This window comes from Micromonospora ferruginea (genome assembly GCF_013694245.2).
GTDB lineage: Bacteria > Actinomycetota > Actinomycetes > Mycobacteriales > Micromonosporaceae > Micromonospora > Micromonospora robiginosa.
Genome location: NZ_CP059322.2, coordinates 5,423,591 through 5,481,261, shown reverse-complemented (window position 1 = coordinate 5,481,261; position 57,671 = coordinate 5,423,591). Strand labels below are relative to the sequence as shown.

Sequence of the window (57,671 nt, the reverse complement as noted above, 5' to 3'; positions counted from 1 at the left end):
GGTCGTACAGTACGGGTACACACACCGCGACGATCCGAGTGCGGTGGAGGCGGACACGTGACTCGCGCCCAGGCACGCGACAATGGGACCGATCGGCGGCTGTTGCTGCTTGTCGGTCTCGTCGTGTTTGCGGCCGCCGTCGCCACCCTGGTCAGTGTCCGGCTCATCGAAGCCGGCGGCCTGGTGACGGAGAAAAACCTCACCCGTGCCGGCACGATCACCTTCCTCGTCGCGGTGGCCGCGACCGTCAATGTACGAATCCGCATTCGTGCCACGACCCACGGTGTTTCCTGGACCGACGCGGCCTCGGTGATCGGGCTCGCGGTCGCGCCCGTGCCCTGGGTCGTCATCGCCACCGGCCTGGGTGTCGCGATCGCCCGGCTGATCGGCCGGCTTCCGCCCATCAAACTGGCCTTCGGCGTGGCCAAGGAGATGACGCTGGCCGCCGTGGGCGGACTCGTCCTCGTCGCCGCCGGGTGGTCCTGGCCCTGGTCGGGGCCGATCAACCGCTCACTTCCCGCCCTGGTCCTCGCCTATCTGACCGTCGTGGTCCTGGACGAGGTGCTCACCTTCCCGGTGCTCGCCTTCGCGACCGGCACCCCGATCCGCAAACGGTTCCGCGAGCAGGTGGACCTCCGGCTGGCCAGCGTTTTCGCCCGCTTCTCGGTGGTCCTGTCCACGCTCCTCATCCTGAGGAGCAACCCGACCTTCCTGATCGTCGTACCGCCCCTCGTGCTGAGCCTGCACCTCGCCTACTCCAGCCGCCTCCGCAGCCGGGCCGAACGCGAGGCCTGGCAGCGACTGGCCCGGACCACCGACGCGCTGAACGTGGTCGACCTCGACCAGGTCCTCACCACCGCGGTCACCCAGGCCACCGAACTCTTCTCCGCCGACGAGGTCGAGATCGAGCTGCGCGAGGAGGAGAAGGTCGTCCGGGGCGTGGGCGGAGCCATCACCTACAGCGGCCCGACCGGCGAACCGAGCGCGGTCCAGGGATCGGTGCTCACCAGCCGCCTCGAAGGTCACGACCAGACCGTCGACATCGGCATGCTGCGGCTCCGCTTCGCCGGGCCGGTCGAGCTGTCCGAACGCGAGCAGTACACCCTGCGTACCTTCGCCTCCGCCCTGTGCACCGCGGTCCGCAACGCCCAGGCGTACGCCGAACTCGCCCGCATCGCCGCCGACCACGCCTACGCCGCCACCCACGACGCCCTCACCGGCCTGTCCAACCGCCGCCACCTGCTGGACGAGGGCACCGCCCAGCTCACCACCCGGCACGCCGACGGCGTCACCGCCCTGGTGCTGATCGACCTCAACCACTTCAAGGAGGTCAACGACACGCTCGGGCACGGCGCCGGGGACCAGGTGCTCATCCAGGTCGCCGGCCGGCTGCGCGACGCGGCCCGCCCCGACGACCTGGTCGCCCGGCTCGGCGGCGACGAGTTCGCCGTGCTCCTGCGTGGCCTGCCCGCCCCGGCGGTCGCCGCGCACCGCGCGGAGGCCCTGCTCGCCGCCCTGCACGACCCGCTCGACCTGGACGGCATGCGGATCAGCGTGGAGGCCAGCGGTGGCATCGCCGCCGCCCCGGCCACCGGCGGCATGGCCGAACTGCTCCGCCGCGCCGACGTGGCCATGTACCAGGCCAAACGCGCCGGCCAGCGGACCGCCACGTACGCGCCGACCCGCGACACCGCCGACCTGAACCGGCTCACCCTCGGCGGGGAGCTGCCCCGGGCCGTCGCCGACCACGAGTTCACCGTCAACTTCCAGCCCATCGTCGACCTGGGCAGCGGCCAGGTCGTCGGCGCGGAGGCGCTGGCCCGCTGGCACCACCCCACCCACGGCCTGATCGACCCGCTGCGCTTCCTCGAAGCGGTGGAACGCTCCGGGCTGCTGCCCGCGTTCGCCGAGGCCATCCTCGACCAGGCGCTGATCGCCGCCGGCTCCTGGCACGACGCCGGCTTCGACCTGCCCGTCTCGGTGAACGTGTCGCCCCGCAGCCTCCTCGACGCCCGCTTCCCCGGTGCCGTGCTGGCCCGGCTGCGCGCCCACGACCTCCCACCGGACCGGCTCGTGCTGGAACTGACCGAGACGCTCACCCTCAGCCAGCTCGACGTGGTCGACCGGGTGCTCAGCCGGCTGCGCGACTCCGGCGTCCGGCTGGCCCTCGACGACTTCGGCACCGGCTACTCGTCGCTCTCGCTGCTCTCCCGCATCCCGGTCCACGAACTCAAGATCGACCGCAGCTTCGTCACCGCCATGGAGACCGCGCCCGAGGCCGCCGCCGTCATCCGCTCCACCCTCGACCTGGGCCGCAGCCTCGACCTCACCGTGGTCGCCGAGGGCGTGGAGAGCGAACCGCAACGCCGCGCGCTCTGGGAACTGGGCTGCGCGGCCGGGCAGGGTCACCTGTTCGCCCGTCCGCTGGCCGCCGGCGCGCTGCTCGCCGCCCTCCAACGCGGCGCCGGCGGGCGACCCGGCGCGCTCGCCCGGCCGCTGCACGACGCCGGCGCGGTCATCCGGCTGCCCGGCCGCCGCGGCGGCGGCACCCGCAACCGTCCCGCCCCGCCCGCCGCCACCGACGCCCGGCAGCCCTGACCACCCGGCACCGACCCGGCCGGAGGACACCCGCGGTCTGCCAGACTGGCCCGCGTGACCGCCAGCCCCACCACCCGCCGCTGGTCGACGCTCGACGGCGCCGCCGGCGGCCTCGCCCTCGACCTGGCCCTCTACGGCGCCGCCACCGTCTTCGCCGCGGTCACCGCCGCCACCTCCACGCTGCCACCGCACCGCGCCTGGGGCACGGTCGCCACCGTCGGGTACGCGCTCGCCACGCTCGCCGTGACCCTCCAGCTCCTCGCCCGCCGCCGCGACCCCGGCACCCGCCTGGCCGGACTGCCCGCCCGGTGGACGGTCACCGGGCTCACCTGGGCCACCACCGCGCTGCTGCCGGTCGTCACGCAGAGCATCCAGCGGGCCGCCGGACGCACCGACCGGGCGCAGGAGGAGGTGCTCGTGGTCGAACACGCCGGCACCCGCCTCGCCGAGCACGGCACCCCCTACCTCGGACCCGACGCGATCGCCGCCCTGCCACCCGGCGAGCAACTCCTCGGCTACACGCCCTACCAACCCGGCATGGCGCTGTTCGGGCTGCCCCGGGCCGCGACCGACGCCTGGTGGACCGACGCCCGCGTCTGGTTCGCCGTCGCCACCGCGCTCGCCCTCGTCGCCCTGGTCGCCACGCTGCGTCCACCCGCCACCGGCCCGGGAACACCCCGCCGCGCCGCCGCGCTGCTGCGCGCCGTCCAGGCCGCCACCGTCCTGCCCGTCTGCGCGCTCACGCTCGCCACCGGCGGCGACGACCTTCCCGTACTCGCGCTCTGCCTGCTCGCGCTCGCCCTCGCCGCCGCCGGCCGGCCCGGCCGCGCGGGCCTCGCGGTCGGCGCCGCGGGCGCCCTGAAACTCTTCGCGCTGCCGATCGCGGTCGTGCTGATCTGCTGGGCCGCCACCCGACGGGCCGGCGCCCGCACCGCGCTCGGCGCTCTCGGCCTGCCCGTCCTCGCCCTCGTCCCGGTGCTGCTCGTCGACTCCGACGCCCTGGTCGAGAACGTGCTGCGCTTCCCGCTCGGCCACGGCCTGGTCACCAGCCCCGCCCAGTCCCCGTTCCCCGGTCACCTGATCGCCGAGACGCTCCCCGCCGGCCGGGTGGTCGCCGCCGCGCTGCTCGTCGCGGTCGGCCTGGCGATCGCCGTCCGGCTGCTGCGCCGCCCGCCCCGCACCGCCGCGACCACCGCGGCCGTCTGCGGGTACGGGCTGCTCGCCGCGATCCTGCTGATGCCCTCCACCCGCTTCGGCTACCTGCTCTACCCGATCGCCCTGCTCGTGCTCGCCCCGGCGCTGGCGCTCGCCGAAACCCGGATCCGGGACACCGGCCGAACGGCATTCCCGGCAACCACCCGGCACGATCCGGTCGAAAGGCGTACACCTGAGACATGACCACCTACCGCGACCGGGCCGAGGCGGGACGGGACCTCGCCGAGCGCCTCACCGACCTCGCCGGTCGGCCCGACGTCATCGTCCTCGGCCTGGTCCGCGGCGGCGTACCCGTGGCCCGGGTGATCGCCGACCGCCTCAACGCCCCCCTCGACGTGCTGGTCGTCCGCAAGCTCGGCGTGCCCTGGGCGCCCGAGGTGGCGTACGGGGCGCTCGGCCCCGGCGGCGTTCAGGTCCTCAACGAGGCGGTCGCCGGCCGGATCAGCGAGAACGACCGCGCCCAGGTCCGCCGACGTGAACAGGCCGAACTGGACCGACGCGAACAGCGCTACCGCGGCGACCGGCCGCCGCTGGACCTGACCAACCGCACCGCCGTCGTCGTCGACGACGGACTCGCCACCGGCGCCACCGCCCGCGCCGCCGTCCAGGTCGCCCGCCACCTCGGCGCCGCCCGCGTGCTCGTCGCCGTCCCGGTCGGCTCCCCGCAGGCGTACGACATGCTCGCCGCCACCGCCGACACGGTGGTGAGCTGCCAACTTCCACCCGACTTCGCCGCCGTCGGCGCCTACTACGACGACTTCCACGAGGTCTCCGACGACGAGGTGACGCAGGCGCTGACCGCCATCGCGTGAAATCACCCGGTACCGTCGATGGCATGCAGCTCATCTGTCCCAAATGCCGTGCCGAGATGCGCCAGTACGAGCGCAGTGGAGTAATCATCGACCAGTGCGGCGAATGCCGCGGCATCTTCCTCGACCGGGGCGAACTCGAGAAGCTGTTCGACGCCGAGGCGAACTGGAACCGGCAGCACGGTGGCGGCGCCCCGCAGGCCGCCTCCGCCGGGGCCGGCTACCCGCCCCCGCCGCCGCCCGCCGCCGCCCCGCACCAGCCCGGTTACGGCACCGTCCCCCGCCCCTCCGCCGCCCGGCCACGGCTATGCGCAGCCCGCGTACGGCCACGGGCAACAGCAGCACTACGGCTACCACGGCCACTACCGCCGGAAGAAGAAGCACGGCTTCCTCGGCGAGCTCTTCGACTGAGCAAGGTAAGGAGGGGGCCCTTGTTAACGCCTGGGCGATAGCAGGGGCCCCCTCCTAACCGTGCCGACCGGCGCGTGCCGTGGCAGGCTGCACCCCATGAGCCCGATCCGGCAGCACGAGGCGCTGGCCCAGGCGTACACCGGCATCACCGCCGCCGTCAGCCCACTGGACGACGCCGGCCTGCAACGACAGACCCGCTGCCGGGGCTGGCTCGTCGCCGACCTGCTCTTCCACGTGCTCTGCGACGCCCAACGCGCGCTCGTGGCGCTGGCCAGCCCGGCACCCGGCCCGGCCGACGTGGACGACGTCAGCTACTGGCGGGCGTTCACCCCCGGCGGCGACGACGGGGCCGACGCGAAACACGCGTGGTGGGCCCGCCGCTCGGCCGCCGCCTTCGACCGTCCCACCGGCGTGGTCCGGATCTGGTCCGACACCGCCCCGGCCGCCGCCCGCGCCGCCGCCGCAGCCGACCCGGACGGATGCGTGACCACGCAGGGGCACGTGCTGCGCGTACCCGATTTTCTCGCCACCCTGACCACCGAGGCGGTCGTGCACCACCTCGACCTGGTGGTGGACCTGCCGGACGCGCCGCTGCCGGCGGCGGACCCGACGCGGGTGGCGGTGACCACGATGGACGGGCTGCTGCCCGACGAGGCGGTATGCCCGGCCGGCTGGGACGACCACGAGTATCTGCTCAAGGCCACCGGGCGGGTGCCGCTGACCGACCGGGACCGGTTCGAGCTGGGCGAGGCGGCGGGCTGGTTCCCCCTGCTCGGCTGACCGGGCTCAGACGATGGCCATGTCCACGAAACGCGACAGGTGTAGCTGGGCCGCAACCGTCACCGTGTCGGTCGGACCATTTCTGTGCTTGGCAACAATGAAGTCCGCCTCCCCGGCTCGCGGCGACTCCTTGTCGTAGTAGTCGTCGCGGTGCAAAAGAATAACAACGTCAGCATCCTGCTCAATAGATCCCGATTCCCGCAGATCGGACAACTGGGGACGCTTGTCGGTACGCTGCTCGGGGCCACGGTTTAGCTGGCTGACCGCGATCACCGGGCACTCGACCTCCTTGGCCAGCAGCTTCAGGCCACGGGACAGGTCCGCGACCTCCTGCTGCCGGCTCTCGGTGCGCTTCGGTGACGTCATGAGCTGGAGATAGTCGACGACGATCAGCTTCAGGTCGTGCTTCTGCTTCAGCCGACGTGCCTTCGCCCGGATCTCCATCAGGTTCATGCTCGGGGTGTCGTCGACGAAGAGCGGCGCCTCGCTGATCTCGCCCATGCAGCGGGCCAGCTTGGTCCAGTCGTCGTCGGAGAGCTGTCCGCTGCGAAGAATGTGCAGCGGTACGCGGGCCTCGGCCGAGAGGAGTCGCATGACGATCTCGACCTTGCTCATCTCCAGCGAGAAGATGGCCGCCGCCTGGTTGGCGCGAATAGCCGCATTTCGGGCGAAGTCCATTGAGGCGGTCGATTTTCCCAAACCGGGCCGCCCGGCCACGATGATCAATTGGCCCGCGTGCAGGCCGTTGAGCAGCCGGTCGAGGTCGGTGAAGCCGGTCGGCACGCCGGTCATCACGCCACCCTGGGCGCCGACCGCCTCGATCTCGTCCAGCGTCGGCTGGAGCATGTCGGCGAGGATCGCGAAGTCCTCGCTGACCCGCTTCTCGGTGATCTCGTAGACGGCCTGCTGGGCGAGGTCGACGATGTCGTCCACGTCCCGGCTGCCGCTCGGGCCGGTGCCGTAGCCGAGCTGCACGATCCGGGTGCCGGCCTCGACCAGCCGGCGGAGCACGGCCCGCTCGCCGACGATGCGGGCGTAGTAGGCGGCGTTGGCCGCGGTGGGCACGCTCGCGATCAGGGTGTGCAGGTAGGGAGCGCCGCCGATCCGGGCGAGGTCGCCGGAGTCGGCGAGCGCCGCCGCCACGGTGATCGGGTCGGCGGGTTCGCCGCGACCGTAGATGTCGAGGATCGCGTCGAAGATGGTGGCGTGCACCGGGCGGTAGAAGTCGTTGGTCTTGAGGATCTCCACGACGTCCGCGATGGCGTCCTTGGAGAGCAGCATGCCGCCGAGGACGCACTGCTCGGCGGCGACGTCCTGGGGCGGGGTCTTCTCGAAGGACGCGTCCCGGCGCGGCGGCTCGGACGGTTGTCCCCCGGGCCGTTCCGCGCGCGTCTCGTCGGTGACCGACACGGGTCCCCCCTTGCTGCGTCGGATCGAGTCCAGCTCTATCGCCGGGGTATGACAACTTCCGCCGACCCTCCGGTCGATCGGGGGTCATCGCCCGGCGGTCGCTGGCCACGATACGGATCCCGAGGTCAGCCACCAACACAGTCGGTGGACGAGCCTCGGGACAACCTGTGGACGCAGGGGCGCCGGCATGTGCGCAGGGTGTGCACAGGGTGTGGAAAAGTGATGGGGAATTCCGGGCCTATCGCTCCTGACCTGGGCTTTTCCCATCCCCACCCTGTGGACGGAAGATTTCAGGTCGAGCCTTGTCGCCGTTCGTCCCGTACTATCGCTGCGAACGGCTGCACCTGGACAGCGGATTGCACTTTCGGGTTGAGAAGGGTCACGCTCCGGCCGTGAGACACCGGGACTGGGCAAGCGGGGAGGACACCCCGCGCGAGCGCCGGCCGAGCGGTTCCTGGGACACCTCCGGCGGTCCGCGCGAGGTCGACAGGTACGCGCCGGAGCGCCACCGCACTCCGAGCCGGCGGCGGGCGATCGAGCGTGGCCAGGACGAGCCGGTGGACGCGTACCTTCCGCGGTGGGCGGTCGAGTCGGGGATCAGCCGGGCCGACGGTGGTGGCCGGCACGCCGCTCCGGACGACGACGCCGGCGACGAGGTCGAGTCGCCGTCCTCGGGTGGTGGTTGGCGCGCCGACGCCGGGTGGCGGCAGGACGGCGGCCGGCGTGAGCTGCGGGCCATCGGCGCCGCGCCGGTGTCGGACCACACCGCCGAGTGGACGCTCGACGTCCCGCAGGAGCGGGGGTACGTCGGGAGCCGGCGGGCCGAGGGCGAGGAAGACCCGGTGTCCGGCTCGGTCCCGCGGAGCCGGCCCCGCCGGGCGGCCACCCGCAGGCCGGAGGTGACCTGGTCGGGGCTGCCGGAGGAAGTGAGACCGGCTGCTGATCCCGGTGGGTGGGAGGCCGAGCGGCCGACCCGCCGCAGCCGGCGGTCGACGTCGGGTTCCTCCTGGCCGCCCCCGGCGGTCGACCCGTGGGAGCGGGGCCGGGCCGCCGAGCCGGCGCCGGTGGAGCAGCCGCCGGCGGTCGACCCGTGGGACGCCTCGGGCGTGCACGCGTGGGGTCGGCCGGCCTCCGGGGACCGGTGGGAGCGGCCGGAGGACCGGTGGGACCGCACCGAGCACACCGGCCAGTGGGACCGGTTCACCGACACCGGTCACCTCGACCGGGTGCGGGACACCGGCGACCGCTACCCGGCGGTCGACCCGTGGGACCGTACGGCGCCGCCGGTCCGGGAGGGTTGGGCGTCGCCGGAGCGGGCCGAGGAGTTCTGGTCGGGCACCCGCCTGGCGGGCGACGATCCGCGCTGGATGGAGACGCCGACCTCGGCGCCGCGCTCGCCGATGGTCGCGTACCCGTCGCCGCGCCCGCGGGCCGCGCCCCGTCGCCGGCCGGTGGAGCCGGTCGGGGCGGGTGGGTCCGCGTTGCGGCGGGGGATGGACACCATCGGCGGCGGCTCGTGGGGCCGGCGGCTGGAGGACGACCTGCTGGACCCGGATCCGGGTGGTCCGCTGCGACCGTTGGTCTACACGGCGGCCTGCTACCTGGTGCCGGCGGTGCTGCTCTTCCTGGGCCTGGTGTTCCTGGACGGGCAGGCGCCACCGGGGTGCGTGACCGACATCAGCGGCGGCGGTTGTGACTCGCCGCGGGCGCACGCGTTCGCGTCGTTGTCGGCGGCGGCGCCGCGGTTCGGGCTGGCGCTGGTGAGCAGCCTCGTGGTGGCGGTGCTGCTGCGTCAGGTCGGGACGACCTGGCGGTCGGCGACGGTGGCGTTGGCGGCGGCCGTGGTGGGTGGTGGCCTGTCCACGGTGGTGATCAGCGCGGTGACCGGGCAGGCGATCGGCTGAGGCGGGCATGCGGAAGGGGCCCGCACCGGACAACCGGTGCGGGCCCCTTGCGTCGTGCGGTGGGTGTCAGCCCTTGACCACGTTCAGGTCAAACTTGGCGGTCACCTCGGGGTGCAGCCGGATGCTGACCGGGTAGGCGCCGAGCGACTTGATGTGGCCGGGCGTCTCCAGCCGGCGACGGTCCAGGCTCGGGCCGCCGGCCGCCTTGACGGCGTCGACGATCTCGGCCGGGGTGACCGAACCGAAGAGCCGCCCGCCGTCGCCGGCGCGGGCCTTCAGGTTGACCTTCAGGCCCTCGAGCTGGCCCTTGATCTCGTTGGCGTGGCCGAGGTCGCGGACCTCGCGGGCCGAGCGGGCCCGCTTGATGACCGTGACCTGCTTCTCGGCGCCCTTGGTCCAGGCGATCGCGAAGCCCTGCGGCAGCAGGTAGTTACGGCCGAAGCCGTCCTTGACCTCGACGATGTCGCCCGGAGAGCCGAGGCCGGACACCTCCTGAGTGAGGATGATCTTCATGTCCGTGCCTCCCCTCAGCGTGCCGTGGCCGTGTACGGCAGGAGCGCCATCTCGCGGGCGTTCTTGACCGCACGGGCGATCTGCCGCTGCTGCTGCGAGGTCACGCCGGTCACCCGTCGAGCGCGGATCTTGCCGCGGTCGGAGATGAACTTGCGCAGCAGCGCGGTGTCCTTGTAATCGATATAGGTGATCCCGTCCTTGTCGAGCGGGTTCACCTTCTTCTTCGGCTTGCGCAGTGCCGCAGCCTTCGCCATTGCTCTTGCTCCTGGTTTGCGATCGCGGGCGCTCGGCGCCATCAGAACGGGGGCTCCTCGTCGAAGTTTCCGCCGCCCGAACCAGCGCGGGAGGGGGCCGGGGCAGCCGAGGCCCAGGGGTCGTCGAAGTTGCCTCCGCCGCCGCCCTGGCCACCACCGCCACCACCGCCGAAGCCGCCGCCTCCGCCACCGGAGCGGGACATCTTCTGCACCTTCGCCGTGGCGTAGCGCAGGGACGGGCCGATCTCGTCGACCTCCAGCTCGATGACGGTGCGCTTCTCACCCTCGCGGGTCTCGTACGACCGCTGGCGAAGCCGGCCGGACACGATCACCCGGGCGCCGCGCTGCAGCGACTCGGCGACGTTCTCGGCGGCCTGGCGCCAGACCGTGCACGAGAGGAACAGCGGCTCGCCGTCCTTCCACTCGCCGGACGCCTTGTCCATGAACCGGGGCGTCGAAGCGACCCGGAACTTGGCGACCGCGGCACCGGAGGGGGTGAACCGCAACTCGGGGTCATCGGTCAGGTTGCCGATGACCGTGATGGTGGTGTCTCCTGCCATGACCATCTCCTCGCGCACTCATCGTTGTGCCGTACAGGCTCTCAGAGCCCTCCGACAGCGCGGATGAGGCTTGATCCGGACGTGCCGGGTCTAGATGCTCAGCGCATCTCCGGGCGAATGACCTTGGTGCGCAGCACCGACTCGTTGAGTCGGAGCTGACGGTCCAGCTCGGCCACGGCCTCCGGCGTCGCCTGGAGGTCGACGACGGCGTAGATGCCCTCGGCCTTCTTGTTGATCTCGTACGCGAGGCGCCGGCGGCCCCACACGTCGGTCTTCTCCACCGAGCCACCCGCGGTCCGGATCACGTTCAGGTACGTGTCGAGAGACGGGGCGACGGTGCGCTCCTCGAGGCTGGGATCGAGGATCACCATGACTTCATAGTGACGCAAGACGTGCTCACCTCCTGTGGGCTAGGCGGCCACGGTCCTTCCGTGGCAGGAGGTCGTGCGTCGTTGCCCGCCCGATGCCGGGGGAACCCGGCCGGACGCGGACAACCGGACCAGGATAGCCGGTCCGGACGATCATGCCGGGGCCGGTGGTCCGGGTGGCTCCGGAGGCGGTGACAGGGGCCCACCTCCGGCGTCGCGCGCCGAGAAGGTGGACCCCTGTCCACGGGGCCGCGGGGCGTCCCGTCCGCATTCCTTGGGTGGGACCTGGGGAGGAACGACCACACCGATGAGGTTGGATCGAGGACGCCCCGCGGAGCTTTATCATGTTGTTGCCTGGTCTGACCATACAGCGGCTCTCGTCACCACTTGGGGTAAATGAAGAAATTCGTCCACCTGACCGATTGCGGTGTCGCCGCTGAGCGGATCGCGCCCCGTCGTGCCGGGCCGCACGGCGGGGCGTCCCGTTGCCGGGGGCCTTGCCCACCCGTCCCGTGCTGTGGACCACGTCCGGGTGGAGCGTCGACCATCGATCCCACCTCGCACAACGACCGCCGGGCCGGGTGGTGACGCGTCCGGGAACCGCGACCACCCCGCGTGCGCGCACCGCGCGTCGCAGGGGCGACGTAGGCTGCCCTGCATGCGTATCGGAGCCCACGTCGATCCGGCCGACCCACTGGCCGAGGCGGCCGCCCGGGAGGCGGACGCGGTGCAGTTCTTCCTCGCCGACCCGCAGGGCTGGAAGGCCCCGAAGCCGCGCGAGGACGCCGAACGCCTGCGCACCGCCGACGTCGACCTCTACGTCCACGCGCCGTACGTGATCAACGTGGCCACGCTCAACAACCGGATCCGCATCCCCAGCCGCAAGCTCCTGCTGGGCCACGCCACCGCCGCCGCGGCCGTCGGCGCGAAGGGGCTGATCGTGCACGGCGGCCACGTCACCGCCGGCGACGACCTCGCCAAGGGCTTCGACAACTGGCGCAAGACCTTCGCGTACGCGGCCGACTCCGGCGGCTTCCCGCTGCCGGTGCTGATCGAGAACACCGCCGGCGGTGACAACGCCTGCGCCCGGCACCTCGACGCGCTGGCCCGGCTCTGGGACGCGCTCGGCGACCACGAGGTCGGTTTCTGCCTCGACACCTGTCACGCCCACGCCGGCGGCGAGGATCTGCTCGGCCTGGTCGACCGGGTGAAGGCCATCACCGGCCGGATCGACCTGGTCCACGCCAACAACTCCAAGGGCGCCTTCGACTCGGGCCAGGACCGCCACGACAACCTCACGGGCGGCACGATCGATCCCGAGCTGCTGGTCGCGGTCATCCGGGCGGCCGGCGCACCGGTGATCGTCGAGACCCCGGGAGGCGTCGAGGGCCAGGCGTCCGACATCGCGTTCCTGCGCGGGCAGCTGGGTGCCGGGGCATGACCACGGAGCAGTCCGGCGCGACCGGTGACCGGTCCGGCGCCGACCCGCAGCCTGCGGTCGGGAACAAGGCCGACGACGCGAGCGCCGCCGAGCACAAGGACAAGGCCGACGGTACGGACAGCGCCGACGCCCGCGCCGACAAGGACAAGTCCGGCGGTACGGGCAGCGACGACAAGGCCGGCAGCGACGGCAAGGCCGACAGTACGGACGGCGACGAGCCGGCGGATCGTTGGACCGCGTTCGGTCCGGCGCCCGAGCCGGTGCTCGGCCGGGCTCGACGGGTCGCGCGCGCGGTGGGCCGGTTCCTGGTGCACGAGTGGACGCTCGCCGCCGTCGCCACGCTGGCGCTGGCCGCCGCGATGACCTGGCCCACGCTTCGCTACCCGCGCTACACGCTGCCGCAGGACTACTGGGACCCGAGCCTGCAGGCGTGGCAGATGGCCTGGTCCGGGCACATCCTGCGCACCGACCCGGCGATGCTGTGGCACTCCAACACGTTCTTCCCGGAGAACTGGAGCTTCGCGTTCTCCGACACGCTGCTCGGATACGCCCCGGCCGGCCTGATCGGGGTCGGCCCGGAGCAGGCCGTGCTGCGCTACAACATCATGTTCGTGCTGGCGCACGCGCTCGCCGCGTTCGGGGCGTACGCGCTGGCCCGGCAGCTCGGCGCGGGCCGGATCGGCGGCGCGGTGGCCGGCGTGAGCTTCGCGTACGCGCCGTGGCTGCTGGCCCAGGCCGGGCACCTGCACATCATCTCCAACGGTGGCATCCCGCTGGCGCTGGCCATGCTCGCCCGCGGTCACGGTTGGTCGCTGCGCCACGGCTACCGTCCGCGTCGCCGGCACGCGGGGTGGGCGTTGGCCGGTTGGCTGGTGGCGGCCTGGCAGCTCAGCCTCGGCTTCGGCATCGGGTTGCCGTTCGCCTACCTGCTGGCCGGCGTCGGGCTGGTCGCGGTGGTGCTGTGGTTCGTCCGCCGGCGTCGGGTGAAGCGCCCGTTCGGGCGGCGGCTGTTCCTGGCCGACCTGGCCGGCGCGCTCGTCTTCGCCGCCGTGGGCGGGTTGCTGGCGATTCCGTTCTTCAAGGTCGCCGAGCTGCACCCGAACGCGGCGCGCACGCTCGCCGAGATCCAGCTCTACTCCCCGCCGGCCAGCGGTTTCTTCACCGCGCCGGCCGAGTCCCGGGTCTGGGGCGAGCTGCACGAGGGGGCACGGGCGGCGCTGCCGTGGCACCCGGAGATGACGTTGCTGCCGGGCTTCGCGCTCTACGCGCTGGCCGCCGGTGGGTTGTTCTTCTCGGTCTGGCGGGTCCGGCACCGGCTCTTCCTGCTCGCCGGGGTGCTGGTGACGATGGCGCTGGCCATGGGCACCCGGTTCCTCGACGGCCGGTTCACCTACGTGCTGCTCTTCGACTACCTGCCGGGTTGGAACGGGCTCCGGACGCCGGGTCGGATGATGCTCTGGACGACCCTGCTGCTCGGTCTGCTCGCGGCGGGCGCGGTCACCGCGTTCTGCGCCCGGGTGCGTGAGTTGGCCGCGGAACGGGTCCCGCCGTGGCCGGGCCCGTGGCTGCGGCTGGCCACGCTGGTGCCGTTGGCGCTGGTGCTGGTCGAAGGGTTGAACGTCACCCCGCACCCGGTGGTGCCGCAGCAGCCGGCGGCGATGCGCACCGTCGACGGCCCGATGCTGGTGCTGCCCAGCAGCCAGAACCTGGATCAGCCGGTGATGGTCTGGTCGACCGACCGGTTCCAGCGGATGGTCAACGGCGGCAGCGGCTTCACGCCGGACTCCCAGGCCCGGGTCCGCGACGCCACGGTCAGCTTCCCCGACTACGCCAGCGTCGACTACCTGCGGCAGATCGGGGTCAAGAACGTGGTGGTGCTCCGGGACGAGCTGGGCGGCACCCCGTGGGAGGGGATGCTCGACCGGCCGGTGGAGGGGCTGGGCGTGACCCGGGAGCAGGTCGGCGAGGCGGTCGTCTACCGGCTGTGAGGCCGGCCGCGCCGAGGACCGCGCGGCGCGGCCGTGGTCCCCGCCGGTCCCTCACCGGTCAGGCGGGCACGGGTTCGGCGGGGCGGTCGGCGGTGGCACCGGCACGCCACCGCTGGTGCCAGGGCGCGTCGGGTGCGCCGTCGAGCAGCCCGCCGTCGGGGTCGTCGGCGTAGGTCTGGCGCACCGCGTCCCGCTCCGGTCGCACGATGTCCCGGATCACGAAGCCGCAGAGGACCGCCACGGTGACCAGGCGCAGGGTGGACGCCAGCACGAAGACGCCCTCGGGGAACACCGGCCGGGACGTGGCGGTGCCGAGCAGTTCGCCGTAGAAGGCGGCGAAGTAGCAGACCTCGGCGAACTGCCAGGCCAGGAACGCGCCCCAGCGCGGCCGGGCGAGCACCGCGAGCGGCAGCAGCCAGAGCACGAACTGCTGCGACCAGACCTTGCTGAAGATCAGGAAGGCGGCGACGACGAGGAAGGCGACCTGCGCGAGCCGGGGCCGGCGCGGGGCGAGCAGCGCGAGCGCGGCCACGCCGAGGCAGGCCAGCCCGAAGAGCAGGTACGACACCCAGTTGAGCGCGGAGATGTTGGCGTTGAGCCACTCGAACGGCCCGAGTTCGCCGGGGGCGGACGGGCTGATCCGGCCGTCCAGGTAGCGGCCGATGTACCAGAGCGTGCCCCAGTCGATGGGGCGGGTGGTGTTCAGGTCGAAGAACCGGCCCCAGCTCTCCCGGTAGGGAATGGCCACCGGCAGGTTGACCGCGACCAGGGTCACCAGCGCGGTGCCGGTGGCGACGAGCCCGGCCAGCAGCCGGCCGGCCCTTGCGGTGAGGACCAGGATCGGGCCGAGGAGGAACAGCGGCCACATCTTCGCCGCGCCGCCCAGCCCGAGCAGCACGCCGGCCAATCCGGGCAGCAGCATGCCGTACCGGTCAGGTCGGGCGCGCGCCCAGGCGAGCAGCCCGAACGCGGCCAGGCCGACGGCGAGCAGGTCCCAGTTGACGGTGGCGGTGAGCACCAGGGCCGGGGAGAGCGCGAACAGTGCCGCGTCCCAGGGTCGTCGTCGGCGCAGGTTGAGGATGACCGCGACGGTGGCGACCGCGAGCGCGCCGAGCACCAGCGCGTTGAGGTTGTAGAACCACTGCCCCTGGTTGATGCCGGGGTTGTCGACGCCGAGGGCGTGCACCGGCAGGCCGAGCGCGCCCATGAAGTAGCCGGTGAGCACCGGGTATTCCACCGGGTGGTCGGCGTAGGGGACCTTGCCCTCGTTGAGCCCTTCGGCGTAGTAGAGCGCCAGCACGTCGGTGTAGCACATCCGGGTGTACTGGACGTTGTTCTGCCAGGCGCCGTCCTGGCAGGGGGACTTCTGCACCCAGTGCAGGGCGAGCGTGAGGCAGACCAGGGCCAGCACGATCCGCGCCGCGGTCCAGAATCGACCCTCGCGACCGGCCGGCCGGTCCAGAGCGGTGGCGTGGTCACCGAGCGGCCCGCCGATCAGACCGGACGTGCCCCGGACGAACCAGTCCGAGCGGGACGGGTGGTCGGTGGCCGCTCCGGGTCGGGGCGCCTCCCCGGACGAGCCGGGCTCATCGATGCCTGCGGTCGACTGGGTGCTCATGGAGAGGCATCCTGCCGTACGCCGGGGGTGTCCGTCCCGCCGCGCGCGGAGAAATTCCGGTCCGCGGAACGCGGCGGCGGCCGGACCGCTCGGGTCCGGCCGCCGCCGTCAGGTGGTACGCGTCAGTTCGTCTGCCTGGTCGGTGGGGTGCTCGGCAGCACGCCACCGCCCCGGCCGCCGCCACCCGGGAAGCCGGGGAGACCACCGCCCTGGTCGCCGCCGCCGGGGTTGCCGCCACCCGGGTTTCCGCCCTGGTTGCCGCCGCCCTGGTTGCCGTCGGGGCAGAACAGGCCCAGCGGGTCGCAGGTGGGGCCGCCGGCCGGGGGCGGGGGCGCGGGCATCTCGCCGTTGCCGACGTCGTCCTTGCCGATGTTCGCGGCGGGCGGGAACTCTTCCTTGTCCTTGCCCTTGAGCGCGTCGTTCATGAAGCGCTGGAAGATCTCACCGGGCATCTTGGCGCCGCTGATGTCCTCGCCGCCCTTGTACTTGATCGCCTTGCGGTCCTTGAGGTTGCCGACCCAGACGGCGGTGGCGAGCTGCGGCGTGTAGCCGATCATCCAGGCGTCACCGTTGCGGGTGCTGCCGTCGCCGAGTTCCCAGGTGCCGGTCTTCTCGGCGGCCTGACGGCCGTCGTCGAGCCGGCGGTTCACCTGGCCCGGGTACTGCTTCAGCACGGACGTGACGTCGGCGACGATGTCCTTGTCGATCCGCTGCTGCCCCTTGAGCTTCTCGCCGCCGACGGTGTCCCACTTGCCGGTGCTCGGGTTCTGCTTCTGGACCCGCTTGATGAAGTGCGCCTTGTTGTAGACGCCCTCGTTGGCGAAGGTGGCGACGCCGTTGGCGTGGTCGAGCACGGTGATCGGGTACTGGCCGTAGCCGACCACGTTGAAGAACGGGTCCGGCGCGACCTCCTTGGTGTCCTTCACCTTGGTCAGGTCGTACGCCTTGGCCGGGTTGGTGTCGGTCCGCCACATGGTGGTGACGCCGGCCTGCTTGGCCATCTCGACGACCTTGTCCGGGCCGATCTTCTCGGTGATGTAGTAGAACGGCACGTTCAGTGACTTGAGCGTGGACAACTCCAGCGTGCAGGAGTCGCCACACTTGACCCGGTCGGCGCCGGCGTTGCTGACCTTGAACTTGGTGTCCTTCGGCGTGAACGCCGAGCCCTTCCACCGGGACTTGATGGAGATGCCCTCCTTGAGGGCCGCCGCCAGCGTGTAGATCTTGAAGCTCGACCCCGGCGAGTGACCGCCGCTGACCACGCCGTTCTCCACGTTCTTGCCCGCGTAGTCGGTGCCGGTGCCGTTGTCGCCGCCGTAGTAGGCGCGTACCCCGCCGGTCTTCGGGTCGATCGAGACCACCGCGGCCATGAGGTTCGACGGCTGCCCGGCGAGCGCGGAGCCCTTCTTGGCCCGTTGGGCCGCGTCGAGCACCGCGTCCTGCATCTTCTTGTCGATCGTCGTGGTGATCTTGTAGCCGCCGCGGCTGAGCGCCTTCGCGCAGAGCGGCTTGTCGGCGGTCGCCTCGGCCTCGTTGTCGGTGCAGAGGTTCATCTCACGCAGTTCCTGCGAGACGTAGTTCACGACGTTGCCGTACGGGGTGTTGACGCCGAAGCTGCCGGCGCCGGTCTTCGTCGGCTTCTGGATGTTCTTCGGGTATTCGGTGGGGTGCTGCGGCATGTTCGGCGCGTCGAGCCACTTCTCGGTGATCATGCCGTTGATGACGTAGTTCCACCGGTCCAGCGCGTCCTGCGGGTTGATCGCCGGGTCGAAGCCCTGGTGCGTGGCGCTCGGCTCGGGCTGCTTGATCAGCGCGGCCAGCACCGCGGCCTCGGCCACGGTCAGCTTGGCGACGTCCTTCTGGAAGTAGGTCTGCGCGGCCGCCTGGATGCCGTACGCGCCACGTCCGAAGTAGATGACGTTCAGGTAGTGCTGCATGATCACGCTTTTGTCGTACTTGTCGTTCAGCTTGGAGGCGAGGATCGCCTCCTTCACCTTGCGGCCGTACGTGTCCTGGTTCAGGTTCTCGAACGCGTTGCGCGCGTACTGCTGGGTGATGGTCGAGGCACCCTGCTTGTCGCCACCGCTGAGGTTGTTCCACGCGGCCCGGGCGATGCCCTTGTAGTCCACGCCGGAGTGGCGGTAGAAGTTGCGGTCCTCGGCGGCCGCGACCGCGTGCTGGACGTGCTCCGGGATCTGCTGGATGGTGACCAACTGGCGGTTCTGGTCACCGATCCGGGCGATCGGCGTCTTCCCGGTCGAGTCATAGATGGTGGTGGAGAGCGGCGGGATGGTGTCCTCGGGGAGCAGCACCTTCTGCGAGTACCAGGTGAAGCTGACCACTCCGATGCCGGCGAGCATGATGAACACGGCGAAGCCGGCGATCAGCATGTTGAGCCGACGCCGCTTCTTCGCCCGCGCCGGGTCCCCACCACGACCGCTCCGGCCGGGACCGGTCGGGCCGCCCGGGCCACCGGGACCACCCGGACCGCCGCCGCTGAAGCCGGGCACGCCGGCTCGCGCCACCGCGGCGCGGCCACCGACCGGCGCCGCGCCGACACCGGCCCGCCCGGCGCCGCCCACGCTCGCCGCGCCGACCGAGGCGCGTCCGGCCGGACCGGCCGGGGAGACCGGGACCGACGCCCGTCCGGCGCCCGCGCGCCCGGAGACGCCGGGTGCCGGCGAGACGGGGACCGAGGCACGGCCCGCGCCGGCACGGCCGACCGGGGCCGCGCCCGCGGCGCCGCGCGGCATCGGTGGTACGCCGCTGACCGGAGCCCGGCCGCCGGCGCCGCGTGGGGTGACCGAGGCGCGCGCCGAGGCTCCGCCCTCCGGGGCGCCGGACCAGCCGTTTCCGCGCGGGCTCCGCTCGGAGCCGGTGTCGCCGTTCGGGCCCGGGATCTGGGCCCGCCCACGCGAAGAACTGGGATCGCCGTAGTTCATTCCTCACACCCTGCCGGTCGCGGTGGGACGCGGGGGCGTCGCCACCGGGTTGCCGTGAGCTGAAACACGGGACGCTACCTGCCGGCCCTGCCGGCGTGCACCCGTCAAATCCGATCTATTCGGACCAATTACGCTTAAAGACTGTCGCTCGTGCCGCCCGGGAAACGGGCCGGCGACGATCGGGACAGTCGCGTTCACCGTTGCGCCTCTCGCCTTCGCCGAGGGGTGGAGCCGTCGGCCGTGACCGCCCCGGTCGCGTCCGCCGCCTCGTCCGCGAGACCGTCCCGGCCGAGCAGGAACTGCTCGACCAGATGGTTCCAGTCGCAGCCGGGACAGACCTCCACCACGAACACCTGGAACTCACGCAGCGTCATGGCCAGGACGGGCAACTCCGCCCGGGTACGCGCCTGACCCGCCGACTGCTTGAGTTCGTCACCGTAAATGTAGTGGACGTGGATCAGGTTCTCGCTACGGCAGATCGGGCAGCGATGGTCGGTCGGTTCGCCGTGGAAGCGCGCGGCGTTCTTCAGGTACGGCGAGGCGTCGCACACGTCGTACGTGCCGATCCGCCCGGCCAGGAGCTCGCGCAGCACCGCTCGCTTCTGGAGCGAGTAGTCGACCACCTGGCGCTGCGTACGCATGCGGCAAAGGGTACGCGCTCCGGCGAACCCAGGCGACCATGGTCACGATCAGTGATGATCGCGTCGCGTAGACGGGGGTTTGCCCTGGCCACCGCCGTCCGCTAACGTTCGATGTATCGGACCGATACATCGCGGTGGTTAGCTCTCCGCGCAGGGGGAAAGAAGGGACGGCGCCCGTGCTCGAGTTCGCCATCCTGGGTCTCCTGCAGGAGGCGCCGATGCACGGTTACGAGCTGCGCAAGGAGTTGACCGCGAAGCTCGGCGCCATCCGGGCGGCGATCAGCTACGGCTCGCTCTACCCGACCCTGCGACGGCTGCAGGCGGCGGGATGGATCACCGAAGCCGCCGAGACACCCGCGACCGCCGAGGAGGTTCCCGCGCTGACCAGCCGACGCGGTCGGGTGGTCTACACCATTACCGCGGAGGGCAAGGAACGCTTCGCCCAGCTCATAGCGCAGGCTGGACCCGAGACGTACGACGACACGGGCTTCGGCGTGCACTTCGCGTTCTTCGCCCGGACCGACCAGGCCACCCGGCTCCGGATCCTGGAAGGTCGCCGTCGCAAGATCGAGGAACGTCGCGAGGGTCTTCGTGACGTGCTCGGCCGGGCAGCCGAGCGCCTCGACGCGTACACCCTGGAACTGCAGCGCCACGGGCTCGACGCCTGCGAGCGCGAGGTCCGCTGGCTGGAGGAGCTCATCGCCAACGAGCGCTCCGGCCGGGCCCCGACCGCCCCGGGCACCGGGACGGCCACGGGCCGAGGAGACAACGACAGCCCGCCCACGCCTGGAACGTCCAGGACAGAGCGGCCGTGATGAAGAAGAAGGAGGCAGACGCTATGGGCTCCGTCCGCGTCGCCATCGTCGGTGTGGGTAACTGCGCCTCGTCCCTCGTGCAGGGCGTGGAGTACTACCGGGACGCCGACCCGAACGACCGCGTCCCGGGTCTCATGCACGTCACCTTCGGCGACTACCACGTCTCCGACGTGAAGTTCGTCGCGGCGTTCGACGTCGACGCCAAGAAGGTGGGCATGGACCTCGCGGAGGCGATCGTCGCCAGCGAGAACAACACGATCAAGCTGTGCGACGTGGCGCCGACCGGCGTCACCGTGCAGCGCGGCCCGACCTTCGACGGTCTCGGGCAGTACTACCGGGAGATCGTCGAGGAGTCGGACGCCCAGCCGGTCGACGTGGCGCAGGCACTGCGCGACGCGCAGGTCGACGTGGTCGTCTCCTACCTGCCGGTGGGCTCCGAGCAGGCCGACAAGTTCTACGCCCAGGCCGCGATCGACGCCGGCTGCGCGTTCGTGAACGCCCTGCCGGTCTTCATCGCCTCCGACCCGGAGTGGGCGCAGAAGTTCACCGACGCCGGTCTGCCGATCGTGGGTGACGACATCAAGAGCCAGGTCGGCGCCACCATCGTGCACCGCGCGCTGGCGAAGCTCTTCGAGGACCGCGGGGTCGAGCTGCTGCGCACCTACCAGCTCAACTTCGGCGGCAACATGGACTTCATGAACATGCTGGAGCGCAACCGCCTGGTCTCGAAGAAGATCTCGAAGACCCAGTCGGTGACCTCCCAGATCCCGCACGAGATGAGCAAGAGCGACGTGCACATCGGCCCGTCCGACCACGTGCCGTGGCTGGACGACCGCAAGTGGGCGTACATCCGTCTGGAGGGCCGCTCCTTCGGTGACACCCCGCTGAACGCGGAGCTGAAGCTCGAGGTGTGGGACTCGCCGAACTCGGCCGGTGTCATCATCGACGCCGTCCGCGCCGCGAAGATCGCGCTGGACCGGAAGATCGGTGGCCCGATCCTCTCCGCCTCGTCCTACTTCATGAAGTCCCCGCCGGAGCAGTACGCCGACCACGACGCGCACGCCGCCGTCGAGGCGTTCATCGCCGGTGAGGTCGAGCGCTGACGCGCTGACGAAGCACATCGCGAGGGCCGGGTCCGTCGGGACCCGGCCCTCGTCGCGTATGAGCCCCGCCGGGCATACGAAGATCGTCCACCCACTCCTGCCCCACCCGGCCCACCAGCGGAACAGGACGGGTGAGTCACGGCCGCCGACACAAACTCCTTGATCAGCCCCAAGCGGGCACCGACGGGCGGACAAGGCGCGGCGATCATGAAGTTGACGGGCGACAAATCGGACGGCGGGCGCCGCCAACTTCATGATCAATTGGTCGGTCGGGTCAGGACCAGGCCCGTCGCAGCGCGACGCCGGCCTCCAACTCCAGCAGGGTCACCTTGCGCGGCAGCCCACCGCCGAAGCCGACCAGCTTGCCGCCCGCCCCCACGATCCGGTGACACGGCACGATCACCGGCACCGGGTTGCGGTTGCACGCCACCCCCACCGCCCGGGCCGCACCCGGCTCACCGAGCGTCTTCGCCACCGCGCCGTAGGTGGTCGTCTCCCCGTAGGGGATGCCTGTCATCTCGCGCCAGACCGCGCGCTCGAACTCCGAGCCCCGGGGCGCCGACACCGGCACGCCGAACTCGGTCAGCTCCCCGGCGAAGTAGGCCCGCAGCTCCGCCACCGCCCGCCGGGCCAGGTCGTCGCCGGGTTCGTCGGCGGCACCCGCCACCCGGCCGAAGTGCGTGCCGCGCACCGCGTCGGCGTCGGTGCCGACGGAGAACTCCCCGATCGGCGAGTCGAGCACGGTCCAGCGCATGCCGCCCATTGTCGCGCGGCGGGCAAAGTTTTCCCCGCCGCGGGCGTCGAAGAGACGGAGGTGGACGGTGGCGGAGGTCGACCGGGAGTTCACCGCGTTCGTCAACGAGCGCGGAGCGGTCCTGCTGCGGGTCGCGTACGCGCTCGCCGGCAACCAGCACGCGGCGGAGGACCTGCTGCAGAACGCGCTGGCGAAGGCGTACGCCCGATGGCCCCGGATCCGTGGCGACGCGGAGCCGTACGTGAAACGGATCCTCTACCACGACCAGGTCTCCGGCTGGCGGCGGCGGGCGCGGCGCGCGGAGGTGTCGGTGGCGGACCTGCCGGAACGGCCGGTGGCCGGTGACGACAGCGACCTGCGGCTGCTGCTGCGGGACGCGCTGCGCGCGCTGCCGCCCCGCCAGCGCGCCGTGCTGACGCTGCGCTACCTGGAGGACCTGAGCGTCGAGCAGACCGCGGCGATGCTCGGCTGCCGACCCGGGACCGTAGCGAGCCAGAGCGCCAAGGCGCTGGCCCGGCTCCGGCATCTCGTGCCGGCGCTCGACGAGATGACCAACCCGGCGGAGGTGGCCCGATGAGCACGTCGCTGGACGAGACGCTCCGGACGGCCGTACGCGACCTGGCCGCCGATGCGGCACCTGCGCCGGACCTGGCGCTCCGGGCGCTCGGGCAGGGTCGACGGCTGCGCCGCCGGCGGCGGGTCACCACCGCCGCCGCCACCGTGGTCGCGGTGATCGCGGTGATCCTGCCGTTCGTGCTGCTTCGACCGCGTCCCACCCCGCCGCCGGCCACCCCGCCGCCCACGCCCACCCCTCGCTCCGACCCGAACCCGGCGCGGCCTGGGCCGATCAGCCGTTGGTGCTGCCCGGCGACTGGGTGGTCACCCGGGGACAGGTGGCCGGCGGCTCCGGCTCGGGAGTGCTGCTCGACCGCGGCCGCGGTCGATACGTGACCACCGACCGCTACGACGGCATCTATCCGGCGCCCGCCGGCTCCCTCGTCGCGGTTCGGGACGACGCCCGCCCCCGGGAGATCGGCCTGTTCGACCTGGCCGACGGAAAGACCCGCTGGTACGAGGTCGGCCGCGCGCTGACCGCGCCGAGTTGGTCGCCGGACGGCCGCCGGGTGCTGTTCACCACCCGCCAACTGGACCACTTCGGCTTCATCGTGCTCGGCGCCGACGGTGCCCGGTTCCCCCACCCCGTCGACACCCGGGCCTTCCCCTGCAGCGACTACTGCTTCTTCGTCTGGAGCCGGGACGGACGCGACGTGGTGCTCCAGCAGACCGATCTGAGCCGCTCCCGGTCCGAGGCCGCCCGGCACCCCCGGCGGGGAGTCCAGTTCTTCTCCGCCGACACCGGCCGGCCGACCCGCTTCGAGCCGCTGCCCGGAGACCCGGCCGGACCATGGTCCTGGTCACCCGACGGGAAACTGGTGGTGGTCCAGGGCCGCGAGGAGCCGCTGCTGGTGGAGGCCGCGACCGGCCGGGTGGTGAACCCGCTGCCCAGCGCGGACGTCGTCTGGGTCGACGACGACCGGCTGCTCTACCGCCGGCCGCTCGGTACCGGTGACTTCGTGCTCGCCGACACCACCGGCCGGGAGCTGATCCGTCAGCCGCTGCCGCGACAACTGGTCGGTCTGGAGGTGACGATCGCACCCCGCTGAGTGGCCGCTGAGGGTTCGCTGCACGCAGTGGATGTTGCACCACACCGATACCGTGCAGGTCGTGGCCATGGGGACGCTCATCTTCCTGATCATCGGCGGAGCCGGTGTCGGTGTGCTGACGCTCGCCCTGCTCGGCTCGGGAGTGCTGCACCTCGGCCATCCGGACGTCGACGGCCCGGTGTCGCTGGAGGCGGTCGCCGGGTTCGTCGGTGCGTTCGGGTTCGGCGCCGCGATCGTCAACGAGCTGCTCGGCGGACGTACCGCCGGGATGGTCGCGGCGGCGGCGGCCGGCGGCGCGCTCGCCGCCGTGCCCACCGGCTGGCTGGCGGCCCGGTTGAGCCGCGCGGCCCGCAACATGCGCACCGACCCCACCCCCACCCGGGACCACCTGACCGGCGCGATCGGCCTGGTGGTCACCCCGATCCCCAGCGGCGGTTACGGCGAGGTCCGGGTACGCCTCGCCGGCCAGCCGGTCAAGCTCAACGCCCGGGCCGACGGGCCCATCCCGATCGGCGCCCGGATCTTCGTGGTCGAAGCGCTCAGCGAGACCAGCGTGCACGTCGAGACCTACTGACTCCCTCAACAGACGGGAACCCCCATGCCCCTGCTCGTCGCCATCGGCGGCGCGGTCCTCCTCGCCGTCCTGCTCGTCATGTTCGTGCTGTCCCGGATCAAGGTGGCCGGGCCGAACGAGGCGTTCATCGTCACCGGCCGCAAGGGCCGGACCACCCAGACCGCCGACGGCATCCGATCCACCGACATGTCCGGCCAGAAGGTCGTGCTCGGCGCCTCGGTCTTCGTGCTGCCGGTGGTGCAGAAGCTGCAGTCCCTCGACCTGTCCAGCCGGCGCATCGACGTCGGCATCCGGGGCGCGGTGAGCAAGCAGGGCATCCGCGCCGACCTGCACGGCGTCGCGATCGTCAAGGTCGGCGGCACCGAGGACGCGATCCGGGCCGCCGCCCAGCGCTTCCTGCACCAGCAGGCCGAGATCGACAACTTCACCCGGGAGGTGCTGGCCGGCGCGCTGCGCTCGATCGTCGGCCGGCTCACCGTCGAGGAGGTCATCCGGGACCGGGCGGCGTTCGCCAGCGCGGTCGCCGAGGAGGCCGAGCACTCGATGACCAACCAGGGTCTGGTGCTGGACACGTTCCAGCTCCAGGACATCCTGGCCGAGGGGTCCTACCTCGCCGACCTGGGCCGGCCCGAGGCCGCCCGGGTGCTCAAGGACGCCGCCATCGCCGAGGCCCGCGCCCGGCAGGCCGCCGAGCAGGAGCGGCTGCTCGCCGAGGAGGCGATCGCCGAGGCGAACCGGAACCTGTCGCTCAAGCAGGCCGGCATCCAGGCCGAGATCGACGCGGCGAAGGCGCGCTCGGCCGCGGCCGGGCCGCTCGCCCAGGCCGAGCGGGACCAGGCGATCCTCTCCGAGCAGCAGAAGGTGGCCGAGCGCAACGCCGAGCTGAAGCAGCGCCAACTCGACACCGAGGTGCGCAAGCCGGCCGACGCCCAGCGGTACAAGGTGGAGCAGGAGGCCGAGGCCGCCCGCAACGCGGCGGTGCTGCGCGCCGACGCCGAGCGGCAGGCCACCATCGCCGCCGCCCAGGCCGCCGCCGAGCAGTCGCGGCTCACCGGTGAGGGCGAGCGGGCCCGCCGGGCCGCGCTGGCCGAGGCGAACGCGATCGAGGGCGCCAAGGAGGGTGAGGCGGAGCAGCGGCGGCGGTCCGCGATCGCCGAGGCGGTCGAGCGGGAGGGCACGGCCGAGGCCGCGGCCATCCTGGCCAGGGGTCAGGCGGAGGCCGACGCGATGGCCCGCAAGGCCGAGGCGTTCGCCGCGTACGGCGAGGCCGCCGTGCTGGACCTCCTGGTCAAGGTGCTCCCCGAGGTCGTCGGCGCGGCCAGCGCCCCGATCGGCGCGATCGACAAGATGACCGTCATCTCCACCGACGGCGCGTCGTCGCTGACCAAGTCGGTGGCCGGCAACGTCGCCCAGGGCCTCCAGCTCGGCAGCGACCTGACCGGCATCGACCTGGCCGGGCTGCTCGCCCGGTTGGGCAGCGCGCACACCAACGGCAAGAGCACGGTGGACGGCAGCACCGTCAACCCGTGACGTACGACGGCGCCCGCCGGTTTCCCCTCGGGGAGCCGGCGGGCGCCGTTATATGTGGTGCGGTTCAGAGCGCGGCGAGGACGAACTTCTCGCCGGCGGCGAGGCCGAGGGTCTCGCTGTCCCAGTCGATGACGCGGCCGGCGATGAGCTGGCTGGCGCCGGTGCTGCCCGCGGTGACCGCCTTGCCGTTGGCGTTGGCCCGCAGGTAGACGGAGCCGTCGGCGTTGTAGTCGAGGACGTCGAAGACCTCCCAGGCGCCGATGGTGGCCGAGCGGGCGATCAGCGGCTTCGCACCGGCGCTCTCCGCCGTCACGTACTTGCTGTTGATCAGCGCCTTCAGGCCGAAGAAGCCGTCACCCACGCTGACGACCTCGTACTTCTCCCAGGCGCCCACGCTGGCCGAGCGGGCGATCAGCGGCTTCGCACCGCCGCTCTCCGCGGTCACGAACTTGCCGTTGGCGACCGCCTTGATGCCGACGATCGGGGCCGGGGCGTCGAAGTCGAACTTCTCGGCGGTGCCGATCGCGGTCTTGCTGGCGATCAGCGGGGAGGTGGTGCTCGGCGCGGTGACGTACTTGCCGTTGACCGCCGCCTTGAGGCTGATCGAGCCGTCGGTGTTGTCGACGACCTGGAACTTCTCCCAGGCGCCGATGGTGGCCGAGCGGGCGATCAGCGGCTTCGCGCCGGCGCTCTCCGCCGTGACGAACTTGTTGGTGACCCGGGCACGCAGACCGAACAGGCCCGCGCCGGCGTCGACCAGGTCGTACTTCTCCCACGCGCCGATGGACGTGCCGCGCGCGATCAGCGGCTTCGCGCCAGCGCTCTCCGCGACCACGTAACGGCCGTTGACCTGGGCCTTGAGGGCGTACGAGCCGCGGGCCGTCACCGGGTTGCCGACGTGCAGCAGCCGGTCCAGCGAGCCCATGGTGTCGTGCACGGCGCCGCCGACGCCGGTCGTGACGACGGAGTCGCGCACCTGCTGCGGCGTCCAGGTCGGGTGCGTCTCCAGCAGCAGCGCGGCGGCGCCCGCCACGTGCGGGGAGGCCATCGAGGTGCCGCTCATCGCCGTCGAGCCGGAGGCGGTGCCGGCCTTCGCCGAGACGATGCCCGCGCCGGGCGCGAACGTGTCCAGGCAGCGGCCGTAGTTGGAGAACCAGGTCCGCATGTCCAGCCGGTCGGTGGCGCCGACCGTGATGGCGGCCGGCACGTTCGCCGGCGAGGAGCCGCAGGCGTCCTTCCAACTGTTACCGGCCGCGACCGCGTAGGTGATGCCGGAGTTGATGGACCGGTTGATCGCGTCGTTGAGCGCCTGGTCGGTCTTGTCGTCGCCGAGGCTCATGTTGGCCACGGAAGGCCCGCTGGCGTGCGTGGTCACCCAGTCGACGCCAGCGATCACGGTTTCGCTGTCGCCGCTGCCGGCGCAGTCGAGCACCCGGACCGCGACCAGCTTGACGTCCTTGGCCACGCCGTACTTCGTGCCGCCGAGGGTGCCGGCCACGTGCGTGCCGTGCCCGTCGCAGTCCTGCGCGACGTCGTCCTGCTCGACCGCGTCGTAGCCGTTCACGGCCCGCCCGCCGAAGTCCTGGTGGTCGATGTCGATGCCGGTGTCGATGACGTACGCGGTCACCCCGGCGCCGGTCGACGAGTAGGTGTACTTGCCGTCCGTCTTGGTCTTGAGCTGGTCGAGCCGGTCCAGGCCCCACGGCGGGGCGGTCTGGGTGTCGGTGGCCCGGTAGCGCTGGACCTGCTGGACGTACGCGACGTCGGGGTCCGCGGCCAGGCGCTCGGCCTGCCGGCGGTCCATGCTGGCCGAGTAGCCGTGCAGCGCCTTGCCGAACACCCGGCGGACGGAACCGCCGTGCTCACCGGCGAGGGCCGACGCGGCGGACTTCGTCTTGGCCGGGCTGGCCTTGCCGTCCTTCAGGACGACGATGTAGCGGCCGGGCACCGCCTGGCCCGTGTCGGCGCCGCGTACCGGGGCGCGCTTCGGGCCGTCCGGGGCGGCCAGCGCCGGGCCGGCGGTGGTGGCGCAGAGGATTGAGGTGGCGGAGGTGAGGGCGATCCCCACCAACGCGGAGCGGCGCAACGCGCCGTGGCGTGACACTGAATGGTCTCCCCGTGTCCAGCGACCGTCCGGAGGGGACGGGCGGATGCGATCAGGACAGCCGTGCCGTCGAGCGGGACGGCTGGTGATGACCAACATCATGCGGGAGACATCGACCGGAGCACGTCATCCGTTCGGTCGACACGCCGGCGTATCGTCGTCGAATTTCGACGGCGTCGCGGGATCAGCCGACGATGCCCTCGGCGCGCGCCCAGCGCAGCAGCTCCGCCTCGGCCTCGTCGCGGTCCAGCGGCCCGCGCTCCAGGCGCAGCTCCTTGAGGTGCTGCCAGGCACGGCCGACCACCGGCCCCGGCGGCACGCCGAGCAACTCCATGATCGCGTTGCCGTCCAGGTCGGGCCGGACCCGGGCCAGGTCCTCCTCGGCGGCGATCCGGGCGATCCGCTCCTCCAGGGCGTCGTAGTCGGCCGCGAGCTGGGCCGCCTTCCGACGGTTGCGGGTGGTGCAGTCGGAACGGGTCAGCTTGTGCAGCCGGGACAGCAGGTCGCCGGCGTCGGTGACGTACCGGCGCACCGCCGAGTCGGTCCACTCGCCCCGGCCGTACCCGTAGAAGCGCAGGTGCAGCCCGACCAGCTTGACCACCTGGGAGGTGACGTCCTTGGGATAGCGCATCGCCTTCATCCGGGCCTTGGTCAGCCGCGCCCCGACCACCTCGTGGTGGTGGAAGCTGACCCGGCCGTCCGCGCCGACCGCCTTGGTGCCGGGCTTGCCGATGTCGTGCATCAGCGCGGCCATCCGCAGCACGAAGTCGCAGCCCTCCTCCTCCATCGACATCGCGTTGAGGACCACGGTGAGGGTGTGCTCGTAGACGTCCTTGTGCTGGGCGTGCTCGTCGATGGTGAGCTTGAGCCCGGTCAGCTCCGGCAGGAAGCGCTCGGCCAGGCCGGTGTCGACCAGCAGGCGCAGCCCGGTCACCGGGTCGACGCCGCACAGCAGCTTGGTGAACTCGTCCCGGATCCGCTCGGCGGTGATCCGGTCGAGGTCGGACGCCATCCGGGTCATCGCCGCGCGGACGTCGGGGTGGACGGCGAAGCGGAGCTGGGCGGCGAACCGGGCCGCCCGCAGCATCCGCAGCGGGTCGTCGCGGAACGACTCCTGCGGCGTCCCAGGGGTACGGATGACCTTGGCGGTGAGGTCGGCCAGGCCGCCGTACGGGTCGGTGAACCGGTGGTCGGGGAGACTCACCGCCATCGCGTTCACGGTGAAGTCGCGGCGCTTCAGGTCCTCGGTCAGGCTGGTGCCGTACTGCACCACCGGGTTGCGGCTGACCTGGTCGTAGACCTCCGCCCGGAAGGTGGTGATCTCCAGCGTGAGCCCGTCGCGCTGGCAGGCGATGGTGCCGAACTCGCGGCCGGTCTCCCAGATCGACTCGGCCCAGCCCCGGATGACCTTGACGGTCTCGTCCGGGTGGGCGTCGGTGCAGAAGTCGAGGTCGTTGCCGAGCCGGCCGAGCAGCGCGTCCCGGACGGACCCCCCCACCAGGTGCAGTTCGTGACCGGCTCGGGCAAAACGCCGACCCAGCTCGTCCGCGACCGGGGACACGCGGAGCAGTTCGGCGACGGCGTTGCGCTGCGCGGCGGTCAGCTCGTGGCGTTCGGCGGCGGAAGCGGAGGCGGAGGCTTCGGACATGGGATCGCCAGCCTATCGGGCCGGGGGTGGATCGACCGCGCCGGGCGCGGGTAACCGGCCGAGGTTGACTATGGTTCCGGTTGTGCGGGGCCGTCCGGGCCCGGTTCCGGCGTACCCCCCTTGGAGGCTGGCAGATGAGCGGCGGCGGGCTCTACCGCAGCGCGAACGCGCACGACGGCGGCCTGCCGCCGGACGACGGCGCCACCTTCATCTCGGCGGAGCCGCTGAACCAGCCCGGCGTCGAGGCGGTCGCCCCGCCGCAGGAGGTGGTCGGCGAGACCAGCGCCGCGGCGAACAGCGCGGTGATGGCGATCGGCAGCCTGGTCAGCCGGGGCACCGGCTTCATCCGCAACCTGATGATCGGCGCCGCGCTCGGTGGCGCGCTGGTCGGCGACGCGTACACCACCGCGATCTTCCTGCCGAACCAGGTGTACGAGTTCCTGCTCGGCGGCGTGCTGACCAGCGTGCTGATCCCGGTGCTGGTCCGGCGGCGCAAGTCCGACCCGGACCGGGGCGAGGCGTACTCGCAGCGGCTGCTCACGCTGGCCGTGCTGGCGCTGGCCGTCACCGTGGCGATCGCCCTGATCGCCGCGCCGGTGCTGACCGCCATCTACGCGGGCGGCAAGGACGAGGACTACCGCGGCCTGGTCACCGGCCTGTCGTACCTGATGCTGCCGATGCTGTTCTTCACCGGGGTGAGCGCGCTGATCGCCGCGGTGCTGAACACCCGCGGCCACTTCGCCGCGCCGATGTGGGCGCCGATCCTGAACAACCTGGTGGTCATCGCCGTCTGCGGGGTCTACATCGGGGTCTTCGGCGCGAACATCATCCAGCCCGGCGAGATGAGCGGGGGGCGGATCCTGCTGATCGGTGGCGGCACGCTGCTCGGTGTCGCGGTCCAGACCGCCGGCCTGCTGCCCGCGCTGCGCAAGGTCGACTTCCGGTGGAAGTGGCGCTTCGACTTCCGCGCGCTCGGCCTGGCCGAGCTGGCCCGGCTCGGCGGCTGGATGTTCTGCTACGTCGGGGTCAACCAGCTCGGCCTGTTCGTGGTGGTCAACCTGCTCACCCGCGCGGCCGGCGGCAACAACGCCGGCCTGCTGATCTACAACAACGTCTTCCTGCTGCTGATGATGGCGCACGGCATCATCGCGGTCTCGATCATCACCGCGCTGATGCCCCGGATGAGCGCCGCCGCCGCGGAGGGCCGGTTCGGCGACGTCACCGCCGACCTGTCCCGCGGCACCCGGATGGTCAGCGCGGTGCTGGCCCCGATCGCGGTCTGCTACGCGGTGCTCGCCGGCCCGATCTCCGTGGTGGTGTTCCGCTACGGCGCGTTCACCGGCGACAACGCGGTGGCCACCTCGACGGTGCTGCTGGTCGCGGCGCTCGGCCTGGTGCCGTTCGCGGTCAGCCAGCTCTTCACGTTCGCGTTCTACGCGCTGCCGGACACCCGTACCCCTGCCCTGGTCAACATCCCGGTGGTGATCCTTCGGGTGCTGCTCCAGGTGGGGCTGTTCCTGATCTTCTCGAACACGTTCGCGGCGGCCGGCATGATGCTCGGCAACGCCCTGTCGTACCTGGCCGCCGCGATCATCTCGGCCATGCTGCTGCGGCCCCGGGTGGGGCGGATCGGGCTGGGCCGGATCATGAAGACCTTCGGCCGGGTGGTGGTGGCCGCGCTCGGCGCCGCGCTGGTCGGCGTGCTCGTGGTCGCGGTACTCCCCGGCGATCCGGAGGGCCTGAGCCGGCCGGCCGCCGCGATCCAGTTGGTGATCGGCGGCGCGGTGATCGGCGGGACGTACCTCGGGCTGGCCATGCTGCTGCGGATCAGCGAGATCACCGAGGTGGTCGGGATGGTGCGGCGGCGGCTCGGGCGCTGACCCGGGGCGGTCGTGACCGACGGTGAACGAGGATCACCAGGCTGGGGATACGGCTGTGGATAACTCGGGATTCCGCCGTCCAGTGGGCCTCTCGGCCTGTGGACAACCAACCGTAAGGCTGAGGGTGCCCAGGCCGGGGCGGGGAAACCACAGGCGCGCCACACCGGCACGCCCCTGCGTCGCTCACTTGCCGTCAACCTCTAGATTGGCGGTGCGTGTCCGCGATGACTGGCTTGCCGCCGGCCGCAGCGGGAAGATGACATGTCGGAGAACCGGGCATCCCGGGTAAGGTCGCACTCGACGGGTACGTCCGGCGTCGACGTCGACCGTGCCGGTTCCACCGAAGCCAGAGCGGGAAACCACATGCCCAGCAACACGGGTCCATCGATCGACACGATCACCGAGGGAGGACGGGTGACCCAGGTCGGCGAGGGTCAGGAAGCGGAGGAAACCTCTCCGGCGGTCGTGACCCTCGGTGCTCCCACCGTCGGTGAGCTCCTCGCCGAGCGCTACGAGCTGGCCGAGCACATCAACAACGACAGCGCCGGCCGCCTGGTCTGGCGCGGTGTCGACGTGGTGCTGCGCCGGCCCGTCGCGGTGGTCCTCCGCTATCCGGGTGGCGACTCCGCCACCGAGATGCTCCAGGCCGCGGTCGCCGCCAGCCGGGTCATCCACCCCAACCTGGTCGGCGTCTACGACGCCATCGACGAGGACGACCGGGCCTACGTGGTCCGCGAGTGGGTGGACGGGCAGTCGCTGCGCGAGATGGTGACCGCCGACGGCCCGCTGGACCCGGCCCGCGCCACCGCGATCGGCAACGCCGTCGCCAGCGCCCTGGCCGCGGTGCACGCCACCGGCATGGTGCACGGCAACATCCACCCCGGCACCGTGATGATCAGCGACGACGGCCGGGTGGTGGTGGCCGATGCGCGTACCGACGGGGCGGACAGCCAGGAGAACGACCTGCGGGCCGTCGGCGGCGTCCTCTACTACGCCCTCACCGGGCACTGGCCGCACGGCGAGGCCCCGCTGCACGGCGCCACCGCCGGGCACGGCCGGGCCGCGCTGCCCGACGCCGTCCGGGACTCGGCCGGCGGCATCGCCGCACCCCGCCAGGTCCGCGCCGGGGTGCCGGCCTACCTCGACGACCTCACCATGGACCTGCTCGACCCGGAGATCGCCCCGCCCTCGTCGGACGTGCTGTCCGCCGAGCTGAGCCGGCTCGACATCCCGGCCGACGAGCAGTTCCTGGAGCAGGCCGGGCCGCTGCGCTTCACCGCCGACCCCGGCGAGGAGCCGTCGCCGCTGGCCGCGGCCGGCGGTCGCAAGGTCGCGCTGGGCGTCGCCGGTCTGCTGGCGGTGGCCCTGGTCGGGCTGTTCATCGGGATCAACGTGCTCGGTGGCGGTGACGGCGGTGACAAGGAGCCGGTGTCCCAGCCCTCCAGCAGCGCCCCCGCCACGGGTGGCGGCAGCGCCGAGCCGGCCGCGCCGGTGGCCCGCAAGCTCACCATCCAGGACGTCCGGATCATCGATCCGAAGAGCAAGGACCGCGCCGAGGTACGTGACGCCGAAAAGGTCATGGACGGCAGCGACGACGACGGCTGGGAGACCCAGACCTACAAGAACAACGGCAAGTTCGGCGGCCTCAAGGACGGCATGGGCATCTGGATCGACCTGGGCGCCCCGCACACGGTCAAGTCCCTGCAGGCCACGCTGTCGTCCGGTGGGGCCGCCGCCGAGCTGCGCACCGGCGCCACCGGCGACTTCCCGTCCACCTCCAAGGGCGACGGGCAGCTCGTCGCGGCCTACCCCACGGTGATCGGGCAGCCGTTCGAGAGCAGCGACTCCGGCACCAACATGATCTTCAACGGGTTCGACCCGGCCAAGAAGTACCAGTACCTCCTCTTCTGGATCACCGAGCTGCCGGAGAAGGACAGCGGCGGCTGGAAGCTGGGGGTCCAGGAGATCACGGTCCAGGGCTCGTGAGCCGCCCGCCGTACCCGCCGCGCCACCTCCCCCGGACGTGGTGATGGCGGGTCCCGGCGCGCGTACCTCCGGCCCGGCGACCGGCGACGGGCCGGCGGCCCGGTCCGACCTGGAGCTGCTCCGGGCCCACGTCGCCGGCGACCGGGACGCATTCACCGAGCTGTTCCAGCGGCACCGCGACCGGCTCTGGGCGGTGGCCCTGCGGACGATCGGCGACCGCGAGGAGGCCGCCGACGCACTCCAGGACGCGATGCTGTCGGCGCACCGCGCCGCAGCCCGCTTCCGCGGCGACTCGGCGGTCACCACCTGGCTGCACCGGATCGTGGTCAACGCGTGCCTGGACCGGATGCGGCGACGGCAGACCCACGCCACCGTCCCGCTGCCGGACGGAGTGCACGGCGACGGGGACCCCGGCCGGCACACCGGCGGGGTGGAACCGGCCGCGCCCGTGCGCGACCACGACACCGCGCTGGTGGTCCGGCAGGCGCTCGCCGCCCTGCCGGCGGAGCAACGGGCGGCGCTGGTCCTGGTGGACGTGCAGGGCTACCCGGTGGCCGAGGTGGCGCGGATCCTCGATGTCGCCGAGGGGACGGTCAAGAGCCGCTGCGCCCGCGGCCGGGCCCGGCTCGCCGTGGTCCTCGGGCACCTGCGCACCGGCTCCGACGAGCCGGTGGACGTGCCCCGCGTCACGGCAGGGAACCGTCGGCCGCCCGAGGGCGTCGGATCCTCGTCGGGACGCGCCCGACCGGACGCCAGCCAGGAGGAGTCGTGAGTTCCCGCCAGTTCAGCGAGGTCGACCACGACCTGCTCGCCGACTATCTCGGCGGGGCGCTGGACGGCACCCCGGAGCAGGCCACCGTCGCCCGGCTGGTCGAGCAGGACCCGGCCTGGGGCGAGGCGTACGACGCCCTGGCCCGCGCGACGGACCTGGTCCACGGCGACCTGGCCGCCTGGGCGGCGGAGCCCGCGCCGGAGCTGCCGGCGGCGGTGGCCGACCGGATCACCGCCGCCCTCGCCGGGGCCGGCCCCGCTCCGACCGCCGGCCACGTGCCCGATCCGGCCGGCCGCGACGCGACGACGCCCGCCGTGCCGACGCAACCCGCCCGGTCGAGCCGCCCACCCGGCACCGCGTCCCGCCCCGAGCGGCACACCGGGCCGGGCCGGCGGTCCCGGCGCTGGGCCCGGGTCGCCGGGCCGGTGGCGCTGGCCGCGGCCTCGGTCGCCGCGGCGGGTCTCGGCGTCGGCTGGCTGACGAACGCGGGCGGCTACCGCAGCACCCCGGCCGACCGGGCGGCCGGCGAGGCCGCGCCCGCCGCCGGCGCGCCGTACCGGACCACCGGTCCGGCGGTGCGCAGCGGCACGGACTGGACGCCGGAACGCTTCGCCCTCGGCGCGGGCGGCGCCTCGAAGGACAAGGACCCGGTCCGGCCGGACATGGCCGGGCCGTCGGGCGCGGCGAAGGACGGCCGGGAGACCCCGTTCTCTGCCACGGAGAAGGGGCGCATGGCCGCCGTCGGTGGACTGGACCGGCTGATGCGTCCCGAGGCCCTGGCCGCGTGCCTGACGGCGATCGGTGCCGAGCACGGCGCCACCCCGCTCCGCGTCGACCTGATCGACTACGCGCGGTTCCAGGGCGCCCCGGCGCTGGTCGTCACGTTCTCCGACGCCGGTGGCAGCCGCTGGGGCTGGGTGAGCGGACCGGAATGCGGCGTACCCGGGTCCGGCGCGGACACCCGGTTCCGCACGCGGGTAGGGTGAAACCGCGGTCACCGGGCCTGTCCCGCCACGTGACCTGACCCACCGGACGACCGGCTCGGGAATCCCCGCTTCGTACGATGACGTTCTGCAAGTCAGGCGCCGGCGTCGCTCGACGTGGCCGGCACTAGGGATCGACATCGGTGCGCGCCGGTGACGAACACACACATCGGGAGACGGCAGTGGACGAGGTCCGCAACCTGATCATCATCGGCTCCGGGCCGGCCGGTTACACCGCGGCGGTCTACGCGGCACGCGCCAACCTCAAGCCGTTGGTGATCGAGGGCGTGCAGTCCGGTGGCGCGCTGATGACCACCACCGAGGTGGAGAACTTCCCCGGCTTCGCCGACGGCATCCTCGGCCCCGAGCTGATGGACAACATGCGCAAGCAGGCCGAGCGGTTCGGCGCCGAGTTCCTCACCGACGACGTGACCCGGGTCGAGCTGAAGGACACCGGCGAGATCGGCTCCGACGCGGTGAGCACGGTCTGGGTGGGCGAGACCGCCTACCGGGCCCGCGCCGTGATCCTCTCCACCGGTTCGGCCTGGCGGCCACTCGGCGTGCCGGGCGAGCAGGAATACCTGGGCCACGGCGTGTCGTCCTGCGCCACCTGTGACGGCTTCTTCTTCCGCAACCAGCACATCGTGGTGGTCGGCGGCGGTGACTCGGCGATGGAGGAGGCGAGCTTCCTCACCCGCTTCGCCGAGTCGGTGACCATCATCCACCGCCGCGACTCGTTCCGGGCCAGCAAGATCATGGCGGAGCGGGCGCTCGGCAACGAGAAGATCAAGGTCGAGTGGAACACCACCGTCGAGGAGATTCTCGGCGACGACGGCAAGGTCAGCGGGGTCCGGGTGCGCAACGTGCACACCGGCGAGAGCAGGGTGCTCGACGTCACCGGCGTCTTCGTGGCGATCGGCCACGACCCACGCAGCGAGCTGTTCCGCGGCCAGGTGGAGCTCGACGACGAGGGCTACGTGAAGGTGCAGGCGCCCAGCACCCGCACCGACGTGCCCGGCGTGTTCGCCGCCGGCGACGTGGTCGACCACACCTACCGGCAGGCCATCACGGCGGCCGGCACCGGGTGCGCGGCCGCGCTCGACGCCGAGCGGTTCATCGCCACCCTGCAGGGCTGAGAATTTTCACGAGGAGGAGGGGTTCATAGTGGGAGCAACCAAGGCGGTCACGGACGCGAGCTTCGCAAGTGACGTGCTGAAGTCCGACAAGCCGGTTCTGGTCGACTTCTGGGCGGAGTGGTGCGGTCCGTGCCGCAAGGTCTCGCCGCTGCTGGAGGAGATCGCGGGCGAGATGAGTGACCAGGTCACCATCGTCAAGCTCAACATCGACGAGAACCCCGAGACGGCGCGCACCTACCGGGTGATGTCCGTGCCGACGCTGACCATCTTCAAGAACGGCGAGCCGGTCCAGTCGATCGCCGGCGCCAAGCCGAAGGGCGAGCTGGTCAAGCTCATCGAGTCGGCGCTCTGAGGCCGGTCCCGACACCGCCGAACCCCCGTCACCCCGCCCGGGTGACGGGGGTTCCGGCTTTCCTGACCTGCGCGAACACGAACCCGCCTAGTGACCGGCCACGGTACGCTCCGTAGGCGTCCGGCGGAGTTCCGCCTCCGCCAGCTTCCGCGCAGAGGGGGTCGTCGTGCGTCCGATCCGACCCGGTGACCGAGGCCCGGCGGTGGCCGAGATCCGCACCGTCCTCGCCGGCCTGGATCTCCTCGCCGCAGACGGCCGGGCCGACGACTACGACGCCCAGACGGAACGCGCGGTCCGTGCCTTCCAACAGTCCCGCGGCCTCAGCGTGGACGGACGCGTCGGCGCGGAGACCTGGCGGGCGCTGGACGCGGCCCGCTGGCGGTTCGGCGCCCGCGCCCTCTACCACGCCATTCCCGAGCCGCTGACCGGCGAGGACGTGCGCTCACTCCAGGAACGCCTGCTGGAGATGGGATACGACGTGGGCCGCGCCGACGCCATCTACGGCATCCGCACCTCCCGCGCGGTGGCCCAGTTCCAGCGCGAGATGGGGCTGAAACCGGACGGCGCCTGCGGCCCGCACACCGTCAACGCGCTGCGCCGCCTCGGCCGCAAGGTGGTCGGCGGACGACCGCAGTGGCTGCGCGAGTCCGACGCCATCCGCCAGGCCGGCCCGACGCTCGTCGGCCGGACCGTGGTGATCGACCCGGGCCACGGCGGCACCGACCCGGGCGTGGTGGTGCCCGACGGCGCGCTGCGGTGGAGCGAGGCGGACCTCGTGCACGACCTGGCCAGCCGGCTGGAGGGCCGGCTCGCGGCGGCCGGCGTACGGGTGCAGCTCACCCGGGGCCCGTCACCGCTGACCTGCCTACCGGACGCGGACCGGGCGCACCTCGCCAACTCGCTCGGCGCGGACGTGTTCATCTCCCTGCACACCGACGGCCACATCAACCCGGACGCCGACGGGGTCGCCACCTACCACTACGGCACCGACAACGGCGTCACCTCGGCCACCGGGGAACGCCTGGCCGGGCTGGTGCAGCGGGAGATCGTGGCCCGCACCGGGCTCCGCGACTGCCGCACCCACGCCAAGGCGTGGGACCTGCTCCGGCTCACCCGGATGCCCGCGGTACGCGTCGAGGTGGGCTACCTGACCTCACCGCGGGACCGGGCCCGGCTGGTCGACCCCCGGTTCCGCGACCGGGTGGTCGAGGCGATCGTGGCCGGCGTGCAGCGGATGTACCTGCCGATCGAGCGGGACGTGCCGACCGGCTCGATCGACGTGAGCGAACTGCGCGCGATCGTGGCCGCCGGCACCGTGGTCGACTGAGCCGGTCAGCTCGTCGAGCGGGTGGCCGGCGCCGGGCGGACCGGGCGCAGCAGCGTCTCCGGGCTCATCGAGCCGAGCAGCTTCTCCAGCGCGTACTCGACGTCGGACTTCCAGCTCAGCGCGGTGCGCAGCTCCAGCCGCAGGCGCGGGTAGCGGGGGTGCGGGCGGACCGTCTTGAAGCCCACCGACAGGAAGAAGTCGGCCGGGGCGAGGCAGGCCCGGTTCGGGTCGTCCGCGTCGTCGCCGAACTTGGCGTCGCCGAACGCCTCGATCGCCTTGATGCCCCGCTTGGTGAGGTCACGGGCGACGCCCTGCACGAGCATCCGGCCCAGGCCGCCGTCGGCGAACGCCGGCACCACGTGCGCCGTGGTCAGCAACGCCGCGTCGGCCGAGACCGGCGAGGTGGGAAACGCCATCGAGCGCGGAACGTACGCCGGTGGGGCGTACATGACGTAACCGGCGGGCATCCCGTCGACGTAGACCAGCTTGCCGCAGGAACCCCACTCCAGCAGCGTCTGGGAGACCCAGGCCTCCTTCTCCAGGCCGGGGTCGCCGGCCGCGCAGGCCCGTTCGGCGGAGACCGGGTCCAGCTCCCAGTAGACGCACCGCCGGCAGGATCGGGGGAGGTCCTCCAGGGTGTCCAGGGTCAGGCTGACCAGACGTCGCGACATGAGCGCACCCCACCAAACAGTCTCGGAGCGTCGGCCACCGCGGTGTCCCGCCGCCCTCCTGCTCCCGACGAGCGATCGTACGCTCCTGCCCGCCGGTGCGGGAGTGGACGCGCGAACGCCCACCCGGCGGCGGGCCGGGGCGGTCCGCGATGTGGACGTGTCCACACGGCGGGTTCCGCGCCGGTCACCAGGGACTACGATCGACCAATCGGCCGCGTGCCGCCATTGGATGCCGGCATCGCGGGTACCACACCGGGCGGCAGCCCCGCCGACACCCGATCGAGGTGATGTCATGACCGGCACGACGCTCGACGACTACACCGACCGGTACGCCCGGCGTGTGCGGGGGATGACCGCCTCCGAGATCCGGGCCCTGTTCGCGGTGGCCAGCCGGCCGGAGGTCGTGTCGCTCGCCGGGGGCGCGCCGTACATCGCCGCGCTGCCGCTCGACGCGGTGGGCGAGATGCTCGGCCGGCTCGGCGCCGAGCACGGCAACACCACCCTGCAGTACGGCATCGGCCAGGGCACCCTGGAGCTGCGTGAGCGGATCTGCGAGGTGATGGCCCTCTCCGGGATTGACGCCTCCTGCGGCGCCTCACCGGAGGACGTGGTGGTGACCGTCGGCGGCCAGCAGGCGCTCGACCTGGTGGCCCGCCTCTTCCTCGACCCGGGCGACGTGGTGCTCGCCGAGGGCCCGACGTACGTCGGCGCGCTCGGGGTGTTCCAGGCCGCCCAGGCACAGGTCGCCCACGTGCCGATGGACGACGATGGCCTCATCCCGGAGGCGCTGGAGGTGGCCATCGCCGACCTGGCCCGGGCCGGCCGCCGGGTGAAGTTCCTCTACACCATCCCCACCTACCAGAACCCCGCCGGCGTGACGTTGAGCGAGGAGCGGCGGGAGCGGGTGCTCGACATCTGCGAGCGCGCCGGGCTGCTGGTGGTGGAGGACGACCCGTACGGTCAGCTCGGTTTCGAGGGTGAGGCGCCCGCGCCGCTGCGGGCCCGGCGGCGCGACGGGGTCTTCTACCTGAGCACGTTCTCCAAGACCTTCGCCCCCGGCCTGCGGGTGGGCTGGATCCTCGCCCCGCACGCGGTGCGCGACAAGCTGGTCATCGCCAGCGAGGCGCAGATCCTCTGCCCGAGCGGATTCGCCCAGGCGGCCGTCTCGACCTACCTCGCCACCATGCCGTGGCGGGAGCAACTCAAGATCTACCGTGAGGTCTACCGCGAGCGCCGGGACGCGCTGCTCGACGCGCTGGCCGACCTGATGCCCGAGGGCACCACCTGGACCACGCCCACCGGCGGGCTCTTCGTCTGGGCCACCCTGCCCGACGGGCTCGACGCCAAGGCGATGATGCCGCGTGCCGTCGCCGCCCGGGTGGCCTACGTGCCGGGCACCGGCTTCTACGCCGACGGGACGGGCACCGGCAACATGCGGCTCAACTTCTCCTTCCCGCCGCCGGAGCGGATCCGCGAGGGCGTCCGCCGGCTGGCCGGGGTGATGGAGCAGGAGATCGCCATGCGGAAGGTGTTCGGGGCGATCGGCGGCACCGGGCCGCGTCGCCGCCAGGGCGGCTCGGACACGCCCGGCCCCGACTTGGCATGATGCCCGCATGGCCGTCAGCCCTGCCGCACCGACTCCCGTGACCGGATCCTCCGCCGACGAGCTGCGCGTGCTGGTGCTCGCCGGCGGTCTCTCCTACGAGCGGGACGTCTCGCTCCGGTCCGGCCGCCGCGTGCTCGACGCGCTGCGCGCGGTCGGCGTCGAGGCCGAGCTGCGGGACGCCGACGTCGCGCTGCTGCCCGCGCTGACCGCCGACCCGCCGGACGCGGTGGTGATCGCCCTGCACGGCGCGACCGGCGAGGACGGTTCCCTGCGCGGCGTGCTCGACCTGTGCGACGTGCCCTACGTGGGCTGCGACGCCCGGTCCTCCCGGCTCGCCTGGGACAAGCCGTCGGCCAAGGCCGTGCTGCGCGAGGCCGGCATTCCCACGCCCGACTGGGTGGCGCTGCCGCACGATCGCTTCTCCGAGCTGGGCGCGGTCGCCGTCCTGGACCGGATCGTCGACCGTCTCGGGCTGCCGCTGATGGTCAAGCCGGCGCAGGGCGGCTCCGGCCTGGGCGCCGCCGTGGTCCGGGAGGCCGCGTCGCTGCCGGCCGCGATGGTCGGTTGTTTCGCGTACGACCAGACGGCGCTGGTGGAGCGCTACGTGCCCGGGATGGACGTGGCGGTCTCGGTGCTCGATCTGGGCGAGGGCCCGCAGGCCCTGCCGCCGGTCGAGATCGTGCCCCGCAACGGGGTCTACGACTACGCCGCCCGCTACACGGCCGGGCGCACCACCTGGCACGCGCCCGCCCGACTCGACGCCGCGACCACGCAGCGGGTGACCGAGGTGGCGCTCGCCGCGCACACCGCGCTCGGGCTGCGCGACGTGTCCCGGGTCGACCTGATCGTCGACGCGGAGGGCCGGCCGCACGTGCTGGAGGTCAACGTCTCTCCCGGGATGACCGAGACCTCGCTGCTGCCGCTGGCCATCCAGGCGGCCGGGCTCGACTTCGGTCGGGTCCTCGGGACGCTTGTCACCCGGGCTGCGGCCCGCCGACCGAGCTGACCTTCCCCGACGGCCCGCTCCCGGAGCCGCCGCCTAGTGTCGCGCGGCCTACTCGGCGGTGGCCCGCTGCGCGCGACCACCCGCCCCGGCCGCATCCTCCTTGACGTGACCTGGACCACCGGCCGGCTCCGCGGAGTCGGTCGCGTCCCGCTCCGGTTCCCGGCCGACGTCCGCGCCCCCGTCGCCGTCGCCGTCGCCGTCGCCGTCGCCGTCGCCGTCGTTCATATCGCCGGTCGATCGCACCACAGCGCCGGGCGGGTCGGTGGCGACCGATTCGCCGGTGGATCCGGTCGGGTCGACCTCGTTCGCATCCCCGTCCGTCGACTCGGCCTCCGGGATCTCGTCCGCGGCCTCGATGACCGACGCGGCTTCCTCCTCGGCCTCCTCCGTCGAGCTCGCCGGCGACTGCGCGGAGAGGCTCGACGGCGCCTGCCACTGGATGCGCGGCGGCTCAGCGAGCGGACGGCCACCGAACTCGGCGAGCCAGGCGGCCACCATGGCCAGATTCTCCCGCCACTGTTCCTCGGAGATCGGCGGCAGGATCGAGTCCCACAGCGACAGGAACGTGCCCCGCAGTTGCAGGCGCCCGTACGGGCGGGCCAGGAACCACATGTGCAGGTGCGCGGAGCCGTCACCCCACCGGTTGACGTGCACACGGGCCACGCCGTCCAGCGAGCGCACGGCGCGCTCCAGGCGGACGGTCATCACGCCAAGCTCCGCCGCGAGGAGGTTCGGCAGGTCACCGAGATCGAGGTGGGAACGCGATTCCAGGATCAGCACCATGGGCAGCCCGGTGGGCCGGTCCATGGTGCGCACCCGCCACCGCTCGCCGACCCAGATGTACGCCTCGTCGGGCGCGTTGCAGGCGGTGCACTCCCGGTCCGCCTCACCCCGCCGGGGAGGCTCGACCGGTACGGGGTCGTCGAGCTGCTTGACGCGGATCTCGCCCTCGAACGGGAAGGAGGGCCACTGGGTGAAGTCCGGGACTGAGGGAGGGGTGTCCTGCACGACGCTGACCCTAACCGAGTTGGCGACGCCTGTCCCTACCCGCGTCGGGCGGAGACCCACCGGCACCGGACTATCCACAGCGGTTGTCCACCGCGTTGTCCACAGGGTGCCGAGATCACCACCACAGCGCGTCATCCACAGCTCAGCAACGGTTTCCGCCGCTTGTTTCACGTGAAACGGAGTGAGCCTGTGGACAACCGCTGTGGATAACTCGGTGGTCCGATGGCCCCTTCTTCACAACGATCCAGCCGCCGATCGGCACCGGCCGGACGCGGGGGATATTCGCACGCTGCTCCATCCCGCTGCGGCGATCGCACCGCCTCGCCAAGGGACTTCGGTGGGGTCGTTTCACGTGAAACGGAGCGCCTACGGCGGCGCGGCTTCGGCGCCGACTGCCCCCTGCGTCTACAACTCCCCCGACCCGCCTGAGCCCTGCGGCCGGCCCTACGGTCCGACGCATGGGCGGTGCCGCCGCCCGCTGCCTGTCCGCCTCACGGACGGACCCAACCGACCGCTGTCCGCTCGACCCCGATCCGGCCGACCCATCGATCACGGAGGACGCCAGCCCCGCTCGCTCCTCCGCTCCTGATCGACTCGCCGGGCCTGTCGGACGGCGAGGTCCTTTGACTCGCCGGAGCCGTTGACTCGCCGGGGCCGTCACCCTGCTGGGTTCGGCGACTTGCCGATCCGGCCAATCCCGTCGGGAGAGTCGCGAAACGATGTCGGCAACCCGCAGTACTCCATCGGCCGGCCTTCAGCGCGAGGTAAGCCCCGGCTCGGATGGAATCGCCTGCCGCCCCGAGTCCTCGCCGCGCCGCCGGCTGCACCGGAGATGGCAGTGGCTCGGCGCACCGCCGCGCGTCTTCCGAGCTCGCTGAGGCTTACGGCCGACCCGCCAGTTGTGGGCCGAGGACTACGGAGCGCCGGCTGAGCCCCAGTCATGGCCGCCTTCACCCGCAGCGATTCGCGCGGCAGCGGTTTCACGTGAAACCGATCCGTCCCATGAGACGACACCCTGATGCAGGGGCGCTGCTTCGCTCGCCGAGCAGCGACCCGTCCTCAACGCGCCTTCCTGAATCGACGGGCCCCGTCGACTACTGCGGGACCAGAGTCGTGCCGCCTCCGCATGAGTGGGACCGACCCCGCTGCCGACGTGGTCGAGACACTACTGACTCGGCTGGCCGATCTTCCGGGCGAAGAGTCGCGATCACGTGGCGAACCCTGCGCCACGGAAAGGCGGCCAGGCTGGCCCCTGAGGCTCGAAGAGCCGGAGCTGGTGGTCACGGGGTCAGGACGAGCTTTCCGATGGCACAGATCGGATGTGAGCCGCCTCTGTGAGAGTCGCGGGACAACGTCGGCAACCCGCAGCACTCGATCGACCGCCCTTCAGCGCGAGGTGAGCCCCGACTCGGATCGCTGCTCCGGTTTCACGTGAAACCGGACCCGGGCGGCCAGGGCGTTCGGCATTCCTGCGGGAGACGCAGCGCCGGCGACCCTCGCGGACCCGCTGAAACGGAACCGGCCGCACTCCTCGGAAGGCGGTGCGGCCGGACGGCGGTCGGGGCGGGGATCACTCCTCCTTGAGCTGCTCCTCTTCGCTCACCCCGATGATGCCGACGATCCGCTCCAGGTCGTCGACCGTCGCGAACTCGATCGTGATCTTGCCCTTGCTCCGGCCGATGTCCACCTTCACCCGGGTGTCGAACCGGTCGGAGAGCCGGTCGGCGAGGTCGGAGAGCGCCGGCGCGTGGGCCTTGGTGCGTCGCTTCGCGGCCGGGGCCTTCGCCGGTCCGTCGGCGAGCGCCAGGGCCACCAGTTCCTCGGTGCCGCGTACGGAGATGCCCTCGGCGACGATCCGGGTGGCGAGCTTCTCCTGGGCCTCCGCGTCGTCGAGGCTCAGCAGCGCCCTGGCGTGGCCGGCGGAGAGCACCCCGGCGGCGACCCGCCGCTGCACGACGGCGGGGAGGTTCATCAGGCGGATGGTGTTGGAGATCTGCGGGCGGCTACGGCCGATCCGCCGCGCCAGTTCCTCGTGGGTGGCACCGAACTCCTCCAGCAGTTGCTGGTAGGCCGCCGCCTCTTCGAGCGGGTTCAGGTTCGCACGGTGGATGTTCTCCAGCAGCGCGTCCCGGAGCATCGCGTCGTCCTTGGTGTCCCGGACGATGGCGGGGATGCTCTCCCGGCCGACCGCCTGGGCGGCGCGCCAGCGCCGCTCACCCATGACGAGTTCGTACTTCTCGCTGTCGAGCTGGCGGACGACGATCGGCTGGAGGAAGCCGACCTCCTGGATCGAGGTCTTCAGCTCCTCCAGCGCCTCCTCGTCGAAGACGTGCCGGGGCTGCTTCGGGTTCGGCACGATGGAGTCGACCGAGATCTCGGCGAAGCGCGCACCGGGCACCGGGCTCAGTTCGATCTCGGGCTCGCCGGCCGGCGCCAGGCCGCCGCCGATCGTGTCGGTTCCGGCGGCGGTGACATCGGCGACCGGAGGAGTCGGGGAGGGAGCCATCGGTGCGGCTTCCGGCTCGGTGTCCGCCGGCGTCGCCTCCGGCGGTGGTGCGGTGGGGATGAGGGCGCCGAGCCCTCGGCCCAGTCCGCCGCGGGGACGGTTCTTCATGCGACGCCTCCCAGCGACTTCTCCGTACTACGCATTCCGGCTCACCGGCTCCTTGACCCCTCGCTCAGCGATCTCCTGGGCGGCCTCGAAGTAGCTCGTGGCGCCCCGCGAACCGGGATCGTAGGTCATCACCGACTGGCCGTAGCTCGGTGCCTCGGAGACGCGCACGTTGCGGGGGATGACGGCTTGGAGGACCTTGTCACCGAAGTGGTTCCGGACGTCCTGCTCCACCGCGTCGGCCAGCCGGGTACGCCGGTCGTACATGGTCAGCAGGATGGTGGAGACGTCGAGCTTCGGGTTCAGGTGCTGGCGTACCAGGTTGATGTTGTTTATCAACTGGTTGAGGCCCTCCAAGGCGTAGTACTCGCACTGGATGGGGATCAGCACCTCCTGCGCGGCCACCAACGCGTTGACGGTCAGCAGGCCGAGCGAGGGCGGGCAGTCGATGAAGACGTAGTCGAAGTGCCCCGGGTACGCCTCGATCGCACGCGACAGCCGGGACTCCCGGGCGACCACCGAGACCAGCTCGATCTCGGCACCGGCCAGATCTATGGTCGCCGGCACGCACCACAGGTTGGGGATCCCCTCGACCGCCTGAGCCACCTCCGCGAGGGGCACGCTGTCGATCAGGCAGTCGTAGACGTCCGGCACCCCGGTGTGGTGCGGCACGTTCAGCCCGGTGGACGCGTTGCCCTGCGGGTCGAGGTCGACCACGAGCACACGGTTGCCGTGCAGCGCGAGCGCCACCGCGAGGTTCACGGTGGTGGTGGTCTTGCCCACGCCACCCTTCTGGTTGGCGACGCACATCACCCGGGTCCGGTCGGGGCGGGGCATGGAGACCTCGCCACTGGGATTCAGGATCTGCACGGCGCGCATCGCCTCCATAGCCAACGGTGGGTCATCCTCTTCGCGCGTCGGGGTTTCACGTGAAACGTACGTGGCGGCGTCGGTCTCGTCCTCGAACCCGGGTGCCGGTGGCGTGTCGGCGGGTGCCTCGACGGCGTCGGAAGCGCCGGGCTGGTGCGGCACGGCGGAAACCGGGGGCTGCGGCTCGAAGCGGGCGGGAACCGCGGCGTTCGCGCGTGCCACGGCCGGCCGGGGAGTCGGGGCGTTCACCGGACCATCGCTCGGATCGTGCGGGTCGCGGACCGGCGGTACGTTGGCCGGCGCGGACGACACCGGCCGGACGGCACCGGTCGGCGACACGTCCGGCTTCGGGGCCGGGCCGGCGGGGTGGTGCGGGGATGCGTCTCGGGGATCGTCCACCGCCCACTCCTGGTAGTTGGTTTCACGTGAAACGGGATCGCCGGGTGATCGCCCGCCGGCCCCGGTCAGCCGTGGATCGTCATACCTGCCGTCGTCATGCACCTGTCATCCCTACCCGCTCCGGATGGTCGGCCCGCACCCGTCAATCGGGCCCCGCTCTTCGCGCGGCGTCACCGGCCCGGCGGAAACGGTCGGGGTCGGGTGCCGCCCGGCACCGCCGCTCCACACTATCGACGCGCGGTCAGCCTACGGCCGACGGGCGCGGCGGGTCCATGTCGGGTTGAGATCGATCCGGTCACTTCCCCCCGGTCCAACGACCGGCGGACGCGTCCGGAAGCCTTGTCCGGTCAGCGATCCCGATTCCGGCCACCGCGACGGCGACCGCCGCGCGAGCGCTTCGGGCCCTTCGCCTTGGGCTGGCGTACCACCCGCTCCCGGACCACCTCGACGACGGTGGCGGCCGGCTCGATCACCCCGACGCCGCACCGGTGCAGCTCGGGCTCCCCACCGCCGAGCCGAGCCACGGCGTCGGCGTGCTCGGTGATCTCCTCGGCCGCGGACGCGCCCTTGAGAGCCAGCAGCCGCCCACCCGGCACCGTCAGCGGGAGGCACCAGGTGGCGAGTCGGTCCAGCGCGGCCACGGCGCGCGCCGTGACGACGTCGGCGACCAGCGGGTCGCGGTCCCGGGAGCCGGCCGCCGCCTCCTCGGCCCGCCCCCGGAAGACCCGGACCGACCGGGTCAGCCCGAGGCGCTGTACCGCCTCGACCAGGAAGGAGACCCGTCGGGCGAGCGGTTCGACGAGGGTGACGGTGAGATCCGGCCGCGCGATCGCCAGCACCAGGCCGGGCAGTCCGGCCCCGGAGCCGACGTCGATCACGCTGGCCCCCTGCGGGATCCGCTCCGCCACCACCGCGCAGTTGAGCAGGTGCCGGTCCCAGAGCCGGGGCGTCTCGCGGGGCCCGATCAGGCCCCGGACCACACCCTCCGTGGCCAGCAGTTCGGCGTACGCGGCGGCGAGGTCGAGCCGGTCGCCGAACAGCGTCTGCGCGGCCTCGGCCAGCTCGGGCGGCAGGGACGCGTCGGCCGGGTCGGGGCGCGTGGCGATCACCGGGGCATCCGTGACGTCCACGGTGGACGCCTCGGCGAACGCCGGCTCGGCCACCGCGTCCGGCTCGGCGAAGAACGGGTCGGCCGCGCCGGCCGGCACGTCGGAGTCGACCGGTTCGGTCTCCGCCGCCGGCTCACCGGAGAAGGCCGGTGTCACCGGGGCGGCCGCCGGCTCGATCCCGCTCGCGTCGGTCGACGGCTCGGCGGAGAAGTCCGGGTCGGCCGCGCTCTCGGGCAGGTGCGGCGGTTCGGTCGGCTGCTGCTCGTCGGAGAAGACCGGGTCGGGGCGCACAGCGGCCGGCCCGGGCGGCGTACCACCCGGGCCGGCCACGGCGTCCGCCGTCGTGTCGTCGGAAGCCACTGACCTCAGTCCGCCACCGGCTGGACGACGATGCGGCGGTTGGGCTCCACGCCCTCCGACTCGCTCTCCACGCCGCTCATCGCGTTCACCACGTCGTGCACGCACTTGCGCTCGAACGCGGACATCGGCTCCAGGCGTACCGCCTCGCCGTGCTCCTTGACCTTCTCGACCGCGTTCTTGGCGACCGCGGCCAGTTCCTTGCGCCGGGCGGCCCGATAGCCGCCGACGTCGAGCAGCAGGCGGCTCGGCGTCCCGGTCTGCCGGAACACCGCCAGGCGGGTCAGCTCCTGGAGCGCCTCCAGGGTGGCGCCGCGCTGGCCGACCAGGTTCTGCAGGCGGGAGCCGACCACCTCGACGACCGGCCGGCCGCCGGACACCAGCTCGTCGATGTCGCCGTCGTAGTCGAGGATGTCCAGCAGCCCCTCGACGTAGTCGGCGGCGATCTCGCTCTGGCGGAACAGGTCGCTGTCGGCCGGGGCCTTCTTCTCCCGGACCTCGGGGGTGTCCTCGCCGGTCTCGATGGTGGCCGAGGTCTCGTCGTCGTCCACGGACTGGTCGGCGCTGGGGATGCTGGTGTCGGTCACGGTCTCATCTCCGTACTCGCTCGGCCGGACCGTCGAGGTCCGCTGGTTTCCCGGGAGCCGGCGGGAGGTTCGCCGGATGCCTCTCGGGCACGTCCGTACGGGCCAGTTTCGCCCGTGACCGCGCGGTGCGCGGCGGTTCCGGCCCGGCGCCTACTCCTCGGAGGGCAGCTCGGGGACCGGACGGGCCACCGCCGGTCGCGGCGGTGGCCCGGAGTGCTCAGCCCTGTCGCTTGGCGGGGCGGTTGCCGGCCTTCTTCGGGTTGACCGGCTTGGCGCCCGGCTTCGGGCCGGCGACCTTCGGCGCGGCGGCCGGCGCCTTGGCCGCGGGCTGGGCGGTCTTGCGACCGAGCAGGCCGGTCTTGGCCGGCTGGACCGGGTTCTTGCCGCCGGTGGTGGCGGCCTTCTTCGGCGGCACCAGCGGGGGGAACTTCCGCAGCACCCACTGCTGCTGGCCGAGCGTGAAGAGGTTGTTGGTGACCCAGTAGATGATCACACCGATCGGGAAGATCGACCCGGAGACCAGCAGCGACACCGGGATGCCGTAGAGCATCAGGCGCTGCACCATCCGCTGCTGCGGGTCTTCCGCCCAGCCGGTCTTCAGGATCATCTGCCGGCTGGTCAGGTAGGTGGTGGCGATCATGATGAGCACCAGGACGCCGGCGATCACCTTCACCGTGCCGGTGTTCGCGCCCAGGGGCGCCAGGTCGGCGGCGGTGGAGCCGAACCGGCCGGAGATCGGCGCGGTGAAGAGCTTCGCGCTGGAGGCGCTGTTGAACTGGTCGACGGTCCAGCCGTAGAGCGTCTTGCCGCCGTTCTCCGGGTTGAGCCGCTTGAGCGTGTGGAACAGGCCCAGGAAGACGGGGATCTGGAGGAACATCGGAAGGCAGCCCATCAGGGGGTTGGCCTTTTCCTTCCGGTAGAGCTCCATCATCTCCTTCTGGAGCGTCTCCCGGTCACCCTTGTGCTTCTCCTGGAGCTCCTTCACCTTCGGCTGGAGCGCCTGCATGGCACGCTGGGACTTGATCTGCTTGACGAAGACCGGGAACAGGATCACCCGGACCGTCACCACCAGGAAGATGATCGCGAGGATCCAGGCCCAGTTCGTGCCGATGACCGCGCCGACCGGCACCCCGATGGCGTCCCAGGCCGAGTGCCAGGTCAGCAGGATCCACGAGATCGCGTAGTAGATCCAGTCGAGACTCAATTCTCAGGCTCCAGTCACGTCGGCACGGCGGCGACCGCCCGGCTCCGGCACCGGGTCGTGTCCACCTGGGTGAAAGGGGTGGCAGCGCGACAGCCGCCGGACCGTCAGCCAGGCCCCCCGCGCCGCACCGTGCCGGGACACCGCCTCCACGGCGTAGGCACTGCACGACGGGTAGAACCGGCAGCGGGCCGGCAGTGCCGGACTTATCCACCGACGGTACGCGATGATGGGTGCCAGCAGCATGCGGGCACCGGTAGTGGGCGACGGCGTCGCGGTCCCGCCGGTCATCGTGGCCGCCGTCCCCGGGGGGCGCGGGCGGCGGTCAGGGCGGCGTCCAGGTCGGCGCCGAGCCGCGCGTACGTCGCGTCGGCGGCCGGCGGCAGGGCGCGTACCACCAGCGTGGTCCCGGCGGGCAGCTCGGCCAGGCGTTCCCGGACCAGGTGCCGGAGCCGGCGGCGGACCTTGTTGCGGACCACCGCGCCGCCGACGGCCTTGGACACGACGAAGCCGGCGCGGCGGGGTGCGGAGTTCTCCGCACCACTGCTCCGCGCCGGCTCCGGCGAGGGTGTCACGGCGTCGGTCGGCCCGGGGACCGTCAGGTGGACCACGACGGCACCGCGGCCGACGCGTCGGCCACCGCGAACCGCTGCGGCGAAGTCGCTACTGCGCCGCAGTCGCTGTGCGGCGGCCAGCACGACTGCCCACGTCCCCGTACCGGACCGGACGGCCTCAGGCCGCCAGGCGGGTGCGGCCCTTGGCGCGACGGGTCGACAGGATGGCGCGGCCGGCACGGGTGCGCATGCGCAGCCGGAAGCCGTGGGTCTTCGCGCGCCGGCGGTTGTTCGGCTGGTAGGTGCGCTTGCTCACGTCAGGCTCTCCGTTGTGGTACGCCCCGCGCGGCGGATCGCCCGGGGTCCTGTGCTGGTCCAGATCACCTCGACGGTGACCTCCGATCGAAGCTGCCCGGTGACCCGGCCCCCGATGTTGCGGTGTTGCGGGAGGCGGCCACGGACAGCGAGCATCTATCACCCTAGCAGAGGGCGAGAGAGCATCCGCTCCAGCCTACGCAGGGGCGCAATGACCGTCAAACCTCCCACTCCGGTCCCCGACCTGCGCCGGAACGGTGGCCGAAGGGGCGGATTTCCCGGATGTCGGCGACGCCCCCCGGGTGTCGACGGTTGATGGCGCGGGGTTCGCGCTGTTAGCGTGCGCGATTGCGGTCGGCGTCGGTACGGGTTTGTCGCCGACCGGCAAGACCGGACAAGCTGTTGAATCGTTCGGCACGGTGAACCCGCTTCAACGCCTCTGCGAATCCAGGGGGCAGGTCCGACCCGCGTCCGGTGGGCGGCCACAATCGGTCGGTACACACAGGCTGTGGATAACTTGTGGATGACGACCGGTCAGCCGTCCGGGCGGGCGTGAGGATCAGGCGAGGGGGTGGCACGACGTGACCGGAGCGACAGACCTTGCCGCGGTGTGGGCGGCGGCCACCGAGGAACTCGCCGACGAGATCATCTCCGCGCAGCAGCGCGCGTACCTGCGCCTCACCCGGCTGCGGGCGATCGTCGAGGACACCGCGTTGCTCTCCGTCCCGGACGCCTTCACCCGGGACGTGATCGAGTCCCGGCTCCGCCCGGCCATCACCGAGGCGTTGAGCCGCCAGCTCGGCCGCGACATCCAGGTGGCCGTCACCGTGCGGGTGGCCGAGGACCCGGCCGGTCGACCGGCCGGCACGGTCTACCGCAGCAATCCGGAGCCGCTGCCCGAACCGAACGGCCCGGCCGACCTGCTGCCCGGGTTCGACCGGGTCGGCCCGGCCCCGGCCGCGCCGGCCTATCCCGCCCCACGTCCCGAACCGGGATACGCCGAACCGGGGTACGCCGAGCCGCGGCCGGAGCACGAGGCGGAGGAGCCCGCCCCCCGGCAGCGCAACGCGGACGGCGGCCGGCCGCACCTGATCCCGGCCGGCCGGGACGGTCAGGACACGCTCTTCGGCGCCGTCTTCGCCGAACCGCGCCGCGCCGCGCCCGAGCGCCGCGCCGCGCCCGAGCGCCGCGCCTTCGACGAGCGCCCCGGGGTCGAGCAACCCGCCCCCGCCGCCGGCGGCTACGAGCCGCGCTACCGGGAGGCGCCCGGACCGGCCGACGCCCCGCCGCTGCGCGGCCTGCCGCGGGACGGCGCCACGGACAACGGCCCCGGTCGCGGCGCGCTCGACCACCACCGCCCCGGCGGCCAGGGCGACCGCCGCCTGCCCGGCGGTACGGAGAGCGGCGGCAACCGGCTCAACCCGAAGTACATGTTCGAGACGTTCGTCATCGGCTCGTCCAACCGCTTCGCCCACGCGGCGAGCGTGGCGGTGGCCGAGTCGCCGGCCAAGGCGTACAACCCGCTGTTCATCTACGGCCACTCCGGGTTGGGCAAGACCCACCTGTTGCACGCCATCGGGCACTACGCCACCACGTTGGGCAACGCCCGCTCGGTCCGGTACGTCTCGACCGAGGAGTTCACCAACGACTTCATCAACTCGCTGCGGGACGACAAGACCAGCGCGTTCCAGCGCCGCTACCGGGACGTGGACATCCTCCTGATCGACGACATCCAGTTCCTGGAGAACCGGGAGCGGACGCAGGAGGAGTTCTTCCACACCTTCAACACCCTGCACAACGCCAACAAGCAGATCGTGATCACGTCCGACCGGTCGCCGCGCCAGCTCGCCACGCTGGAGGACCGGATGCGGACCCGGTTCGAGTGGGGGCTGCTGGCCGACATCCAGCCGCCGGACCTGGAGACCCGGATCGCGATCCTGCAGAAGAAGGCGGCGCAGGAGCGGATGTACGCCCCGCCGGACGTGCTGGAGTTCATCGCCTCCCGGGTGTCGAACTCGATCCGGGAGCTGGAGGGCGCGCTGATCCGGGTCACCGCGTTCGCCAGTCTCACCCGGTCCTCGGTCGAGCTGTCGCTGGCCGAGGAGGTGCTGCGGGACTTCATGCCGGACGGCGCCGGCCCGGAGATCAACGCCGACCAGATCATGGCGTCCACCTCCGAGTACTTCGGGGTGAGCCTGGAGGACCTGCGCGGCCACTCCCGGTCCCGGGTGCTGGTCAACGCGCGCCAGGTGGCCATGTACCTGTGTCGCGAGCTGACCGACCTGTCGCTGCCCCGGATCGGGCAGGCGTTCGGCGGGCGCGACCACACCACGGTGATGCACGCCGACCGCAAGATCCGTCAGCAGATGGCGGAGCGGCGTTCGCTCTACAACCAGATCGCCGAGCTGACCAACCGGATCAAGCAGAACACCTGAGACGCTCGTCTCTCCGCACCCGTCACGACAGCCCGGCCGGACGCCTCCGGCCGGGCTTCTTCGTCTCCGGCGGGGCCGGCGGCGGGTGGGGACGAGGCCGCCCGTTGACCCTCGACCCGGTGGAGAGCCCAGGATCGGTGTCGTGCTCGTCCACAGCTCGTACCGGTTGTCCACACCCCCTGTGTCACAGGCGGTGGATAAACACCGTCTGCATCCGGCCGGTTACCCACAGACTGTGGACAACTCCTGGGGACGAGCCTGTGGACGCCTGGGGACAACGTCCGCGTTGTCCACCGACGACGGTCCGCCTGTGGGCGACCTGTTGAAGGTTCTGGGGATGACGACGCCCGGCGTCGTCCGCGCCGTCCACAGCACTGGGGAGAAACCCCGTGGATAACCGGTGGACAACCGGTGGACAGCGGTGGAAAACCCGGCTGCTGGCGACGGCTGTGGACCGGGGCACGAGTTGTACCCCTGGTTCTCCACAGCGAAACCACCGGTGGATAACCTGTCTGACCTGGGCAGACGCGGGTTCTCCACAGTTTGCACAGGTGCGATGAAGACGATGAGTTATCTCTTCTAAACAACAAAAACCAATCATCACCGTTGGACTTCCTGTGGATCGGGTCGTGCACTGCCGTCGGCAGTCGCCCGGGCACCTGGATCCATCGGGGTCGGGCGCACAGCCGATGCCCTCGCGCCCTAAGGTGCGAGGGGTACCCGCACGGTCGGGCGGGGCGGGTGGCAGCGGTCGGCATGAGAGAGTTGTCGCTGACGTCGACGCGGAGGCATTGATGAAGTTCCGAGTGGAGCGCGACGCGCTCGCCGAGGCGGTCGCGTGGACCGCCAAGAGCCTGCCCAACCGACCCTCCGTACCGGTGCTGGCCGGGGTGATGCTCCGGGTGACCGACGGCAACCTCCAGGTCTCCGGCTTCGACTACGAGGTCTCCAGCCAGGTCACCGTCGAGGTGCAGGGTGACGCGGACGGCGCGGCCCTGGTCTCCGGTCGACTGCTCGCCGAGATCACCAAGGCGCTGCCGGCCAAGCCGGTGGACATCGCCGCCGTCGGCGCGCACCTGGAGCTGGTCTGCGGCAGCGCCCGGTTCACGCTGCCCACCATGCCGGTGGAGGACTACCCGACCCTCCCGGAGATGCCGGAGAGCGCCGGCACCGTCGACGCGGCCGCCTTCGCCGCCGCCGTGGCCCAGGTCGCCGTGGCCGCCGGCCGCGACGAGACGCTGCCGATGATGACCGGCGTCCGGCTCGAGCTGTCCGGCGGCACGATGGCCATGCTCGCCACCGACCGCTACCGCCTCGCGCTGCGCGAGATGGAGTGGAACCCGGACGACCCGGAGATCAGCCTCAACGCGCTGGTGCCGGCCCGCACCCTGAACGACACCGCCAAGGCGCTCGGCCCGCTCGGCGGCCACGTGACCATGGCGCTCTCCTCCGGTGGGGCCGGCGAGGGCATGATCGGCTTCTCCGGCGGCACCCGGCGGACCACCAGCCGGCTGCTCGACGGCGCCAACTACCCGCCGGTGCGCTCGCTGTTCCCGGCCGACCACAACGCCGAGGCCCGCGTCGCGGTCGCCACGCTGATCGAGGTGGTCAAGCGGGTGGCGCTGGTCGCCGAGCGCACCACCCCGGTGCTGCTCAGCTTCAGCTCCGACGGCCTCGTGGTGGAGGCCGGCGGCACCGAGGAGGCCCGGGCCAGCGAGGCCATGGAGGCCACCTTCAGCGGTGACCCGCTCACCATCGGCTTCAACCCGCAGTACCTGATCGACGGCCTGGCCAACCTGGGCGCCCAGTTCGCCCTGCTGCGCTTCGTCGACGCGTTCAAGCCCGCGGTCCTTTCCCCGGCCGGCGAGGATGGCGAGGTCATTCCGGGGTACCGGTACCTCATCATGCCGATCCGCGTCTCCCGCTGATCGCAGGCAGCACCACCCCGACGTACGGAGGTAGCAACACATGCAGCTCGGCCTGGTAGGACTCGGCCGGATGGGTGGCAACATGCGCGAACGGCTGCGCGCCGCCGGGCACGAGGTGGTCGGCTTCGACCGCAACCCGGAGCTCAGCGACGCCGCGAGCCTCGCGGAGCTGGCCGAGAAGCTCGACGCACCGCGCGCGGTCTGGGTCATGGTGCCCGCCGGCGTCACCGACGCCACCATCGACGAGCTGGCCGGCGTGCTCGGCGAGGGCGACATCGTCATCGACGGCGGCAACTCCCGGTTCAGCGACGACGCCCCGCGCGCCGAGCGCCTGAACGAGCGGGGCATCGGCTACGTCGACGTCGGCGTCTCCGGTGGCGTCTGGGGCCGGCAGAACGGCTACGGGCTGATGGTCGGCGGCGCGCAGCAGCACGTCGACCGGCTCATGCCGATCTTCGACGCGCTCAAGCCGGAGGGCGAGTTCGGCTTCGTGCACGCCGGCCCGGTCGGCGCCGGCCACTACGCCAAGATGGTGCACAACGGCATCGAGTACGGCCTGATGCACGCCTACGCCGAGGGCTTCGAGCTGCTCTCGGCGTCCGAACTCGTGACCAACGTCCCCGGCGTGGTCAAGTCGTGGCGAAAGGGCACCGTCGTCCAGTCCTGGCTGCTCGACCTGCTCGACCGGGCGCTCGACGAGGACCCGGAGCTGGCCGAGCTGAGCGACTACACCGAGGACACCGGCGAGGGCCGCTGGACGGTCGACGAGGCGGTCCGGCTCGCCGTGCCGCTCAACGTCATCACCGCCGCGCTCTTCGCCCGGTTCGCCTCCCGGCAGGACGAGTCGCCCGCCATGAAGGCCGTCGCCGCGCTGCGCCAGCAGTTCGGCGGTCACGCCGTCCACAAGCGCTGACCGGTATCCACAGCCTGTGTACGTCCGCCGGCTCGAACTGGTCGACTTCCGCTCGTACGAGCGGGTCGGCGTCGACCTGGAGCCCGGCCCGAACGTGCTGGTCGGCGCCAACGGCGTCGGCAAGACCAACCTGGTCGAGGCGCTGGGCTACGTGGCGACCCTGGACTCGCACCGGGTCGCCACGGACGCCCCGCTGGTCCGGATGGGCGCCACCTCGGCGGTGATCCGCTGCGCCGTGGTGCACGAGGGCCGGGAGCTGCTGGTCGAGCTGGAGATCGTCCCGGGCAAGGCCAACCGGGCGCGGCTCGGCCGCTCCCCGGCCCGCCGCGCCCGGGACGTGCTCGGCGCGCTGCGGCTGGTGCTGTTCGCGCCGGAGGACCTGGAACTCGTCCGGGGTGACCCGGCCGAACGCCGCCGCTACCTCGACGACCTGCTGGTCACCCGGCAACCCCGCTACGCCGGCGTCCGCGCCGACTACGAGCGGGTGGTCAAGCAACGCAACGCGCTGCTGCGCACGTCGTACCTCGCCCGCAAGACCGGCGGCTCCCGTGGCGGCGACCTGTCCACGCTCGCCGTCTGGGACACCCACCTGGCGCAGCACGGCGCCGACCTGCTCGCCGGCCGGCTGGAGCTGGTCGCCGCGCTCACCCCGCACGTGGCGAAGGCGTACGACGCGGTCGCGGCCGGGCGGGGCGCGGCCGGCATCGCCTACCGGCCCTCGGTCGAGCTGCCGGAGCCGGCCGCCGACCGGGCGGCGCTGGCCGAGGCGCTGGCCACCGCGCTGGCCGCGAACCGCTCCACCGAGATCGAACGGGGCACGACGCTGGTCGGCCCGCACCGCGACGACCTGGCGCTCACGCTCGGCCCGCTGCCCGCCAAGGGGTACGCCAGCCACGGTGAGTCCTGGTCGTACGCGCTGGCGCTGCGGCTGGCCGGGTACGACCTGCTGCGCGCCGACGGGATCGAGCCGGTGCTGGTGCTGGACGACGTCTTCGCCGAGCTGGACACCGGCCGGCGGGAACGCCTGGCCGAGCTGGTCGGCGGCGCGAGCCAGCTCCTGGTCACCTGCGCGGTGGACGACGACGTGCCGGCGGCGCTGCGCGGCACCCGCTGGACGGTCGGTGAGGGGACGGTACGACGTGCCGGATGACGACGAGGTGCGGCTCCCGCCCGCCCGGCTGGGGCCGGGACGGGACGGGGGGCCGGCCGGCCGGGGCGGGCCCGCGGCGCGTACCCCCGGGAAGCCGGCGGACGGCGAGCCGGGCGCGGCGACGGAGGGCACGGCCGGGCCGGAGCTGGCCCGGGCGGTGCTGGACGCGGCGAAGGCCAAGCGTCAGGCCGCGGCCGGCACCCGGCGGCGCAGCGCGGTCCGCGGCGACGGTGAGAAGCGGCTGCGCGGCTACTCCGGCCCCGGGCCGGACCCGCGTGACCCGCAGCCGCTCGGCGCGGTGCTCGACAAGCTGGTCAAGGCGCGCGGCTGGCAGCAGCCGGCGGCCGAGGCGACCGTCTTCGGCGCCTGGGAGAAGGTGGTCGGCCCGGAGGTCGCCCAGCACAGCCGCCCGGTCAAGCTGGAGAACGGCGAGCTGACCGTGGAGGCCCGCTCGACCGCGTGGGCGACCCAGCTCCGGCTGCTGGCCGGTTCGCTGCTCAAGCAGATCGCCAGCGAGGTCGGCCACAACGTGGTGCGCAAGCTGCACATCCACGGCCCGGCGGCGCCGTCGTGGTCGCGCGGCCCCCGACGGGTACGCGGGCGCGGCCCGCGCGACACCTACGGCTGACCGGCGTCACACGTCCGCGTAGACGGCGAAGCCGCGCTCCGCGCAGCGCCGGTAGAACGCGGCCAGCACGCTCAGCTCGGCGCAGGTGAAGTTCCACTGCGGCGGCTCACCGCTGTCGTCGCGCAGCTTGTCCAGCCGGCTGTCCAGCCAGCGGAGCTGCTGCTCGGCCAGCCGCCCGTCGCCGAGCAGCGCGCGCAGCACCTCGCTGACCGACTCGAACGTCACCGTCTCGCCGTAGGGCCG

The 57,671-nt window shown here is 72.3% G+C and carries 50 protein-coding genes and 1 pseudogene (1 of these 51 cut by a window edge); 29 read left to right on the top strand and 22 right to left on the bottom strand.

The window, feature by feature from the left end; genetic code table 11:
* Nucleotides 1-57: 57 nt before the first annotated feature.
* The 5 genes and pseudogenes from H1D33_RS24325 (at nt 58) to H1D33_RS24300 (ending at nt 5,813) form a co-directional block, all read left to right on the top strand.
* Nucleotides 58-2,598 (top strand): putative bifunctional diguanylate cyclase/phosphodiesterase, encoded by a 2,541-nt coding sequence (locus H1D33_RS24325; RefSeq protein ID WP_181570959.1) that lies wholly within the window; start codon nt 58-60, stop codon nt 2,596-2,598.
* Nucleotides 2,599-2,652: 54 nt separating this feature from the next.
* Nucleotides 2,653-3,996: a glycosyltransferase 87 family protein gene (locus H1D33_RS24320; RefSeq protein WP_181570960.1), complete on the top strand. Its 1,344-nt coding sequence runs from the start codon at nt 2,653-2,655 to the stop codon at nt 3,994-3,996.
* A complete protein-coding gene (locus H1D33_RS24315; protein WP_181570961.1) occupies nt 3,993-4,625 on the top strand; it encodes a phosphoribosyltransferase in 633 nt (210 codons plus the stop codon). The genes H1D33_RS24320 and H1D33_RS24315 overlap by 4 nt, the downstream gene beginning before the upstream one ends.
* Nucleotides 4,626-4,648: 23 nt before the next feature.
* Nucleotides 4,649-5,033, top strand: a pseudogene (locus tag H1D33_RS24305) (TFIIB-type zinc ribbon-containing protein).
* Nucleotides 5,034-5,129: 96 nt separating this feature from the next.
* The gene (locus tag H1D33_RS24300; protein WP_181570963.1) at nt 5,130-5,813 is read left to right on the top strand and encodes a maleylpyruvate isomerase N-terminal domain-containing protein; all 684 of its coding nucleotides are present in this window, start codon (nt 5,130-5,132) and stop codon (nt 5,811-5,813) included.
* 6 nt (nt 5,814-5,819) lie between these two features.
* On the opposite strand, the gene dnaB is transcribed toward H1D33_RS24300, so the two are convergent.
* Nucleotides 5,820-7,223, bottom strand: coding sequence for a replicative DNA helicase (gene dnaB / locus H1D33_RS24295; RefSeq protein WP_181570964.1), 1,404 nt, complete (start codon nt 7,221-7,223; stop codon nt 5,820-5,822).
* A 392-nt stretch (nt 7,224-7,615) separates the two neighbouring features.
* Here dnaB and H1D33_RS24290 point away from each other — a divergent pair, with 392 nt between their 5' ends.
* A complete protein-coding gene (locus H1D33_RS24290) occupies nt 7,616-9,127 on the top strand; it encodes a hypothetical protein (RefSeq protein ID WP_181570965.1) in 1,512 nt (503 codons plus the stop codon).
* A 66-nt stretch (nt 9,128-9,193) separates the two neighbouring features.
* Here the strand turns inward: H1D33_RS24290 and rplI are convergent, their stop codons facing one another.
* From rplI to rpsF, 4 genes are all read right to left on the bottom strand, one after another.
* The gene (gene rplI, locus H1D33_RS24285) at nt 9,194-9,640 is read right to left on the bottom strand and encodes a 50S ribosomal protein L9 (RefSeq protein WP_181570966.1); all 447 of its coding nucleotides are present in this window, start codon (nt 9,638-9,640) and stop codon (nt 9,194-9,196) included.
* 14 nt (nt 9,641-9,654) lie between these two features.
* Nucleotides 9,655-9,894, bottom strand: coding sequence for a 30S ribosomal protein S18 (rpsR, locus tag H1D33_RS24280; protein ID WP_007073789.1), 240 nt, complete (start codon nt 9,892-9,894; stop codon nt 9,655-9,657).
* A 41-nt stretch (nt 9,895-9,935) separates the two neighbouring features.
* A complete protein-coding gene (locus tag H1D33_RS24275; protein ID WP_175441301.1) occupies nt 9,936-10,472 on the bottom strand; it encodes a single-stranded DNA-binding protein in 537 nt (178 codons plus the stop codon).
* An 80-nt stretch (nt 10,473-10,552) separates the two neighbouring features.
* Nucleotides 10,553-10,843: a 30S ribosomal protein S6 gene (gene rpsF / locus H1D33_RS24270; RefSeq protein WP_088643630.1), complete on the bottom strand. Its 291-nt coding sequence runs from the start codon at nt 10,841-10,843 to the stop codon at nt 10,553-10,555.
* Nucleotides 10,844-11,480: 637 nt separating this feature from the next.
* On the opposite strand from rpsF, the gene H1D33_RS24265 reads away from it, so the two are divergent.
* Together H1D33_RS24265 and H1D33_RS24260 are read left to right on the top strand one after the other, a co-directional pair.
* On the top strand, nt 11,481-12,263 hold the full coding sequence (locus H1D33_RS24265) for a deoxyribonuclease IV (protein ID WP_181570967.1): 783 nt from the start codon (nt 11,481-11,483) through the stop codon (nt 12,261-12,263).
* The gene (locus H1D33_RS24260; protein ID WP_181570968.1) at nt 12,260-14,251 is read left to right on the top strand and encodes a hypothetical protein; all 1,992 of its coding nucleotides are present in this window, start codon (nt 12,260-12,262) and stop codon (nt 14,249-14,251) included. The genes H1D33_RS24265 and H1D33_RS24260 overlap by 4 nt, the downstream gene beginning before the upstream one ends.
* Before the next feature lie 58 nt (nt 14,252-14,309).
* On the opposite strand, the gene H1D33_RS24255 is transcribed toward H1D33_RS24260, so the two are convergent.
* From H1D33_RS24255 to H1D33_RS24245, 3 genes are all read right to left on the bottom strand, one after another.
* Nucleotides 14,310-15,869 carry a glycosyltransferase family 87 protein gene (locus H1D33_RS24255; protein ID WP_181570969.1) on the bottom strand — a complete coding sequence of 520 codons (1,560 nt, stop codon included), beginning with the start codon at nt 15,867-15,869 and terminating at the stop codon, nt 14,310-14,312.
* Nucleotides 15,870-15,991: 122 nt separating this feature from the next.
* On the bottom strand, nt 15,992-18,811 hold the full coding sequence (locus tag H1D33_RS24250; protein ID WP_181570970.1) for a transglycosylase domain-containing protein: 2,820 nt from the start codon (nt 18,809-18,811) through the stop codon (nt 15,992-15,994).
* A gap of 194 nt (nt 18,812-19,005) precedes the next feature.
* Complete coding sequence (locus H1D33_RS24245) at nt 19,006-19,452, bottom strand: DUF5318 domain-containing protein (RefSeq protein WP_181570971.1); 447 nt, start codon at nt 19,450-19,452, stop codon at nt 19,006-19,008.
* Between the two features lie 176 nt (nt 19,453-19,628).
* Between H1D33_RS24245 and H1D33_RS24240 the strand changes: the two genes are divergently transcribed.
* Both H1D33_RS24240 and H1D33_RS24235 read left to right on the top strand, forming a co-directional pair.
* Entirely contained in the window at nt 19,629-20,267 is a 639-nt protein-coding gene (locus H1D33_RS24240) for a PadR family transcriptional regulator (protein WP_181570972.1), read from the top strand.
* A gap of 23 nt (nt 20,268-20,290) precedes the next feature.
* A complete protein-coding gene (locus H1D33_RS24235) occupies nt 20,291-21,370 on the top strand; it encodes an inositol-3-phosphate synthase (RefSeq protein WP_181570973.1) in 1,080 nt (359 codons plus the stop codon).
* Between the two features lie 274 nt (nt 21,371-21,644).
* Here H1D33_RS24235 and H1D33_RS24230 read toward each other — a convergent pair whose 3' ends face one another.
* Complete coding sequence (locus tag H1D33_RS24230) at nt 21,645-22,124, bottom strand: methylated-DNA--[protein]-cysteine S-methyltransferase (protein ID WP_181570974.1); 480 nt, start codon at nt 22,122-22,124, stop codon at nt 21,645-21,647.
* 67 nt (nt 22,125-22,191) lie between these two features.
* Between H1D33_RS24230 and H1D33_RS24225 the strand changes: the two genes are divergently transcribed.
* Genes H1D33_RS24225 through H1D33_RS24205 form a run of 5 tightly spaced genes read left to right on the top strand, consistent with a single transcriptional unit; the run spans nt 22,192 to nt 25,892 of the window.
* Complete coding sequence (locus H1D33_RS24225) at nt 22,192-22,701, top strand: SigE family RNA polymerase sigma factor (RefSeq protein ID WP_246411902.1); 510 nt, start codon at nt 22,192-22,194, stop codon at nt 22,699-22,701.
* Nucleotides 22,698-23,075: a hypothetical protein gene (locus H1D33_RS24220; protein ID WP_307755244.1), complete on the top strand. Its 378-nt coding sequence runs from the start codon at nt 22,698-22,700 to the stop codon at nt 23,073-23,075. The genes H1D33_RS24225 and H1D33_RS24220 overlap by 4 nt, the downstream gene beginning before the upstream one ends.
* Entirely contained in the window at nt 23,072-23,788 is a 717-nt protein-coding gene (locus tag H1D33_RS24215) for a TolB-like translocation protein (RefSeq protein ID WP_307755243.1), read from the top strand. Before H1D33_RS24220 ends, H1D33_RS24215 begins: the two co-directional genes overlap by 4 nt.
* A gap of 31 nt (nt 23,789-23,819) precedes the next feature.
* A complete protein-coding gene (locus H1D33_RS24210) occupies nt 23,820-24,362 on the top strand; it encodes an NfeD family protein (RefSeq protein WP_181570977.1) in 543 nt (180 codons plus the stop codon).
* 24 nt (nt 24,363-24,386) lie between these two features.
* Nucleotides 24,387-25,892: a flotillin family protein gene (locus H1D33_RS24205; protein WP_181570978.1), complete on the top strand. Its 1,506-nt coding sequence runs from the start codon at nt 24,387-24,389 to the stop codon at nt 25,890-25,892.
* Between the two features lie 64 nt (nt 25,893-25,956).
* On the opposite strand, the gene H1D33_RS24200 is transcribed toward H1D33_RS24205, so the two are convergent.
* On the bottom strand, nt 25,957-27,996 hold the full coding sequence (locus tag H1D33_RS24200; protein WP_181570979.1) for a S8 family peptidase: 2,040 nt from the start codon (nt 27,994-27,996) through the stop codon (nt 25,957-25,959).
* A 184-nt stretch (nt 27,997-28,180) separates the two neighbouring features.
* Nucleotides 28,181-29,644: a CCA tRNA nucleotidyltransferase gene (locus tag H1D33_RS24195; RefSeq protein ID WP_181570980.1), complete on the bottom strand. Its 1,464-nt coding sequence runs from the start codon at nt 29,642-29,644 to the stop codon at nt 28,181-28,183.
* A gap of 134 nt (nt 29,645-29,778) precedes the next feature.
* Here H1D33_RS24195 and murJ point away from each other — a divergent pair, with 134 nt between their 5' ends.
* The 7 genes from murJ (at nt 29,779) to H1D33_RS24160 (ending at nt 38,080) form a co-directional block, all read left to right on the top strand.
* Complete coding sequence (gene murJ / locus H1D33_RS24190; RefSeq protein WP_181570981.1) at nt 29,779-31,524, top strand: murein biosynthesis integral membrane protein MurJ; 1,746 nt, start codon at nt 29,779-29,781, stop codon at nt 31,522-31,524.
* Between the two features lie 363 nt (nt 31,525-31,887).
* On the top strand, nt 31,888-33,510 hold the full coding sequence (locus H1D33_RS24185) for a protein kinase family protein (protein ID WP_181570982.1): 1,623 nt from the start codon (nt 31,888-31,890) through the stop codon (nt 33,508-33,510).
* A gap of 43 nt (nt 33,511-33,553) precedes the next feature.
* On the top strand, nt 33,554-34,282 hold the full coding sequence (sigM, locus tag H1D33_RS24180) for an RNA polymerase sigma factor SigM (RefSeq protein ID WP_181570983.1): 729 nt from the start codon (nt 33,554-33,556) through the stop codon (nt 34,280-34,282).
* The gene (locus H1D33_RS24175; RefSeq protein ID WP_181570984.1) at nt 34,279-35,268 is read left to right on the top strand and encodes a hypothetical protein; all 990 of its coding nucleotides are present in this window, start codon (nt 34,279-34,281) and stop codon (nt 35,266-35,268) included. Before sigM ends, H1D33_RS24175 begins: the two co-directional genes overlap by 4 nt.
* Nucleotides 35,269-35,447: 179 nt before the next feature.
* A complete protein-coding gene (gene trxB / locus H1D33_RS24170) occupies nt 35,448-36,401 on the top strand; it encodes a thioredoxin-disulfide reductase (protein ID WP_181570985.1) in 954 nt (317 codons plus the stop codon).
* A 28-nt stretch (nt 36,402-36,429) separates the two neighbouring features.
* Complete coding sequence (trxA, locus tag H1D33_RS24165) at nt 36,430-36,753, top strand: thioredoxin (RefSeq protein WP_181570986.1); 324 nt, start codon at nt 36,430-36,432, stop codon at nt 36,751-36,753.
* Nucleotides 36,754-36,919: 166 nt separating this feature from the next.
* A complete protein-coding gene (locus H1D33_RS24160) occupies nt 36,920-38,080 on the top strand; it encodes an N-acetylmuramoyl-L-alanine amidase (protein ID WP_181570987.1) in 1,161 nt (386 codons plus the stop codon).
* Between the two features lie 5 nt (nt 38,081-38,085).
* Here the strand turns inward: H1D33_RS24160 and H1D33_RS24155 are convergent, their stop codons facing one another.
* Nucleotides 38,086-38,751, bottom strand: a complete 666-nt coding sequence (locus H1D33_RS24155; RefSeq protein ID WP_091061860.1) for a GNAT family N-acetyltransferase — start codon at nt 38,749-38,751, stop codon at nt 38,086-38,088.
* A gap of 292 nt (nt 38,752-39,043) precedes the next feature.
* Here H1D33_RS24155 and H1D33_RS24150 point away from each other — a divergent pair, with 292 nt between their 5' ends.
* Nucleotides 39,044-40,357 carry an aminotransferase-like domain-containing protein gene (locus tag H1D33_RS24150; RefSeq protein ID WP_181570988.1) on the top strand — a complete coding sequence of 438 codons (1,314 nt, stop codon included), beginning with the start codon at nt 39,044-39,046 and terminating at the stop codon, nt 40,355-40,357.
* Nucleotides 40,358-40,364: 7 nt separating this feature from the next.
* Entirely contained in the window at nt 40,365-41,363 is a 999-nt protein-coding gene (locus H1D33_RS24145; RefSeq protein ID WP_181570989.1) for a D-alanine--D-alanine ligase family protein, read from the top strand.
* Between the two features lie 48 nt (nt 41,364-41,411).
* On the opposite strand, the gene H1D33_RS24140 is transcribed toward H1D33_RS24145, so the two are convergent.
* From H1D33_RS24140 to rpmH, 9 genes are all read right to left on the bottom strand, one after another.
* Entirely contained in the window at nt 41,412-42,371 is a 960-nt protein-coding gene (locus H1D33_RS24140) for a hypothetical protein (RefSeq protein WP_246411903.1), read from the bottom strand.
* 1,570 nt (nt 42,372-43,941) lie between these two features.
* A complete protein-coding gene (locus tag H1D33_RS24135; protein WP_181570990.1) occupies nt 43,942-44,985 on the bottom strand; it encodes a ParB/RepB/Spo0J family partition protein in 1,044 nt (347 codons plus the stop codon).
* Nucleotides 44,986-45,012: 27 nt separating this feature from the next.
* Entirely contained in the window at nt 45,013-46,353 is a 1,341-nt protein-coding gene (locus H1D33_RS24130) for a ParA family protein (protein WP_281370415.1), read from the bottom strand.
* A 245-nt stretch (nt 46,354-46,598) separates the two neighbouring features.
* A complete protein-coding gene (gene rsmG, locus H1D33_RS24125; protein WP_246412146.1) occupies nt 46,599-47,357 on the bottom strand; it encodes a 16S rRNA (guanine(527)-N(7))-methyltransferase RsmG in 759 nt (252 codons plus the stop codon).
* Between the two features lie 368 nt (nt 47,358-47,725).
* Nucleotides 47,726-48,304 carry a Jag family protein gene (locus H1D33_RS24120; protein ID WP_181570991.1) on the bottom strand — a complete coding sequence of 193 codons (579 nt, stop codon included), beginning with the start codon at nt 48,302-48,304 and terminating at the stop codon, nt 47,726-47,728.
* 217 nt (nt 48,305-48,521) lie between these two features.
* Entirely contained in the window at nt 48,522-49,508 is a 987-nt protein-coding gene (gene yidC, locus H1D33_RS24115) for a membrane protein insertase YidC (protein ID WP_181570992.1), read from the bottom strand.
* A gap of 3 nt (nt 49,509-49,511) precedes the next feature.
* Entirely contained in the window at nt 49,512-49,751 is a 240-nt protein-coding gene (yidD, locus tag H1D33_RS24110) for a membrane protein insertion efficiency factor YidD (RefSeq protein ID WP_220138741.1), read from the bottom strand.
* Nucleotides 49,752-49,792: 41 nt separating this feature from the next.
* The gene (gene rnpA / locus H1D33_RS24105; protein ID WP_181570994.1) at nt 49,793-50,203 is read right to left on the bottom strand and encodes a ribonuclease P protein component; all 411 of its coding nucleotides are present in this window, start codon (nt 50,201-50,203) and stop codon (nt 49,793-49,795) included.
* A gap of 34 nt (nt 50,204-50,237) precedes the next feature.
* Entirely contained in the window at nt 50,238-50,375 is a 138-nt protein-coding gene (rpmH, locus tag H1D33_RS24100) for a 50S ribosomal protein L34 (RefSeq protein ID WP_091061882.1), read from the bottom strand.
* A gap of 580 nt (nt 50,376-50,955) precedes the next feature.
* Here rpmH and dnaA point away from each other — a divergent pair.
* The 5 genes from dnaA to H1D33_RS24075 all read left to right on the top strand — a co-directional run bounded on the left by dnaA (nt 50,956) and on the right by H1D33_RS24075 (nt 57,428).
* Nucleotides 50,956-52,809, top strand: a complete 1,854-nt coding sequence (gene dnaA / locus H1D33_RS24095) for a chromosomal replication initiator protein DnaA (RefSeq protein ID WP_181570995.1) — start codon at nt 50,956-50,958, stop codon at nt 52,807-52,809.
* A 794-nt stretch (nt 52,810-53,603) separates the two neighbouring features.
* Nucleotides 53,604-54,737 (top strand): DNA polymerase III subunit beta, encoded by a 1,134-nt coding sequence (gene dnaN / locus H1D33_RS24090; protein WP_181570996.1) that lies wholly within the window; start codon nt 53,604-53,606, stop codon nt 54,735-54,737.
* A 40-nt stretch (nt 54,738-54,777) separates the two neighbouring features.
* The gene (gnd, locus tag H1D33_RS24085) at nt 54,778-55,650 is read left to right on the top strand and encodes a phosphogluconate dehydrogenase (NAD(+)-dependent, decarboxylating) (protein ID WP_181570997.1); all 873 of its coding nucleotides are present in this window, start codon (nt 54,778-54,780) and stop codon (nt 55,648-55,650) included.
* A 16-nt stretch (nt 55,651-55,666) separates the two neighbouring features.
* Nucleotides 55,667-56,800: a DNA replication/repair protein RecF gene (gene recF, locus H1D33_RS24080; RefSeq protein ID WP_181570998.1), complete on the top strand. Its 1,134-nt coding sequence runs from the start codon at nt 55,667-55,669 to the stop codon at nt 56,798-56,800.
* Complete coding sequence (locus H1D33_RS24075) at nt 56,790-57,428, top strand: DciA family protein (RefSeq protein WP_307755242.1); 639 nt, start codon at nt 56,790-56,792, stop codon at nt 57,426-57,428. The genes recF and H1D33_RS24075 overlap by 11 nt, the downstream gene beginning before the upstream one ends.
* 6 nt (nt 57,429-57,434) lie before the next feature.
* Here the strand turns inward: H1D33_RS24075 and H1D33_RS24070 are convergent, their stop codons facing one another.
* On the bottom strand, nt 57,435-57,671 hold the end of the coding sequence (locus tag H1D33_RS24070) for a hypothetical protein (protein WP_181570999.1). It continues 318 nt past the right edge of the window; the window shows 237 of its 555 coding nt (coding positions 319-555); its start codon lies off the right edge, out of view; it ends in the stop codon at nt 57,435-57,437.

Excerpts from the sequence above, each read along its gene's own strand:
- H1D33_RS24315 (WP_181570961.1), top strand. The coding sequence starts at position 3,993 with ATGACCACCTACCGCGACCGGGCCGAGGCGGGACGGGACCTCGCCGAG.
- H1D33_RS24300 (WP_181570963.1), top strand. The coding sequence starts at position 5,130 with ATGAGCCCGATCCGGCAGCACGAGGCGCTGGCCCAGGCGTACACCGGC.
- rplI (WP_181570966.1), bottom strand. The coding sequence starts at position 9,640 with ATGAAGATCATCCTCACTCAGGAGGTGTCCGGCCTCGGCTCTCCGGGC.
- rpsR (WP_007073789.1), bottom strand. The coding sequence starts at position 9,894 with ATGGCGAAGGCTGCGGCACTGCGCAAGCCGAAGAAGAAGGTGAACCCG.
- H1D33_RS24265 (WP_181570967.1), top strand. The coding sequence starts at position 11,481 with ATGCGTATCGGAGCCCACGTCGATCCGGCCGACCCACTGGCCGAGGCG.
- H1D33_RS24260 (WP_181570968.1), top strand. The coding sequence starts at position 12,260 with ATGACCACGGAGCAGTCCGGCGCGACCGGTGACCGGTCCGGCGCCGAC.
- H1D33_RS24255 (WP_181570969.1), bottom strand. The coding sequence starts at position 15,869 with ATGAGCACCCAGTCGACCGCAGGCATCGATGAGCCCGGCTCGTCCGGG.
- H1D33_RS24250 (WP_181570970.1), bottom strand. The coding sequence starts at position 18,811 with ATGAACTACGGCGATCCCAGTTCTTCGCGTGGGCGGGCCCAGATCCCG.
- H1D33_RS24245 (WP_181570971.1), bottom strand. The coding sequence starts at position 19,452 with ATGCGTACGCAGCGCCAGGTGGTCGACTACTCGCTCCAGAAGCGAGCG.
- H1D33_RS24235 (WP_181570973.1), top strand. The coding sequence starts at position 20,291 with ATGGGCTCCGTCCGCGTCGCCATCGTCGGTGTGGGTAACTGCGCCTCG.
- H1D33_RS24230 (WP_181570974.1), bottom strand. The coding sequence starts at position 22,124 with ATGCGCTGGACCGTGCTCGACTCGCCGATCGGGGAGTTCTCCGTCGGC.
- H1D33_RS24220 (WP_307755244.1), top strand. The coding sequence starts at position 22,698 with ATGAGCACGTCGCTGGACGAGACGCTCCGGACGGCCGTACGCGACCTG.
- H1D33_RS24210 (WP_181570977.1), top strand. The coding sequence starts at position 23,820 with ATGTTGCACCACACCGATACCGTGCAGGTCGTGGCCATGGGGACGCTC.
- H1D33_RS24205 (WP_181570978.1), top strand. The coding sequence starts at position 24,387 with ATGCCCCTGCTCGTCGCCATCGGCGGCGCGGTCCTCCTCGCCGTCCTG.
- H1D33_RS24195 (WP_181570980.1), bottom strand. The coding sequence starts at position 29,644 with ATGTCCGAAGCCTCCGCCTCCGCTTCCGCCGCCGAACGCCACGAGCTG.
- murJ (WP_181570981.1), top strand. The coding sequence starts at position 29,779 with ATGAGCGGCGGCGGGCTCTACCGCAGCGCGAACGCGCACGACGGCGGC.
- H1D33_RS24185 (WP_181570982.1), top strand. The coding sequence starts at position 31,888 with ATGCCCAGCAACACGGGTCCATCGATCGACACGATCACCGAGGGAGGA.
- sigM (WP_181570983.1), top strand. The coding sequence starts at position 33,554 with ATGGCGGGTCCCGGCGCGCGTACCTCCGGCCCGGCGACCGGCGACGGG.
- H1D33_RS24155 (WP_091061860.1), bottom strand. The coding sequence starts at position 38,751 with ATGTCGCGACGTCTGGTCAGCCTGACCCTGGACACCCTGGAGGACCTC.
- H1D33_RS24150 (WP_181570988.1), top strand. The coding sequence starts at position 39,044 with ATGACCGGCACGACGCTCGACGACTACACCGACCGGTACGCCCGGCGT.
- H1D33_RS24145 (WP_181570989.1), top strand. The coding sequence starts at position 40,365 with ATGGCCGTCAGCCCTGCCGCACCGACTCCCGTGACCGGATCCTCCGCC.
- H1D33_RS24135 (WP_181570990.1), bottom strand. The coding sequence starts at position 44,985 with ATGAAGAACCGTCCCCGCGGCGGACTGGGCCGAGGGCTCGGCGCCCTC.
- yidD (WP_220138741.1), bottom strand. The coding sequence starts at position 49,751 with ATGCTGCTGGCACCCATCATCGCGTACCGTCGGTGGATAAGTCCGGCA.
- dnaN (WP_181570996.1), top strand. The coding sequence starts at position 53,604 with ATGAAGTTCCGAGTGGAGCGCGACGCGCTCGCCGAGGCGGTCGCGTGG.
- gnd (WP_181570997.1), top strand. The coding sequence starts at position 54,778 with ATGCAGCTCGGCCTGGTAGGACTCGGCCGGATGGGTGGCAACATGCGC.